This window comes from Gilliamella sp. A7, from assembly GCF_002142015.1.
Taxonomy (GTDB): domain Bacteria; phylum Pseudomonadota; class Gammaproteobacteria; order Enterobacterales; family Orbaceae; genus Gilliamella; species Gilliamella apis_A.
In genome coordinates this window covers 1-57,671 of record NZ_NASN01000010.1, presented here as the reverse complement: position 1 = coordinate 57,671, position 57,671 = coordinate 1, and the positions used below count along the sequence as shown (strand labels likewise).

Here is a 57,671-nt window from a genome sequence, read left to right as displayed (position 1 = left end):
CTCCACAAAGAATTAATGCATTATGACCACTTATTGCTTGTTGATTTAATAATGATAATAATCCGGCACTATTTTCTTCGTTAGGGTAATCAACATGAATGCTATTTTGTTGACTAAATAATTCGGCAGATTTTTTGCCAATGGCAAAATAGCGAAGATGATTAGGTAACCTGAGATCAGGCAGATGTTTTTCAATCATATAAGTGACTTGTGGTGAAACAATAATAACGATATCACCTTGATTAAGGTTATCCAATTGTTGCTGTAAATGGCCCAGATCTTGACCTGCAAAAATATTAAAAAAAGGTAGATGTATTGCTGATATATTGGCTTGATTAAGTAATTGGGTTAAATTACATCCTTCGGGAGAAGGGCGAGTAATATAAATCATTAATTAATTATTTCCGCTAATATTTTATCAGCGCCTTTAGCTAATAATTTTGCTGCCAATTTTTCACCTAAGATCTCGGCTTCGGTTGCAGCACCTGTTATGCTAACTTTAATAATTGTTGAACCATCTAGACTGCCAACTAAACCATTTAAAGTTAATAAATTGTTAGTTAAAAAACTTTGACAGGCAATAGGCACTTGGCAACCACCTTGTAATGCCTGATTCATTGCTCTTTCGGCTTGAATACAAACTCGGCTATTTTTATTGTCAAGTGGCGCAAGTAATTGCAAAATTTTTTCATCATTTATTCTCGTTTCGATACCAATTGCTCCTTGGCCTACTGCAGGTAAAATTAAGTCAGTATCAATGTATTGTTTGATTCGTTCTTGTAATCCTAGTCGTTTTAAACCCACAGCAGCTAGAATGATGCCATCATATTCTTGGTTATCCAATTTGGCTAAACGTGTACCAACATTACCACGTAAATCTTTGATGATTAAATGTGGATATTTAGCTCGTAATTGACATTGACGCCTTAAACTTGAGGTACCAATGATAGCACCATCAGGTAAATCATCTAAACATTGATATTGATTTGATATGAAAGCATCGCGAACATCATCTCTTTGACAGATGACAGCAAGTGTTAATCCTGTAGGAAATTGAGCTGGAATGTCCTTAATAGAATGAACGGCAATATCAGCTTTATTATCTATTATGGCTTGTTCTAATTGTTTGACAAATAATCCTTTACCACCGATTTTCGATAGCGGACTATCCAATAGTAGATCACCTTTAGTAACCATTGGGATTAGTTCAACGGTTAAATCTTGGTGGATTGTCATTAATTGTTGTTTAACAAAGTTAGCTTGCCAAAGGGCTAAGGGACTTTTTCTTGTTGCGATGCGGATTTTCAATGATGCTCCCTATCTTGCGAACTTTAAATATTTTTGTTGTTGTATGTCATTCAACATAAATTGGTTAGCCTAAAATCCATTATATTTGAACTTTAGGCTGCAATATTCATTATGTCATTTATAGTTCATCAACAAAGTTAATAGCAAACCCAATGTAATTTGCTGGAGTTAACTGTTTTAAACGAGTTTTTTCATGTTCAGGCAACGCTAACGAATCGATAAATTGTTGCATTCCTTGTGCATCGACACGTTTACCGCGAGTTAATTCTTTTAATTTTTCGTATGGTTTTTCGATACCATAACGACGCATCACGGTTTGAATTGGTTCAGCTAATACTTCCCAATTTCGATTAAGTTCATCTAAAAGATATTCTTGATTTACTTCAAGTTTATTAAGACCTTTAAGTGTTGATTGATAAGCAATAACCGCATAACCAATACCTACACCGAGATTACGCAATACCGTTGAGTCGGTTAAATCTCTCTGCCAACGAGAAATAGGTAATTTACTACCAAGATGACTCATGATTGCATTAGCAAGCCCCAAATTGCCTTCTGAATTTTCGAAATCAATTGGGTTAACTTTATGTGGCATAGTTGAAGAACCAATTTCACCAGCAACGGTTTTCTGTTTAAAATGATTTAAAGCAATATATCCCCAAACATCACGATCAAAATCGATCATAATAGTATTAAAACGGGCAACACAATCAAAATATTCAGCAATATAATCATGTGGTTCAATCTGGGTAGTGTATGGGTTCCATTGTAATCCTAATGAGGTTACAAATTCCTCACTAAATTTATGCCAATTGATTTGTGGGTAAGCAACCATATGCGCATTATAATTACCTGTAGCGCCATTAATTTTGCCAAGGATTTCAATTGATGCTAATTGTTTGAGCTGTCTTTTTAATCGATAAGCAACATTAGCAAACTCTTTACCGATGGTGGAAGGAGTAGCTGGTTGTCCATGAGTTCTTGATAATAGAGGTAAGTCACGATAGGCTTTAGCTTGCGAAGTGATAGTATCTATTACTTTATTCCAGTAAGGGATAAGCACTGTGTCTCTGGCTGTTTTTAACATTAATGCATAAGAGAGATTGTTAATATCTTCTGATGTGCAGGCAAAGTGGATAAATTCATTAATAGCTTGCAGTTCTTCGTTAGTGTTAACTTTTTCTTTTAAAAAATACTCAACAGCTTTAACATCATGATTTGTTGTTTTTTCGATTGTTTTGATGCGTATTGCATCTTGTTCATTAAAGTTTTCAACAATTTCATTCAGGTGCTTAGTAGCTTGTTCACTTAGCGTTGGTACCTCAAGAATATCTGCTTGATTAGCGAGTTTTTGTAGCCATCGAACTTCAACTTGCACACGATATTTTAACAAACCATATTCACTAAAAATGGTGCGTAATTCTGTTGTTTTGTCACCATAACGACCATCAATTGGTGATAGGGCGGTAAGAGCAGATAATTCCATCGGTTTTACTCCGTTGCTATTTTTTAAATTTAATAACTTTGTTGATTAATATCTTTTAGTAATTCTTGTGCTGCATTACATATTCGTTTACGACTCAGCAAAATTTGCCAGCGACTACCACCAACTTGATACCATAAAATGGCAGAACGAACACAACCTAGTAGTGAAGCTCTAACTTTGGCTTGCACCAATGAATTTTGTAAATACTCAGCTTTACCTACTACTTTGATTTTGGTTGATAGAGGACTGATAATATCCGAATAGATTCCTGCTAATGAATAAGAGAGATCATCAACATGATTACCAATTGTCTCTTGATGCATATGTGAATAAAGTCCAGATATTCGTTGCAAACGTTGAGCTATTTTACCTAATGCTTCGTTATTTTTTAAGAGTTTGCTGGTGACACTTAATGCGCCAAACAAGTAACGAATGATCTCAACTTGTTGCTTTTGATTTGATGATAGTAGTGAGATAAGTGTTTCTAGGCCAGTTTTAATATTGACAATACCATCATAAACATCATCAGTGGTTTTTGGCGATGTATTAAATATACTTTGAATTGCTGTTTGATAAAGCGTATTGTTGCAAACCCCTGTATTAGCGAGTTGGGGAATAAGTGACGCACTTTGTGTTACGCCGGCAAGGGCTATTGCAATATGATGGTATTTACTATTCACTTTAATGCTCCTTACTGCTTACAATTCGTTCCTCTATAATACCGCCACCGAGGCAGACTTCATCTTGATAAAATACCGCTGATTGACCTGGTGTTACTGCTGCAACAGGTTGTTCAAACATTACTTGAATTTTATCTTGTTCTAATGGTGTGACATTACAAACAATATCTTGTTGCCGATAACGTGTTTTTACTGTGCATTGAAATGGTTCGTTCACAACTTTACGATCCACCCAATGTAGTTGTTGAGCAATTAATCCATTAGAAAATAAAGCCGGATGATCATGACCTTGGGCAACAATTAATTCATTATTTTTAATGTCTTTGTCAACTACATACCAAGGTGTATCATCAGCTTGTTTTAGACCACCTATACCAAGTCCTTTGCGTTGTCCTAAAGTATGATACATTAGACCTTGATGTTGGCCAATAACTTCTCCATCTACTGTACGAATCACACCTGATTGTGCGGGTAAGTAACGAGCTAAAAAGTCACTAAATTTTCGTTCACCAATAAAACAGATACCAGTTGAGTCTTTTTTGGTAGCTGTCACTAAGCCTAGCTTTTCGGCTATTTTTCGTACTTGTGGTTTTTCAAGTTCACCAACAGGAAATAAGCTTTGTCTAATTTGATCTTCACTCAGCGTATATAAAAAATAACTTTGGTCTTTGTTGTTGTCTATACCGCGCAGTAATTCGACTTTATTTCCGTTTTCTCGCTTGCGAACATAATGGCCGGTAGCGATATAATCAGCACCAAGATCTTCGGCGGCATATTCAAGAAAAGCTTTAAATTTAATTTCTTTATTGCATAAGATATCAGGATTAGGTGTTCTGCCTGCTTTATATTCGGATAAAAAATGTTCGAATACATTATCCCAATATTCGGCAGCAAAATTGATTGTGTGTAATTTGATGTTTAATTTGTCGCAAACAGCTTGGGCATCGGCTAAATCGATCGCCGCTGAACAATATTCTTCAGTATCATCTTCTTCCCAATTTTTCATGAATAAACCAACAACGTCGTAACCTTGTTGTTGTAATAAATAAGCTGAAACAGAAGAGTCTACGCCGCCAGACATGCCGACAACGACTTTTTTTCGAGTGTTTATATTTGGCATAATAACTAAATCAATGGGCAAAAATTTAATGATGATTTTAGCATAATAATGATGAAAAGTATAAGGCTATGCAAAAGAGGTGCGAGGATTAGGTTAATAAATTTTTATCAAAAATAATTTGCTTTATATCAATTCGCAGAAAAAAACTAATTTTGGTTCAAACCCCATTGATAATATCAATGGAGTCAAACATGGAAATAGCTTTATCATGACGATCTTAATTCAGATTTTTTAGTAAATAGACCACATGGCCAATTATTTTAAAATCGTATTGTTCTTTTTTGTCAATCACAATAGCTGGATATTTAGGATTATCAGAAATTAAAACTAATCTGGAGCCCTGATTTTGAATACGCTTGATGCTTATTTGATCATCATACTGTACCGCATAAAGAAAACCATCAATAGGTTTTGAATAAGCTTTATTAATAATAAGAATATCATGATTTGATATGGTAGGTTCCATGCTATCACCTTTGGCCCAAACAGCGACTAGATTATCAACGTCACAGCCATGATGTTTGATTAAGGTAATATCAAATGGGATTGTTTCTAAAAGTGAAAATGCATTATTTGTCTCATTGAGATGATGAAATGGAATATCAATAGAACTTTTACCTTGGCTTTCCGGAAGTAAACGACATTCCCCTTTTCCTGTCGCTAACCACTCGATTGGTACATCACATTTCTGCGCTATGGTTGCTAGTCTATTTAGCGATGGATAGGTTTTACCACATAAATAATCTCGTATCACTGCTTCTGACATTCCTACTTTTTTAGCAAAAGCATTTCCTGAAAGACCTTCTAAAACAATAGTTAATCGATTTTTAAAATTTATTACTCCAGTGTTGGTTAATGCTCGTGTTTTTTCTTGATCTAACTGTTTTTTTACTTTGTTTTCCATTGTTTCTTATTCCATTTCTAGATATTTTTTTGTTTTTATTGTTTTAATTCGTTTTTTTATATGTTATTCTTTGCTGGTAACTTGTTAGCTTATCGCTTTAGTCGTGTAATACCGATAATCTTTTCAATAGCAAAAACTTTAACCAATAGAGGATCTCATAATGAGAGAACAATATCAAGACTGGACACCATCAAGAGTAGTAGGTGAGATTAAAATTCGAGGCGGAAATTTAAGAGCTCTTTCACGTTCAACTGGTTTACAGGCTGATACTTTACGTAATGCATTATATCGACATTGTCCTAAATATGAACGTATTATCTCTGAATATTTACAAGTGCCTGTTGAGCAAATTTGGCCATCTAGATATGAAAAAAAAGTTAAAAAATAAGTTACGAATGTACTATTGAGTAGAGAAAGACGCCTAAAATAGGCGTCTTATTTTTTATTTCTTAGCTTGCTCTGCTGCTTTAACGATTGCTGCAAATGCATCAACTTTTAATGAAGCACCACCAACCAAAGCACCATCAATATCAGGTTGTGTAAATAACTCAGCTGCATTTTTATCATTAACTGAACCACCATATTGAATGATTACTTGTTCAGCTACAGTTGCATCTTGTTTTGCAATATGATCACGGATAAATTTGTGAACAGCTTGTGCTTGAGCAGGAGTTGCAGATTTACCTGTACCGATTGCCCAAACTGGTTCATAAGCAATTACCGCACCGTTAAATGCTTGTACACCTAATGCATTAATGACAGCATCGATTTGACGAGCACATACTGCTTGAGTTTGGCCTGCTTCGTTCTCAGCCTCAGTTTCACCAATACAAAGTACTGGTACTAAACCTGCTTCTTTTAATACACCAAATTTTTGCGCAATAAATTCATCAGATTCTTTGTGATAAGTACGACGTTCAGAATGTCCAATAATAACGTGAGTTACGCCGATTTCTTTTAACATCGTTGCTGATACTTCACCAGTATAAGCACCAGAAAGATGAATACCGACATCTTGAGCACCTAAAAGAATGTTTGAGCCACCTAATTGGTGTGCTACAAAATCTAAATAAACGCTAGGCGGTGCAATTGCAATGCCACAGTTTGCGTCTGTTGATAGCTCATTTCTTAATCCTGTGACTAAGTCTTTTGCCATACCAATACTACCATTGAGTTTCCAGTTACCCATAACGAGAGGTTTTCGCATAATTTTCTCCAACTTAAAATTTAAAAAGGTGTTGATTTCAGAATGAATTGGTTATAATACTACTAATTATACACCAAATAAATCGAGCTTGAGGAAAAATATGTCATTTGAAATATTGAATCAATTAGAAACTAGAATTCAACATACTGTTAACACCATTAATACGCTACAACAAGAGATCGCTAGATTAAAACAAGGCAATCATGAACTTGAGCAATTAATTAATGATAGTTCTGATGAAATGAAAGCATTACGTGACGAAAATGAAAAACTAAAACAAGATCAACAAATTTGGCAGCAACGGATTCAAACTCTTTTAACTAAAATTGGTGAAATTACCCAGTAAACGATTCAATCTATTTTAAACGCGACTTATGTCGCGTTTCTTTTATGATGAACCAACATGTGAAAATTAAATTAAAATGCGTGAACAGCTAAAATTTTTATGGCTTACTGAAACAATTCATTTAATTGAGTCACAATCTGGACGCTTTGCTGATCAAGATATTAATCGGCAAGTTAAAGCTATGCCAACTTCTTTGGTTAACCGAATTATTGTGCGAGCTACCTTATTATCTAAACAAAATGGTTTATATTTGGCACAAAAAGTAATGTTGCGCTCAATTAAGCTTTCACTTTTGTTATTGTTGCTTTTATCTCTTATTATCGGTAGCTCGCTAACATTTGGCGCATTAAGTCAAAATCCAATCAATTTATATTGGGCGTTATTCAGTTTATTGGGTGTGCATTTTGTTACGCTTATTATTTGGCTTTGTTCATTGTTATTTTTTTCTCGTTTTGGTGGTAGTTTATTAATTCACGGTTGGTTATGGATAGCTGAAAAACTTTACCAAAAAAAGACTGTGCAACAACTTGTGCCTGCTTTTGTCTCATTATTTGGTTATCGAATTCGTTGGTTATTAGGCTTTGTTCTTAATTTGTGTTGGACAGTTATTTTGACTAGCGCTTTAATCGTTTTGCTAGTGCTTTTTTCTACACAACATTATAGTTTTGAATGGAAAACAACTTTATTAAGTGCAGATTCAATTATCCAATTAACTCATTATTTAGGTTATTTACCTTCTTGGTTTGGATTTTCTATTCCAAAAGATGATGTGATTAAATTGAGTGAACACGCATTAAGTGCTGGTGATATTCGTTCTTCATGGGCAACGTGGTTACTCGGCGTTTTTATTTTTTATGGCTTAATTGTTCGTTTACTTCTAATGATTATTTGTGGTGTCACTTGGATGATAACCAGTCGAAAAATTAAATTAAATTTAGATGATCCTGATTATCAAATACTAGCGCAACGATTACAACCGTTAGTAACTAATGTAGAAGATGAAGATAAATTAGGTGAAAAGAGATGGCAATTACCTATTTCGCAAATTGAAGAAGGGCATGGTATCTATTTGGTGGCAGTAGATATCGTTGACAGTTGGAAACCGGCAACTACAGTTCCGTTCTATGGTTTTCTCAATACTCGTGAACAACGGGTTGCTATTTTAGACTATTTGCAATTAAAACCGGCTAAAAAATTATTAATCGCCATTGATACGGATCGAGCGCCTGATCGCGGATTATTAAACTTTATTCAACAGCTAATTAATAAATCACAACAGACTCGAATATGGTTCATTAATCAAGGTAAACAATTTCATAATTGGCAATCTTTATCTTTACCATTAGCCAATCCTAATTGGTTAGAGTTGGATAATTAATATGATAACTTCATTGAAATTAGCGATAGTTGGCCATGCAAATTTTGGCAAAACTTCGCTTTTACGAGCATTGTCTCACAACAGTCATTTTGGTGATGTTTCAGATAAACCGGGTACAACAAGATATGTTGAATCGATTGAATTACCTTTGGCTAATAATACCGACATTACTTTTTATGATACTCCTGGATTTGAAGATAGTTTGGCACTTTATGATTATATAACTCAACTTGTGCCAATAAATACTAAGCTTGATGGTATCGATAAATTAACAACTTTTCTACATAGTCCAGAGTCAGAAAACCTTTTTAATCAAGAAGCGAAAGTCATTAGACAAGTGTTAAATTGTGATGCTGCTATCTATGTCATTGATGTTCGTGAGCCTGTACTACCTAAATATCATGATGAATTAGCCATCTTAGCGAACAGTGATAAACCTATTCTTGCTGTCCTTAATTTTATTTCAACTAAAGAACAAAATGAAAAGGAATGGAAAAGATTACTTTCAAGAATGGGGATCCATGCTATTATAGGGTTCAACGCTGTTTTTCCACCTATAGATGGTGAGGAAAAATTATACAAAAGTTTAGCTTTATTAATTGAACCAGCTAAAAAAATATTGGATAATTGGCTAGAAAATATTACGAGGATTCGTGAATCACGTAATAATACAGCAAATAAGCTTATTGCCGAAGCACTGGTTGATGTGACTGCTTTTTATGAAATGGCAAAATCTGATGATAAGCAAGCTGTAGCTAATATGCAAAATAAAGTCAGGCAACGAGAACAAAAAGTAATAAATGATTTATTACAACTCTATCAATTCGATTTAACTCAAGAGAGTGAAGAAAATCTACCTTTAATTAAAGGTAGATATAATGCTGATTTATTTAACTTAGATGCGTTGAAATTGATGGGTATGCATTTGACAAAAGGATTTGTGTCTGGCGCCACTATTGGAGCAAGTATCGATTTAGCTACCGGTGGGTTGTCCTTTGGTTCAGCTGCGTTAATTGGTGCAGCTGTTGGTAGTTTGATGCAAACTGCAAAACATTATGGTTCTAGAATGCGATATCAGCTTTCTGGATATAGTAAATTAAGTGTTGATGATGTGATTATTTGTTTTCTTTCTTTACGGTTAGTTCAACTTAAAGAGAGTTTAAATTATCGCAGCCACGCGAACACCAACCCGATTAGATTATCTAAAATAGATAAAAACAAGTGGCAAAAAGGTGTGTTACCTAAAAGTCTAAAAATAGCAAGACGTTATTCGCAGTGGTCGACTTTAAATAAAGGATCAAAAAGAAATGATAAAAAGAGGCAATCGATTATTAACCAAGTTGCGCAACAATTGCAGTAGTGTTAAGAAACGATGTTTAGTAATTTCACTCATTTTTTTTCAGTTTGTACTGTTTGGTTGTAGTAGCAGTCAAGGTCGTGTCGTTGTAAATAAATCGGATTCAGTCATTTTGACAAAAATCGATCAACATTATAAAAAATGGCAAAAAACCCCATATCGTTATGGTGGCACTACTTTAGCTGGTAGTGATTGTTCTGCTTTAGTCATGAATTTCTATAAAAATAAAATGTCGAAAATGTTGCCGAGAAGTGCCGCTGAACAAGCTAAATTAGGTCATAAAGTTACCACCCCTAAAGCCGGTGATTTAGTATTCTTTAAAACTGGTGGCAGTCGTAGTGGTTTACATGTTGGTATTTATTATGCTGATGGTAAATTCCTACATGCTTCAACATCAAAAGGTGTTATTTTTTCTAATTTAAAACAAGATTATTGGAAAAAACGTTATTGGATGACTCGTCGTATCATTGATAATAAAGTTAATTAAATTTTTAGACTCACTGATGTGAAATATATCAGTGAGTCTTTAATTCCCTTTCCTTAACTATTTCAAGTTTAAATCAGTGATTTTTCCCTTAATCCGTATAACACATTGGCAACATACAACATTTCACCTGGTGTTCCTAATGATATTCGACACCAGTTGGTAGCAGGCTTAAAATTACGTCCTATTAATATAAAATTTTTTTTCATTAATTCACGATATTGTCCTAACTCAATAGGGCTCTTGTGAAACATAAAGTTTGTTTCTGATTTAAGATAGTGTAATCCTAATTCAGACAATATTTTCTCCATAATATTACGTGACACATCAGTTGCTTTCTTTGAGTAGGTTAAAAATTGATTATCATCAATTGATGCCAGTGCTGCACAAACTCCACAATAATTCAGTTTTTCACCTGCTACATATTGACCAATATTTTTGATATTGTCTGGCGAGCTGACAACATAGCCGACTCGCAAACCGGCCATAGCATGAATTTTTGAAAAAGTTTTCAGTAAAATAATATTGCTATAACCTTGTAAAATTAAACTATCGACAGAACGGAACGCTGGATCATTGACAAATTCAGCATAAGCTTCATCAATAATAAATAATGTATTTTTAGGTTTACTTGTTATCCATGATTCAACTTCTTTGTAACTAATTACTGTAGATGTAGGATTGTTCGGATTTACAAGATAAATAATCGAAAATCCTTGATGATTTTCAACCGCTTTGCGCAAACCGTTAATATCAATTTGCCAATCTTTTAATGAGGGAACTTTAGTTATTTTCACATTAAAAATTTTAGCGAAATGCTCTCCATCACCATAAGTCAATTCCGGAATAACCAGTTGAGTGTTAGGACTTATGTGAGCAGCTATGGCACTACGAATCCCTTCAGATGATCCTGCTGTTAATAAAATATGTTCTTCGCTGACGTTATGATATTGTGCCAGTCTTTTAGTCAATAGCGGTATTTCCGCTTTAGCATATCGATTCGCTTTAGGAACGGCATCTATGGCTGCTTGTTTGGCTGTTCCCGACATACCTATAGCATTTTCATTAAAGTTGAGTCTAACAGGATTATCTAGACTGGGTGTAACCGCTGTATCTATTACCGGCAGTGAGAATGAAATCGTTTTTTGTAACTCGCTAGCGTAAGCTTTAGATAACAATTGATTAACAGATAACCCAGCAAAAGCTGCGGTAGAGAAACCCAATAATGTTCTACGACTAATGTTTAAATTTGTTACCATAATTCACCCCACAATTCAGTCCGTTTTTATAAATATAAAATATTGCAAAATTCATACCAATTAAAAAAAACAGATAGAAATAGCTGATATCAAATTGATAGAATTAAAGATTGGTGAATTTATGGTGTTTGAATACTAATTAGCTAGATTGAAAAACGCACTAATTTAGTTCGGATTTGCACCGTATTATGTCAATGTTTAAGATCATTGCTAATATTAACGAATATACGAACAATGATCTTAATACCTCATAACTGATACTATTTTTGCCTGATAGTTACTTTGTTATTAACTATCTGCTGGTGTTTCAATATCAGAATAGGTTGCCAGCATTTGCAAGAATTTATATTTAGAATTTACCATTTTAGTTGATTGCTCATGTAAAGTATTGGCAATAACTGGTTCAAGTGTTTCTAAACGACGGAAACGTTGCTCTTTAAGTAAAATATCTGTTAATGATTGACTGTTTGGTGCTTTGGAGTCTAACACCAAACCAGGTTTTCCTTCTTGCATACGACGCGGATCATAACGATATAGCGGCCAGAAACCTGATTTAACTAAATCTTTCATCTGTTCATGAGATTTAGATAAATCGTAACCATGTTCTTCACAAGGGCTATAAGCAATAACCAGAGAAGGGCCATCATAAGCTTCTGCTTCTTGTAATGCTTTAAGCGTTTGGTTCAATTGCGATCCTAAAGCAACTTGCGCAACATAAACGTGGCCATACATCATTACACTGACCCCAAGATCTTTACGGGCTTTATGTTTACCTAAATCAGCAAATTTGGATACTGCACCCATTGGTGTTGCTTTCGATTGCTGTCCTCCAGTATTAGAATAGCATTGGGTATCAAGCACTAAGATGTTAACGTTTTCGGTTAAACTCATTACATGATCGAGTCCACCGAAGCCAATATCATAAGCCCAACCATCACCACCAATAGCCCATACAGATTTATCAATCAGATAATTAGCATTTTGCATTAACTCCTTAGCTTCAGCCGAAGTTAAATGCGCTAATTGTTGACGTAATAAATTAACTTGAGTTCGTTTTTCGTCAATGGATAAATCTGGTGATTGTAAATTGATAACAATCTCTGGTGAAACTTCACCGGCAACATGCTCAAGCAAACGTAATGCCCGTTTTTTATGTTGATTATAAGTAATGCGATAACCAAGTGCAAATTCGGCATTATCTTCAAATAGTGAATTTGCCCAAGCCGGACCTCGGCCATTGCGATCGGTTGTATATGGTGAAGATGGTAAATTACCACCATAAATTGACGAGCAACCCGTTGCATTAGCAATAGCGAGATGATCACCATATAATTGGGTTAGTAGTTTGATGTATGGTGTTTCACCACAACCGGCACAAGCACCAGAATATTCAAATAATGGTGTTAATAGTTGTGATGTACGTACATCAATTCGTTCTAGCGTTTTGATTTCCCGATCAGGAAGGTCGGTGAAATAATTATAATTAGCACGCTGAGTTTCTAAATTGTCAATTCGTGAACGCATGTTAATGGCTTTGATATCAAAGTTACTACGGTCACGTGAAGGACAAACTTCAACACATAAATTACATCCGGTACAATCTTCAGGCGCAACTTGTAAAACATAGCGTTGACCTTTCATATCTCGAGCTTTTACTTCAAGTGAGCTTAGTGATTCAGGTGCATTGATCATATCATCTGGTTCAACAACTTTTGCACGAATGGCTGCATGCGGACAAGCAACCGCACAGTGGTTACATTGAGTGCAAAGTTCAGGTTGCCAGATAGGTATTTCTTCAGCAATATTACGTTTTTCCCATTTAGTGGTGCCAACAGGCCATGTTCCATCGGGTGGAAAAGCTGAAACAGGTAAACTATCACCTAAGCCAGCTAACATAGTTGCAGTGACCATTTTAACAAAATCAGGGGCATTGCTTGGTACAACTGGCGGACGTGATGGACTACTTTCATCCACGCAACTTAATGGAATTTGCTCAAGAGATGCAATGGCTAAATCAAGTGCTTTCCAGTTATTTTCGACAATATCTTGTCCTTTACTGCTGTAACTTTTGGCAATAACTTCTTTTAGTTGTGAAATGCTAAAATCATTTTTAAATATTTCTGATAAATGGAAGAAAGCGGCCTGCATGACCGTATTAATTCTTGCACCTAAATTACATTCTCGAGCAATTTTAGCTGCATTAATAATATAAAAATGTGCTTTTTTCTTAATTAATTGAATTTGCACTTCTTTAGGTAATCTATGCCAAACTTCATCCTTACTATAAGGTGTATTTAGTAAGAAAATACCATCATCTTTTAATCTTTCAACTATTTGATATTTGTCGATAAACTGATCTTGATGACAACCGATAAAATGGGCACTGGTTATCAAATATGGTGAATCTATTGGTTCAAGGTTAACTCGAAGGTGAGAAGTAGTTAAACCACCTGCTTTTTTCGAATCGTAAACAAAATAACCTTGTACATAAAATGGTGAACTATCACCAATGATTTTGATATTATTTTTGGTCGCTGAAACCGTACCATCACTGCCTAAACCATAAAATAGTGCTTCAAGTGCTGATTTTTGTGGGATGGATTTTGCAGGCAATGGTAGTGACAAGCCGGTTATATCGTCATAAATACCAACAGTAAAGCGAGGTTTAGGTTTCTCTGTTGTTAGTTCATTAAAAATGGCTAATACACAGCGAGGATCGAACTCTTTTGATGATAAACCGTAACGACCACCAATAATTTTCGGTAAATGGCTTCGTTCGCCACGTGAAAAACTCTCAGCAAAGGCTGTCATTACGTCTAGATAAAGTGGTTCAGCTTGTGCACCTGGTTCTTTGGTACGATCTAGCACTGCGATTTTTTTCACAGTTTGCGGAATAACGTCAAGTAGATGAGTTGCTGAAAATGGTCGGAATAATCTTACGATAACGACACCAACTTTTTCATTATTTTTAATCAGATGATCGACAACTTCCTTCGTGGTACTGACACCGGAGCCCATAATAACAATGATACGCTCAGCATCTTTTGCGCCATAATATTCGAAAGGTTGATACTTTCTACCTGTCTCTTTTTCAAAGGCTTGCATAGCATCAGCAACATGATTGAAAGTATTCTCATAATATGGATTAACTGCTTCACGGCACTGGAAATAGGTATCAGGATTAGCTGATGTACCACGAATAACTGGATTATCAGGCGTTAAGGCGCGGTGGCGAAAAGCATCAATAGCTTGATGGGGAAGCAAATTACGAATCTGTTCATCACTGATTGGATAAATTTTATTTACCTCGTGTGAAGTTCTAAAACCATCAAAAAAATGAATAAATGGTACTCTACTATTGAGTGTTGCAATTTGTGAGATTAAGGCTAAATCTTGTGCTTCTTGTACCGAGCTAGAACACAACATGGCAAAACCAGTTTGCCTGACAGACATAACATCAGAATGATCACCAAAAATAGACAAGGCATGAGTTGCAACAGTACGGGCAGCAACATGTAATACAAATGGTGTTAATTCCCCAGCTATTTTATATAGCGAAGGGATCATTAATAACAGGCCTTGCGATGAAGTAAATGATGTTGCTAATGCCCCAGTCATTAATGCGCCATGTACGGTTGATATTGCTCCTGCTTCGGATTGCATTTCAACGACTTTCGGCGTATCACCAAAAACATTGGGTTTATTGAATTCCGCCCACGTGCTGGCTTGTTCAGCCATAGATGAACTTGGAGTTATTGGATAAATAGCAATGACTTCGTTTGCACGATATGCGACAGATGACACCGCACTATTAGCATCTGATATGATCATTAAAAAACCTTGTATCTTAGAGTATTATGACATTACTTAGTTATAATAATTTTGCTTATTGTAACAGAAACTAAGATAGCTTTTAGTTATTTTTAAGTTAAATTTTGGGCTAACTATACGTTTTTAGTAAAAATAAATAAGGAAGGGTATTGGTATAGAAAAACATAAGATGCAAATATTAGGTTGATATTGTAAGGAATTTTTTTGAAGATTTTTATATCGATAATTTTTGTCCAGTAATATTAGCTGATTAGTTACAATTACTAGACAAAAATTGATATTGTATATATTACTGAATAACAACTCGTTCAGTTGATGAAGAGTGTTTTATTTCGCCAAGTAACCAAGCTTTTTCACCATGCTGATTAAGTAAATTAATTGCTTGCTCGGCTAACTGTTTTGGTAAAGCGATGATTAAACCTACTCCACAATTGAAAGTACGGTACATTTCATGGCGACTTACATTACCAGTTTGTTGTAACCAATTAAAAATGGCTGGCCATTGCCAACTAGATTCATCAATAACAGCTTGAGTATTGTCAGGTAAAACTCGTGGAATGTTTTCCCAAAAACCACCGCCAGTAATGTGTGCAATAGCATGAACATCAATTTTCGAAATCAAATCAAGTACTGATTTTACATAAATCTTAGTTGGCGCAAGTAAGTGATCTGCTAATGGTTTTCCGTCTAATTGTTCTGTAGCTGGATTAACACCACTAACTTCGATGATTTTACGTACTAATGAATAACCATTTGAATGCGCACCACTCGATGCAAGGGCAATTAGTGCGTCGCCGTCTTGAACTTTACTACCATCAATCATTTCTGATTTTTCAACTACACCGACACAAAAGCCCGCTAAGTCATAATCATCGCCATGATACATACCTGGCATTTCTGCAGTTTCACCGCCAACCAATGCACACCCAGATTGTTTACAACCTTCCGCAATACCCGTAACGACTGTTGTGGCAACATCGACATTTAATTTACCTGTAGCATAATAGTCGAGGAAAAATAAAGGCTCAGCTCCTTGAACAATCAAATCATTAACGCACATAGCAACCAAATCAATACCAATTGATTCATGGCGATTTAAATCCATTGCAAGTCGTAATTTAGTGCCAACACCATCAGTACCAGAAACTAAAATAGGTTGTTTATATTTTTCCGGAATTGCACATAATGCACCAAAACCACCAAGTCCACCCATAACTTCAGGACGTTTGGTCTCTTTTACGACAGATTTAATACGATCAACCAATTCATTGCCAGCATCGATATCGACACCAGCATCTTTATAGCTAAGAGATTTATTATTTGACACGGGGAGCAGTCCTTTCAATAGAAAAAATTGCTTGTTATTTTAGCAAGGATGAAATTTATTGGCGACTAATTATTGTTAAAATAATTTCTTGATTATCAATATTTGCTGTTTTCGAACCAACTTTCTAAAATAATAATTGCTGAAGTCGCATCGACATGGCCTTTTTCAAGGGCTCGGTAGCCACGTGAAGCAAAAATATGTGATTTTGCTTCAACGGTTGATAATCGTTCATCTTGTAAATGAACTTGATAGCCAAACATACCATGCAGACGGTTAGCAAATTTGCGTGCTCTTACAGTTAGCGGTTGCTCTGTGCCATCCATATTTAGTGGTAATCCTACCACTAAATAATCAGGTTTCCATTCATTAAGTACTTTCTCAATTGACTGCCAATTAGGGATGCCATCTCGAGCTTTGAATGAACAAAGTGGATTTGCAGTCTTTGTTATATCTTGACCGATAGCTGCGCCGATGCTCGCTGTACCGAAATCAAATGCAATAATGGTAGCCATAATTTATGCGGTACCCATTTGAGGTGAAATCATTTTAATATTAATGCCCAATGATTCAGCTGCTTTCTGCCAACGATCTTCAATAGCTACCTCGAAGATAATTGCAGGATCAACATCGGTAACTAACCAATCATTTTTTGCTACTTCACTTTCAAGTTGTAATGATTGCCAACTTGAATAACCTAATGCTAAGAAAAGATCTTTTGGTTGTTCCGGTGAGCCAATAGACTTTAATGCATCAAGAGATGTGGTAATCATGATATCATCAGAAATTTTTATACTTGAAGCAAACCCTTGATGAGGAGTATGGAGAATAAATCCTTGCTCTTCAGCAAGAGGACCACCACAAAACACCGGGTGTTCAAGTTCAGCACAACTTTTTGATGCGGTAATTTCTAAACGGGATAATACTGTTTCTACGTTGAGATCAACAATGGGTTTATTAATAATAATCCCCATTGCACCATCACGATTATGTTCACAAATATATACTACTGAACGACTAAAAATTGAGTCATTAACAGTAGGCATGGCTATAATAAAATGATTTTTTAAATTCATATGCTCACATTGTCGTTAAATTTATAATGCACATTTACCTATTTTTACTTTATGTTCAACATTACAGCGCATTAATATTTCAGGATGATTGGTTTCTTCATTAATTGATTCACCAACGATTTCAAAATTTTGTGATAAATAAAAGTTAATTGCATCACTATTTTGTTTGTAAACATGTACCATTAATTCGTTATGACGTTGTTTGGCCTTTTCAACTAATGCTGACCCCGTACCTTGATGACGAGAATTTTTTTCAACATATAAACCTGAGATATAATTTTCAGTTAGGCCAATAAAACCAACCACAACGCCATTGATATCTTGAACATATATTGTTGACATTGGGATCAACATCTTCACTAATTCAAAGTTTTGTTTAAAAAACTCAGGATCGATAAAATTATGTGCTTGTTCATTACCTTGAAGCCAAATTGTCATTATGGCATCTAAATCTTTTGTTTGATATTCTCTAATCATTTTTAACTCTTTATATTTAATCTTGATTCAATCGCATCCATTAATAAACCTGTGATTGATAAATCTGGGTTAGCAGCTTCAATTTCTCGAACACAAGTCGGGCTAGTAACGTTAATTTCAGTTAGTTTGTCACCAATAATATCAAGTCCCACAAATAGTAGTCCTTTTTGTTTCAAAACAGGGCCGATACTGTTAGCGATTTGCCAATCACTATCACTTAATGGTCTGACTTCACCATGTCCACCGGCTGCTAAGTTCCCTCGTGTTTCCCCTTTTTGTGGGATTCTTGCTAAGCAGTAAGGTACAGGTACACCGTCGACAACTAAAACCCGTTTATCTCCATCTTTGATTGCTGGAATAAATGTTTGCGCCATGCAATAACGGGTATTATGTTCAGTAAGCGTTTCAATAATCACCGAAACATTAGGATCATCTTGTTTTACTCGAAAAATTGACGAACCCCCCATGCCATCTAGTGGTTTTAAAATGATGTCATGATATTGTTGATGAAATGCTTTAATTTGTGATGTCTGGCGAGTAACTAGGGTTTCAGGTGTAAAATCAGCAAACCAAGCCGTAAATAATTTTTCGTTACAATCACGCAGACTTTGGGGTTTGTTTACTACCAATACGCCTTTCTCTTCTGCACGCTCTAATATATAGGTTGCATAGATAAATTCAGTATCAAAAGGCGGATCTTTGCGCATTAATATTACATCAAGTTCACTTAATGCTATAGTCTGTTCGTCTCCAAAATCAAACCAATGCTCACTATTGTTATGAACTGTTACTGTACGTGTTGTTGCACTAGCTTCTCCATTGCGTAAAAACAGATCATTCATTTCCATATAATAAAGTTGATAGCCGCGTTTTTGTGCTTCAAGTAGCATAGCAAAACTGGTATCTTTTTTTAATTTGATATGGCTAATGGGGTCCATAACAATACCAAGTTTGATCATGGTAACTCCTTACTGATTATATTTGATTTTACTGAATTTGGTGTTGATGATTTGCATGCTGCTCTACCTATTTAATAATTTATAGAAAATCAAGGTAGAAAGAGGTATTAGCAATAATAATCAAGTTTTCAACTATCATACCCGTTACCGATTAATAAGCAAAGCAATCATTTGTTAACTTATTTATTTCCTGCGACTAGCCTAAATCACCAAAACGAACTTGAAGGGCTGTTATTGCAGTTAATGCCGCTGTTTCAGTACGTAATACTCTCGGCCCGAGCAAAATATCAGTAAATTGATATTGATGAGTCATGCTAATTTCTTCATTAGATAGACCTCCTTCCGGTCCAATTAATAAACTAATATTTTTGTTATGATTCGGTAATTGATTAATTCCTTGTTCGGCTTTAGGATGTAAGTTAAGTTTTAAACTATCGGTTAAATTTGCACACCAAGTTTCTAATTTCATTACTGGATTGATGCTTGGGATGATATTTCGTCCGCATTGTTCACAAGCCGAAATAACAATTTTTTGCCATTGCTGAACTTTCTTTTCAAGTCTTTCTTGATCGAGTTTGACGCCACAACGTTCTGAAAGTAGGGGAGTAATGGTATTAACACCTAATTCTACCGATTTTTGAATAGTAAACTCCATTTTATCGCCACGAGAAATCACTTGTCCTAAATGAATGTTTAATGGTGATTCTCGATTATCTAACACACTGTTTGCTGTTTTTACAATAACGGTTTTTTTATTAACTTCATGTATTACAGCAGGCGTAATTTGGTTGGAACCATCAAAAAGCGTAATTGATTCCCCCGTTTTCATTCTTAATACTCGAATAAGGTGATTAAAAGCATTATCATCCAAAGTGATCAAACTATTTTGATTGATTGTGTAAGGTTGAAAAATTCGCGTCATATAAACTATTATTTACTATTATTTAAAATAAATTATAGCGTAATTTATTAAGATTCGGTAATCTCTATTTTAAACAATATCTATATTTGGAATAGAATATGACCTTAACAATTAATGATAGAGTATTCATTGAATCACTAACGGTTTATACCACAATTGGTGTTTATGATTGGGAAAAAACGATTAAACAAAAGTTAGTTCTTGATCTTGAAATGGCATGGGATAATCAACCTGCCGGACAAAGTGATGATGTGAAGTTTTGTTTAGACTATTTTGTTGTGTCGCAATCAATAACGTCATTTATTGAAAAAAATAAATTTGAGTTGATTGAAACTGTAGCTGAACGTGTCGCAATGTTAGTTATTGAACAATTCTCGGTACAATGGTTGAAAATAAAAGTGTCAAAACCTGATGCTATTGCTAATGCTGGTAACGTAGCGGTACTAATAGAACGCAGTGCTAAATAACTACAACTAGATATCCCTTAATGAGTAAAGAGAACAAAATAATATGTGATCAATCATATCATAAAAAGAAAAGTTTTGATAATACTGAACCTTTTTCAATTAAATTAACTGATGCTTTGCGTTGGCGACTGCAACGTAAAGTTTTACCGCCGAAAGGGGGATATCAAGCATTCATACAAAATTGGGTTAGCTCAATTGATATTAGCTTAAGCGGTGATAGAGTTTGGTGGATCGGACATTCTAGTACCTTGATAAAGCTTAATGAACAATGGATATTAACCGATCCAGTGTTTTCTAACCGGGTATCGCCGGTTCAATTTATTGGGCCGAAACGAAGAACAAAACCAGCAATTAGCATTGATAAATTACCTTCAATTAATATGGTGGTAATATCTCATAGTCATTATGATCATCTCGATTTTAATAGTATCCGCCAACTTATAATGCAGTTTCCACAACTTACTATTCTGGTGCCTTTGGGATTAAAAAGTAAATTATTAAAATGGGGAGCCAAGCAAGTTATTGAGTTAGATTGGTGGCAATCGACCAATGTAAATGGCATTACGTTTACTGCTACGCCAGCAAAACATTGGAGTAATCGAGGTGCATTTGATGTAAATAAAGCATTATGGTGTGGATGGGTTATGCAGACAGATGTTGATAAACCATTATCAACTAAAACGGTCTACTTTATGGGGGATACAGGTTATTGCGCAAGCTTAAAGAACATAGCTGATAAATTTAAGCAGATAGACCTTGCTTTGATACCAATTGGCGCTTATGCACCACGTTGGTTTATGCAATCGCAGCATATAGATCCTCAACAAGCTGTACAACTTTATGATGAATTAAATTGCCAGTCAGCTATTGCAATCCATTGGGGCGCCTTTGAATTGGCAGATGAACCATTAGATGAGCCTCCAATATTATTAAACTCATTAAAAGGAGATAGATCTTTTCATATATTAAAAATAGGTGATAGCTTAGCTATCAATCAGCTGAATAATGAATTAAAATAATTAACAATAATAATTTAAACAATATTTTGATATTTGCGAGAGGAACTATGATGAAATCAGTAATTATTGCATTAACTTGTCTAACGCTAAGTTTAGGTTTAACTGCTTGTGGCGGTAAAAATGATGAAGGTAAACAATATCATTGGTCTAAAGCACATGGCGTTCTTGAAGATTGCGGAGGTGTAATGAGTAAATCAACACAATGCCAAAGAAATTCTAATAATCAGCAGTATTTATTTCAAATTGATAGGTATTAGCTTATATGAGTGCTTGGCTTATTTATGCATTATTATCAGCGGTTACTGCTGCTTGTGTGGCAATTCTCGGTAAAATAGGTTTACAACATCTTGATGCCAATACTGCGACAGCAATTAGAGCTATAGTGATGGCTGTATTTTTAGTTGGTGTAGTTGTTGTACAAGGAAAACTGAATTTAATCAATACTTTTTTTAATGATAAAAAAGCATTACTCATTATTGCCTTGAGTGGCGTTGCGGGGGCGTTATCGTGGCTATTTTACTTTATGGCAATAAAAGAAGGTAAAGTATCACAAGTTGCCCCAATTGATAAACTTAGTGTCGTTTTTGCAGTTATTTTTGCTGTGGTTATATTTGGCGAAAAAATTTCTTTTCTTTCTGCCATAGGGGTTGCCATGATAGCAGCTGGGGCGATATTAGTTGCACTATTTTAATAATGTATTAAACAGCTCAACAGTTACCCATTCACCTTTAGTTACATTGCCTCTATCCTTTTCAAGTAAGATAAAGCAATTAGCGCGGTTAAACGATTGGGTGAGATGGGAGCCTTGTTGCCCAGTTGAAACAACCTCCAACTCGCCATTAGCTGAAATTTGCAATACGCCTCTTTGAAAATCCAATCTACCGATATTTTTTTTCAGTTTTGTTGCTGTTTTTACTTTAAATGATAATTCAACTTCTGCTAAATTTTGTCCAGTAAGAGCTAACATTAATGGTTGAACTAATTGATAAAAAGTGACAAGAGCAGAAACTGGATTACCCGGCAATCCGCAAAATAACGCATTACCTATGTTGCCAAAGGCAAACGGTTTTCCGGGTTTTATGGCAATTTTCCAGAAGTTAACTTTTCCCAGTTCTTCTAGTGCCATTTTAGTATAATCAGCATCCCCGACTGAAACTCCACCACTACTAATAACCAAATCAGCCTGTTTAGATGCGGATTCGAGTGTTTGCTTAATTTTGTTCGGCTCATCGACAATTATCCCTAAATCAATTATTTCACAGTTTAATTTGCTCAATAATAATTTGAGGGTAAATCGGTTACTATCATAAATAGTACTATTATTTGCTAATGGGCTACCAATGTCAGTTAATTCATTACCGGTGGAAAATATTGCAACTTTTAACTTTTGATAGACAGTTAACTCTGCAATCCCAAGTGTTGCTAAACTTGATAAGGTCGGAATAGTTAATCGAGTGCCTTTTTCGACAATAACCGCACCTTGTTTAGCATCTTCACCTATATAACGAATATTACTAGCTGGTTTTATTTCCTTTAAAAATTTAATTCCTGATTCAGTTTGTTCTGTCTCTTCTTGCATTACAACGGCACTAGCTTCGTTAGGAACAGGTGCACCAGTCATAATTCGTAAGCAACTACCTTTAGGCCAATTTAGTGATGAAATATCGTCACCAGCATAAATTATTCCAGCTAACGGTAATAACGTCGATTGATTGATATCAGATAATCTAACAGCATAACCATCCATTGCCGAATTATTAAAGCTAGGTACATTAATTGGCGAAATAACAGGTTCTGCAGTGATTCGATCTAAGGCATCAAATAATGCTACTTTTTCCATTGCTGGTTTATGATTATTTGTTGCTACTTCAAGTATATTTTTTTTTGCTTGTTCAAAGGTTAATAACATAAATGAAGCTCCTTATAATCGATTGTCCGTTATGTTAGGCAAGTAGTTAATTGAGTGCAGATAATCGCTATTCAGTTATATAGATATATGATAATGATGCCGCAATATACGGCATCAACAAAGATTAAACATTAAATAAGAAATTCATAATATCGCCGTCTTGCACGATATAATCTTTCCCTTCAGAACGCATTTTTCCTGCTTCTTTAGCACCTTGTTCGCCACCATATTTAATAAAGTCATCAAAAGCGATCGTTTGTGCTCGGATAAAGCCTTTTTCAAAATCGGTATGAATTTTACCAGCGGCTTGTGGCGCAGTATCTCCAACAGAAATTGTCCATGCACGAACTTCTTTAACACCAGCAGTAAAATAAGTTTGCAGATTAAGTAAACTATAACCAGCACGAATTACTCTATTTAGGCCTGGTTCAGTTAAACCAAGGTCTTGCATAAATTCATCACGATCAGCGTCATCAAGTTCAGCAAGTTCTGCTTCAATTGCGGCACACACAGGTACAACGACGGCTTTTTCTTGCTCAGCAATAGCTTTTACTTTTTCTAAATATGGATTATTTTCAAAACCATCCTCATTAACATTAGCAATATACATAGTTGGTTTTAAGGTTAAAAAGCTTAGATATTTAATCGCATCTAATTCTTCTTTACTAAAATCGAGTAGTAATAATTTTTTACCTTGTTCAAGATGAGGTAAACATTTATCTAAAATTTCTAGTTCGTATTTGGCATCTTTATCGCCACCTTTAGCTCGTTTTTGTAAACGAGTAATAGCTCTTTCGCAAGCTTCAAGATCAGCTAATGCAAGTTCAGTATTAATGATTTCAATATCTTCAGCTGGATCGATTTTACCTGCAACGTGAACAATATTATCATTTTCGAAACAACGTACAACGTGACCAATCGCTTCAGTTTCACGAATATTAGCTAAAAATTGATTACCAAGACCTTCACCTTTAGAAGCCCCTTTAACTAGCCCAGCAATATCAACAAATTCCATTGTGGTTGGTAAGGTTCGTTGTGGTTTAACGATTTCCGCAAGTTGATCTAAACGCGGATCTGGCATTGGCACTACACCCGTGTTTGGTTCAATCGTACAAAACGGAAAGTTAGCAGCTTCTATTCCGGCTTTAGTTAGTGCATTAAAAAGCGTTGATTTGCCTACATTTGGTAGTCCGACAATTCCACATTTAAATCCCATACTGTTTATTACCTTGTGTTATAAAAATCTTAAAAATAGGCGCCAATTATATACTAAGTTAGGCTAATTATGCTAATGTTGATACTGGTATAAAATATTTAGCAAAACTAGCATGTTAAGTTTTGGAACTTAAATTTTGTTGTTTCTCGCTTAATAATAAAATTATTAAATGCTTTTTGACTAATTTTCCAATGATAAGCCGATTTGATATAATTGATTTTTCTTTAGTCCATACATCTCGGCTGTAATTGCTGCAGCTTTTTTTAATGGTAATTCTTTAATCAATAATTTTAAGGTATTAATCACTTTAGCATCAATAGCATTATCAGTTTTGCTATGTCCTTCAACGATTAGAACAAATTCACCTTTTTGACGATTACTATCTTCTTGTAACCAGTGAATTAACTCATTTACTGGGTAGCTAACAATAGTTTCCCATGTTTTAGTGAGTTCTTTTGCTAAAACAATATGTTTATCGTTCCCCCAAATTGTTTGCATATCATTTAAGGTATCTAACAGTCGATGGGTTGATTCATAGAAAATCATTGTTCGACTCTCTTGGCATAGATTTGTTAGATAATCTTGACGTGCTTTGGTTTTTGCCGGTAAAAAGCCTTCATAACTGAACTTGTCAGAAGGTAATCCGGCTACCGATAATGCGGCAATAGCGGCACAAGCGCCCGGAATAGGTACCACATTAATATTATTTTCTCGACAAGCTTTCACTAGGTGATAACCGGGATCATTAATAAGTGGTGTGCCTGCATCTGAAATTAATGCAATTGATAAACCTGATTTTAGTTTTTCGATCAAAACTTGTGCTTTTTCTTGTTCATTATGATCGTGTAAAGCAAAAAGTTTGGCTTTAATGCCTAGATGTTGCAATAGTAGTCCACTATGCCTAGTATCTTCAGCCGCAATAATATCAACACTTTTAAGTGTATTAATGGCTCTTAGTGTAATATCATCTAAATTGCCAATGGGAGTTGCAACAATATATAAAGTCATTCTATTTTGATCACTGTAAATTTTATGGTAAGGCATTAAATATACTATACCAAACCGTATTTTATTGTATATACTCATTACCGTGAAATTAGTTTAATCATTATTGGCTGAAAATATGGCTAAGATTGTATCATTGTGTTAATTATACTTATTTGTACATATAACAAGTTATTTTTAATAAGAGAGTTATTTATATATTCTTCGAATAATTAGTCATCAAATAAAATATATTTATAGCTTTTAATCAACAATTGTACATTTTTGACGGCGATTTTATTGATTTACTTTACAAGTAATTAATATAATAGCTTTTTGTTGTAAAAACGATAAAATGTGCATAAGAAAATAATATAATATAAATTAATGAAAGGTGTTATTGTGAAAAAAGTTCTCACATTAAGTTGTTTAAGTTTGATGATCGCTGCATGTACGCAAACTAATCCAGCTGAAATTGTAGATATTTCTGACTCTTCCAGTTGTTCTACTTCGTCGGTATACTCAAAACCACCGACAAATATTTCTACTGGTTCTCGTTCTTCATCACAAATTTATTCATCACCAACACCGACATCTGGCTCAAGAGTTACATCTAATAGCAATGGTCAAGATGTGATTACTTCTAATGAGCGTATCGTTTACAATCGTGATTATAATGATATACCTAAAGGTGGCTATCAAGGTGATACCTATACTGTTAAACGAGGTGATACACTTTTTTATATTGCATGGGTAACCGGTAATGATTATCGTGCTTTGGCAGCAAAAAATAACATTAAAGAACCATTTGCTGTAAATGTTGGTCAAGTATTGGATGTTAGTGGTGGTACAACAGTAGTTGAAACTAAAAAAACTACTTCTACAGTGCCCGTTGTTGCAGCGAATAATCGCAATAAAGGTTCAGCGACCAATACTTCAACCAGAGTTAAACCGGTTGTGACGACAGTGACAACAACTACAACCACAACCTCTGGTAAAAATAAGCCAACTAATACTGTTCAAACTACGGAAACTGTAACTGAACCAGTTAATAGCGCAGTACCAACTACATCTAACGTGGCTAATATTGTATGGCACTGGCCAGCACAAGGTAAAATCATTGAAAAATTTTCTAATGCCAGTAAAGGGATTGATATTTCTGGTTCTTTAGGCGCTAAAGTTGTTGCAGCGGCTAATGGACGAGTGGTTTATTCAGGTAATGCATTGCCTGGTTATGGTAACTTAATTATTATAAAACATAATGATGATTATTTAACCGCATATGCACATAACCAAACTATTTTAGTCAAGGAACAACAAAATGTTCGTGCCGGTGAACAAATTGCTACCATGGGTGCAACAGGAACCTCATCGGTAAGATTACATTTTGAAATTCGTTATAAAGCACAGTCAGTCGATCCATTAAAATACTTACCAACTAAATAGTAGGTATTTTAAATTAATATAGAGGCTTATAACCAATTAATAACTAATAACACACTTATTAATTATATGTTTTAGTGCAAGATTTAACCATTTTATTTTACGTAACTAAGGAGTTATATTCATGGCAGTAAAAAAATTAGTTCTTATTCGTCACGGAGAAAGCGTTTGGAATCAAGAAAACCGTTTTTGTGGTTGGACTGATGTTGATTTATCTGACAAAGGTAATAAAGAAGCAGCAGAAGCTGGTCAATTATTAAAACAAGAAGGTTTTGAATTTGATTATGCTTATACTTCTGTTTTAAAACGTGCAATTCACACATTATGGCACGTTTTAGATGCAGTTGATCAAGCATGGTTACCGGTTGAAAAAAGCTGGAAATTAAATGAACGTCATTATGGTGCGCTACAAGGTCTAAATAAAGCTGAAACTGCTGCTAAATATGGTGATGAACAAGTTAAATTATGGCGCCGTGGTTTTGCAATTACTCCACCTGCACTTGAAAAATCAGATGAGCGTTTCCCTGGGCATGACTCACGTTATAGCAAATTACCAGAATCTGAATTACCTTTAACTGAAAGTTTAGCTTTAACTATTAAACGTGTTCTTCCTTATTGGGAGTCAACTATTGCCCCTCGTGTTGCTAAAGGTGAACGTGTCATTATTGCCGCTCACGGTAACTCACTTCGTGCTCTAGTTAAACATTTAGATAATATTAGTGATGATGATATTATTGATCTAAATATCCCAACTGGTGTGCCATTAGTATATGAATTTGATGACAACATGAAAGTTGTTAAACACTACTATTTAGGTAATGCCGATGAAATCGCAGCTAAACAAGCCGCGGTAGCGAACCAAGGTAAAGCCAAATAGTATTAATTAATCTAAAAGGTAAGTTGAATAACTTACCTTTTATTTCCTGTACAGGAAATAAATATTTAACTTTTAGAGACGCTGATTTTGTCTAAAATTTATTATATTTATGGCGTAATGAACGCTGGAAAATCTACCGAATTACTACAGATTGACCACAACTACTTAAGTAATAATATGCAAACATTATTGCTTAAATCTTCGGTTGATACTCGAGATTCCGCTGTTGAAATTGTATCTCGACTTGGCTTACGTAAAAGAGCATTACAACTTGACGATACTACAGTAGAAGGAATTATTGAGCACATTAAACAAAATAATTATGCGTGTATTTTAATTGATGAAAGTCAGTTTTTATCATCTACTACTATCTGGAAATTATCAGATGTTTGTGATGAATATGGTGTTCCTATGATGTTTTTTGGTCTAAAAACTGATTACATGGGGCATTTATTTGAAGGTTCGAAAACTCTATTAGAAATTGCTGATAATTATAGGGAACTCAAAACCGTTTGCTGGTGTGGTAAAAAAGCCACCATGATCCTTTTAGAAGGTGACAATGGGCAAATAGTTAAATTTGGAAATTCGATACATCTTGGTGATAGTGAGTACCATTCTGTTTGTCGAAAACACTGGAAAGCTGGACAGGTAAGGCCAAATCACTAAGTTTACTTGTGCATTCGGATAAATATTCTACCATCAGAAAATAATGCTCATATTTTGATGTGCAAAAATATTAAATTATTATAAGGAATTAATCGCATGAAAATTAAAAATACATCATTAGCTATTTTACTAGGTTTAGTTTCATATTCCGCCAGTGCAAAAGATTATGTAATCACAGATGGCGATAAAGAAATTCAAAAAGGAGATTGGCAAATTTCTAACAAAAATATCAGTCCTGATGCACCTCCTTTTACTATTGAAAATACTATTCTTAAAGGTGGTAAGCAAGAGGGGTCAGAGCTATTAACAATTAAAAGTGAAGGATTAACAATTAACCTAAGCCCAACTCGTGGTTTAGGCATTGTAAAAGTTGAAGGTGATGGCATTCGCTTAGGTTGGGACTCTCCTGTTAAAGAGATTGTTAATCCTAAATATATAAATTTAGAAAGCCGTGGTGGTGCAGGTTGGTTAGATGGCTTTAACGAAATGATGGTCCGTTGTGGCTTTGAATGGACAGGGCATGCGGTGCAAGCTGATGGTATGATGTATACACTCCATGGTCGTGCACAAAATACTCCTGTGTCAAAATTATTTGTTGAGGTTGAAGATCAAGCTCCTTATACGATTACTATCAGAGGGTTAATTAAAGAAAATGCTTTCAAAAAGAGCAATTTTGAAACTTGGGTTACTATCAGACATGTTCCTGGCAGCAAAGAATTTACCGTACATGATATCCTGACTAATTTAAGTGATTATGATCGTGATTATCAAATTATTTATCACAGCAATTTCGGTACACCAATTTTAGAACAAGGGGCTAAATTTGTTGCACCAGTTAAAGAAATTTCACCTTTCAATGAATATGCAGCAACTGGTTTGAAAAATTGGCAAACTTATCAAGGGCCAACAAAAGGCTTTGATGAAATGGTTTATAACATTTTCCCTTATTCAGATGCAAATAATCAAACTCAAGTTATGTTGAAGAGTAATGCAAGTGATAAAGGGGTTGGGATTGCTTTTAATACTCAACAATTACCTGTACTGACATTATGGAAAAATACTGATACGCTTAAACAAGGCTATGTAACTGGTATTGAACCAGGAACAAGTTTTGCTTATCCAGTTACAATTGAGCGTGAGCAAAAACGTGTACCTCAATTGGGTGCAGGCAAAAGTACTGAATTTATTTTAACTTATAGCCTATTGTCAAATAAAGAAGAAGTAGCAAACTATGAGGCTAAAATAAAGGCTATTCAAGGAAACAAACAGACCAAAGTAGTTGAAGAACCTATGGCAAAAGAATAAGTCATTCGCAAATACCGCTAACAATTTTGTTGGCGGTATCTTTTCCTGTTCAAAGAAAGTTTTAATCATCCTGTCGATTCAAAATATTATTATCTATAATATGTTATTCTAAGCTACACTAATCAACAAATTTTCGGATTCAATTAAATAACAGGAATAAATATGGCTGCGAAAAGGATAGTAATTGGAATAAGTGGTGCTTCAGGCTTTGCTTATGGTATCAAAGCTTTAGAACTATTAAAACCAATGGATATTCAGACACATTTAGTGATCTCAAAAGCGGCAAAAATTACCGGTCATTATGAGCATTCGAAATCACAATTAACGCAATTGCAAGGGTTAGCTGATGTTGTATATGCGATTGATAATATTGGTGCAGCGATAGCGAGTGGCTCATTTAAAACAATGGGAATGTTAGTTGCACCATGTTCAATGCGAACACTTTCAGCTATAGCGAATAGTTTGTCAGATAATTTACTTACTCGAGCAGCAGATGTGGTATTGAAAGAGCGTCGTCGATTAGTGTTAATGACGCGAGAAGCGCCATTACATTTAGGTCATATTAAAAACATGGAGGCGGTGACTTTAATGGGGGGGATTATTTTTCCACCAGTTCCTGCCCTATATCAACACATTGAAAGTGTTGATGATATTATTACTCATAGTGTTGCTAGAGCGCTCGATCTGTTTGATATTGATGTACCTTGTTTACCTCGCTGGGGTGAAGATAGGAATCTTAATCAAAAGCCTGAATAAACCGTAATATCATGAAGACAACCGAGTTTAAAATAGCGCAATTTATCCAGCAACAACATGTGCTAAATTTATGTGTGATATTGGCTAAAAGCCAGCCATGGGCATGTAATGTCTTCTATGTATTTGACAAAGAGAATTGGTGTTTATATTTCTTATCGGAATTGAAAACTAAGCATGCACAAGCAATGCTACAGAATCCAAATGTTGCTGGTACTATAAGTATTAATCCAAAATCGATAACTAAAATTCAAGGTATTCAATTTAGCGCTATAGCTGAACAACTCATTGATAATGAAGCTAGCAATGCTTATAAGCTTTATTATTCCGCCTTTCCTTTTGCAAGAGTTATGAAAGCACCGATTTGGTCACTACGATTGCAAGAAATTAAGATGACCAATAATCTAATTGGTTTTGCGCACAAAAGCCATTGGCAACGAGACGAAGATCTGAAAAATCATTAATTTGATAAATGGTATGTTAGGTTTTAGCATAATCATTATCTAATCACAAACTAAAACCCACTAATAACTTAAATCAAAAATGAGTTATCACAACTTGGACGGGATATTTTCCTCATATTCAGTATCACCATCACAAATAGTATCCCAATTGGCTTTTGAACCAGTATAAATATGTATACGCTTTTCAGCATTAATTGGTTCATTAATCAACCCAATACGTAATCGGTAAGTACTATTATCATTATCACGGCTAGAAAATAGATGTGAACCACAATTACCACAAAAATGACGGTTGACACCTAAGTTAGAAAAAACTTTTATATTTTCTTCCCCTTTGATAAAAGTTAAATCTTCCTTGTTAATGAGTGTGGCAGAATTAAAGGCTGAACCGGTTTGTTTGCGACAACGTGAACAGTGACAAAAAACAATCGCTTTGATATCACTATTTAGTTGATAGACAATTTCGCCACATAAGCAGTTACCTGTCATCATGATTAATTTCCTTGTATTATTTATAGCCGTTACTATTTATTATTGCATTTTACCTGTAAATTTAAAACAAGAGATAAGTAGCTAAATAATTAACATAATTCAATAAAGGAATAAAAATTTGAGGAACGGGGTTTTTAAAGCCAAAATCCATCCAATAAATCGCTAACGTTAGTTATAACATCAGTTAGGTCCAATAATAAACGTTTATTTTTATCAATTAGTTTGATGCTTCTCATTAAGCGACATTAGCAATGTGCTGACAACTGAGAGAGATTAGTAGCATGGCAAACAGGGATGTTTGGCAAGGCTGTGTTTTGTCAGGAACAAATCACAGTTGGTGCGTTAACAGCGAACGCAGGCGGAAGGCAGTCACGCAGTGACCATTTGCGTGGTCGCCGCGGGAGTTGGTAAAGAGGGTTCGCGCAAACCCTCTTTACTCGGACGTAATCGCCGTATAGAACTAATCACCAAACAACAAAACGTCCGAAACTAAAAAACAAAAAATTTGAGGAGAGGGTTTTTAAAAGCCTAAATCTAGCCACAATTTCACTGAAATTGGCTTTAAAACTAAGATCAGTTAGCTCTAAATATAAAAGTTTATTTCTAGCAAATCAGATTGGAGTATTTCATTTCGCGACATTAGCAATGTGCTGACAACTGAGAGAGATTAGTAGCATGGCAAACAGGGATGTTTGGCAAGGCTGTGTTTTGTCAGGAACAAATCACAGTTGGTGCGTTAAAGCGAACGCAGGCGGAAGGCAGTCACGCAGTGACCATTTGCGTGGTCGCCGCGAGAGTTGGTAAAGAGGGTTCGCGCAAACCCTCTTTACTCGGACGTAATCACCATATAAAACTAGCTACCAAACAACAAAACGTCCGAAACTAAAAAAACAAAAAAGTTGAGGAGAGGGTTTTTTAAAGCCTAAATCTAGCCACAATTTCACTGAAATTGGCTTTAAAACTAAGATCAGTTAGCTCTAAATATAAAAGTTTATTTCTAGCAAATCAGATTGGAGTATTTCATTTCGCGACATTAGCAATGTGCTGACAACTGCGTGAGGTTAGCATGGCAAACATGGATGTTTGGCAAGGCTGTTGTTTGTCAGGAATAAATCACAGCCGGTGCGTTAACAGCGAACGAAGACGGAAGGCTGTCACGCAGTGACCACTTGCGTGGTCGCCGCGGGAGTTGGTAAAGAGGATTCGCGTAAACCCTCTTTGCTCGGACGTAATCGCCGTATAGAACTAATCACCAAACAACAAAACGTCCGAAACTAAAAAAACAAAAAAGTTGAGGAACGGGGTTTTTAAGACAAAAAATGGCACTAATAATTAGTGCCAATAATCAAATATTACTAAAATTTGCCGTTTTTATAGTTTTAAAATGGACTATATTTTAAACGTTAACATTTTTCAACAAAATAGCGCATTATGCGGTTATCAGTAGTTAGTTCTGGGTGGAATGAACATACTAAAATATTATCTTGCTCCGCCATTACACAATGATTATCAACAAAAGCGAGTTGTTTTACTTGTTCACCTGCTTTGGCAATATAGGGGGCACGAATAAATACCGCTGGAATTTGCTGACCGATAGGTGCAATATCTAACAGTGTTTCGAAGCTATTTATTTGCCGCCCAAAGCCATTTCTTTCAACAATAATATCTATTAGTCCCAGTTGTTCAACCTCATTATGACTCGTTTCAGTGCCACAAAGTACTAATCCAGCGCAGGTGCCAAAAATACCTTTACCTTGTTTAGCAAATGCTTGGATTGGCTCAAATAAATCATTTTGTCTAATTAAACGACTTATTGCTGTTGATTCACCACCAGGAATAATTAAGCCATCAAGTTGACGCAATTGTTCGGTTTTTTTAACTGCAATAGGGCACACAAAATCAATGCTAGCAAGCATGTTTAAATGTTCAGTTACGGCACCTTGTAAATTAAGCACCCCAATGATTTTGTTAGCTTTTACGTTGGCAATTGTTGTCATTACCAGCCTCGATCTTGCATTCTTTCTGATTCGGTTAATTTACTGATTTCAATCCCTTTCATTGCTTCACCCAATCCTTTGGATAATTCAGCTAATCTTGGATAATCATCAAAATAAGTTGTTGCTTGAACAATCGCTTTGGCAAATTTTTCTGGATTTTGTGATTTAAAAATACCTGAACCGACAAATACACCATCAGCACCAAGTTGCATCATTAATGCAGCATCAGCTGGCGTGGCTACACCACCGGCAGCAAAGTTTACGACTGGTAATTTACCAAGTTGTTTAATTTGTAATACTAATTCATATGGTGCGCCAATTTCTTTAGCAAATGTCATAAGTTCATCCTTAGATTTGCCAACCACTAAACGAATTTGTTCATTGACACGACGCATATGTCTAACTGCTTCAACAATGTTGCCTGTTCCTGGCTCACCTTTGGTTCGTAACATAGATGCACCTTCACCAATTCGGCGTAACGCTTCTCCCAAATCTCGACAGCCACAGACAAAAGGCACAGTGAATTCATCTTTCAATAAGTGATATTGTTCATCAGCAGGAGTCAACACTTCACTTTCATCAATATAATCCACACCCATTGATTCTAAAATACGTGCTTCAACAATATGGCCAATTCTTGCTTTAGCCATAACAGGAATTGTTACTGCTTTCATTACTTCTTCAACAATGGTCGGATCGGCCATTCTTGCGACGCCACCAGCAGCACGAATATCGGAAGGAACACGCTCTAAAGCCATAACTGCTACGGCACCAGCTTGTTCAGCGATTTTTGCTTGTTCGGCATTGACGACATCCATTATCACGCCACCTTTTTGCATTTGTGCCATTCCACGTTTTACAGTTTGTGTACCGGTATGTTGTTTCATTGCTACTCCTGATTAATTAATGTTAGTTGTCTAATGTCAGGACTATTATTCAAAATTAAATCACTGCAATAAACAGCCAATTGGACTATAATTAACCCATCCAATTTTGCGTTTAAGGTAATAAGTTCTAGAAAACTTGAAAAATAAAAGATGTGGAATAAACAAAAATTAAGCCTTTTTAATGGCGCATTATTTAAAAAAGTCACGCAATTGATTGAGAACTATATCGAACAAGGAGTGTTAATAGCCGGTGAACGATTACCATCTGAGCGTAATTTAGCCAAAGATCTACAAGTTAACCGTTCAACTATTGTGCATGCGCTAGATATTTTGACTGAACGAGGTATATTAGTGCGAAAGCAGGGCTGTGGGACTTTTGTTAATGAACAAAAGTGGGGGCTGCAAGCTTATTCGACTATTAATTGGCGATTGCCAGCCAATTTTTATCATCATCGTCAAAATGTATATCACCAAAAAGTGACACAGGTTCGGCATCAAATGGATCATATTTGTGATTTAGCTAATGGTGATTTGCCCACTAATATGATCCCAAAATTAATATTACCAAATATTACTTCCCATGAAATGGTTGCTTACGAAAAGAAAAGCGATATGTTGCAATTAGGGCTTCCTTCGCTTAAGCAGCAAATTGCGCATTATATGAAGAAACAATTTGCTATGGTGGTTGATACCGAACAAATTCTTATTACCTCAGGCACTCAACAATCTCTTTTTTTGATTACCCAAGGATTATTAAAACCTGGCGATGCGATAGGCATTGAATCACCATCATATTTTTATTCATTACCATTATTTCAAGCTGCAGGATTGCGTTTATACGGTATTGAATGTGATGAAGAGGGTATTACTTTAGAGAGTTTACAAAAAGTTACCTTAGAGCGACAAATAAAATGGTTATTTCTAAATCCTATCTTTCAAAATCCAATTGGTTGTGTGATGAGTAATCAGCGCAAGAAGCAGGTACTGGCATTTTGTCGAAAACAATGTATTGGTATTGTTGAAGATGATGCCTATAGTGGATTAGCTTTTGATGAAAAGACCAATATTTTACCGATTAAAAAATTTGATGTAAGTAATCAAGTGGTCTATTTAGGATCTTTATCCAAATATATCGGCCGTAATATACGTATTGGTTGGATGATAGCACCAAGTGAAATTATCGAAAAATTAGCCAATATCCGGCATCATATTGACTCTGGCTTAAGTATTTTACCGCAACTATTAGCTGAGGAATATTTAAGTCACCATTATCAAACACATCAAAAATGGCTCCGCCAACAATTGCAGTATAAAGCTAATCAATTAATGGATTGGCTTGATGACTATTTTAATGGTGGTGTTATTTACCGAGTCCCAACCGGAGGTTTTCATTTATATGCTCATTTACCAGTTAATAATGCTGCACAAGAACTGACAATATTAAATCAATTGTTGTCAAAACATATTATTGTTTCGCAAGGTACTGACTTTGGCGATAATGTCGGTTCTATCCGATTAAGTTATGGACATTTTGAAAAAAATTTGCTTTGATCACACATACTAAAATCTGCGTTAAATTATTGATTATGGAAAGTTCTAAAACCGCATTATTATCAACCAATAAATTATTGCTTATTGCTGGCACTGGTTGGCTTTTTGATGCCATGGATGTTGGATTATTATCTTTTATATTAGCTGCTTTAAAGCAAGATTGGGGATTAACACCATCACAACTTGGTTGGATTGGCAGTGTTAATTCAATTGGTATGGCTGTTGGTGCCTTTTTATTTGGTATTTATGCTGATAAAAAAGGTCGCAAATCAGCTTTTCTATTCACTTTATTAATGTTTAGTATTGCCAGTGGCTTAAGTGCTTTTGCTTGGGGATTAGGTAGTTTATTCGTTTTACGATTCTTCATTGGTATGGGGCTAGGTGGTGAATTACCTGTTGCATCGACGCTAGTTAGTGAAAGTGTTGAGCCTGAAGTACGTGGGCGCATTGTGGTATTACTTGAAAGCTTTTGGGCTGTAGGTTGGATTTTAGCTGCGCTAATTGCTTATTTTCTAATTCCTCTGCCTGCAGTTGGTTGGCGTGGCGCAATGATATTATGTGCAATACCGGCTTTTTACGCGCTTTACTTACGCTTTAATTTACCGGACTCACAATCGTATCAACATCAAAATAGCCATGCTCAAACAGAGCCAGTTATCAAAAAAATACAATCACTATTATCAAACTCATTCCGACGTCAAACGATAATGTTATGGATAGTATGGTTTTGTGTAGTATTTTCATACTATGGCATGTTCTTATGGTTACCAAGCGTATTGATGCTTAAAGGCTTTGATATGGTAAAAAGCTTTGGTTATATTCTCATGATGACCTTAGCCCAATTACCCGGCTATTTCACAGTTGCGTGGTTGATTGAACGAGTAGGGCGTAAATGGGTATTAATAGCATATTTATTGGGTACTTTAATCAGTGCTTATTTATTTGGTATTGCTGACTCAATTAACCAATTACTTATTAGTGGAGCGTTATTATCATTTTTCAATTTAGGGGCATGGGGAGCAATGTATGCTTATACACCAGAACAATATAGCACCAATATTCGTGCTACCGGTGCCGGTATGGCTGCATCTATTGGTCGAATTGGTGGCATATTAGGTCCATTAATGGTTGGATTCTTAATGGCTAACCAAGTTGGTGTAAGCATGATATTTGCGCTATTTAGTTTATCAATTCTGGTTGCTATCTTAGCAATATTATTGCTTGGCAAAGAGACCAAACAAACGCGTCTTTCATAACTAACCAGCTTGGTTGTTTTAGTTTCGGACATTTTATTATTTTATGGCTAGTTCTGTATGGCGTTACGTTCGCGTAAAGAGGGTTGGCGCGCCCCCTCTTTACCAACTACAGCCAGCCTTGTCAATGTTGGCGATAATGAAGTTGTTGGAGCAAATCATAATGAAAATAGGAAACTCGTTGGGTAATTCTGCATCTAAAATCGAAGTAAAACCATACTCTTCACTCTATGCTACTGAAATATGCGATTTGTTTCATTCGACTATTCATGCTATTGATACCGATATTTATAGCAAAGCAGAGCAAGAAGCATGGTGCCCAACACCACCAGATTATCAGATGTGGCTAAAACGTTTAGATAACACTCAGCCTTGGCTGGCTATCTTTGGCTCACGCCTTGTGGGATTTATTGAACTTAAAGATGATGGTTACATAGACTGTTTTTATGTGCATCCTGACTTTCAAAAGCGTGGCGTAGCTAGAAAACTCTATGACCATGTGCTTGACTTAGCCCACCAGAAAAATTTTTCACAATTAAGTGTAGATGCTTCAAAAGTGGCCATGCCAATTTTCCAAAAATGGGGTTTTATAATAAAGCGGGCTAACAAAATATACAGAAAAAATCAGATACTGATAAATTACCATATGTATAAAACACTTTGATTTTTATTGAGATCTTTGTATGGTAAAGCTTCACTTAAACTAAATTCCTAACCGCGCTTTTTTGAGGCATTTGGGCTTATATTTAGACCTAAATCCCCCTAAATAAGTGACTATTTATCGCCATTTCCCTGTTTTAGACGCAAATTTCATGCTTTACTGTTATTTGTTCCTGACAAAATACAACCTTGTCAAACATCCATGTTTATCATGCTAACCTCACTCAGTTTTCAGCACTGCTAATGTCGTAATCAATTCTTTGTACACTGCTTGTTAAGTTTAACGGTAATATAAAAGCAAAAAATTCAGCAATCGAATTTGGCAAAGCAAATCTTTTATTTTTTATTTTCAAAAGATTACTGATTTTGCCAGCTATTTTTTGTCATTTTATTTACATAAAATTGTCTAAAAGCTAGGTAGCACAAGGTTTAACTCGCTGATTATCTATGATAGATTAATTCCTCCATTCACATTTAAGCAGGTAGGTTGATCTTGAATCTTTCCCCTAAAGCTTTCCATTATTTAGGCGTCGTTGCAACGATTGCATCATTAGGCATGTATGTGTCATATATCCCACAAATTATCGACAATCTTCATGGTTTTAAAACCAATCCAACTCAACCATTAGCAGCAGCAATTAACTGTTCATTATGGGTTTGTTATGGATTATTACAACCTAAAAAAGATTGGCCGATTGCTATAGCTAATTCCCCTGGTGTTTTGTTTGGTTTAATTGCGTTTTTTACGGCATTGTAAATATATTGTTATACTTTTTTGTATTATTTCAATACAGCATAATTTAAACCTTATGCTGTATTTTTTTATCAAAATTTCATCAAATTGTTAGATGATTTCTGTTGACAAATATAGAGTGTTTATTTTCAAAAATAGGTCTTTCTATTACAGATTAAATTTTAACCTTGTGGTTAAATCTTTAAATATCAATTTGTTATAGAGTTATCAACAGGTTTGTTAAATACTTATCAAATAATTAAGTGAATAATTCACAAGTTCGTTTTGAATAAATGAAAAAGTTTTAGTTTGTGTTATTTGATTCAATCATTGTCATCTATTTGCGATTCGATTATATTGGAGATCCGGCTGTTTATTAAATAGAGTTTATCTTTTAATACTCTTTTATATTGAGTGGTGATGTTATTAATTTAAATGTCGACTTAATCGTATGAGCGTTAAAAATATAAAATGAGGAAATCAAAATGACTAACATTAATCTTTCTGACGATTTGATAAAAGATTTTATCTATTCTATGTACCGTAAAGAAGTATTATTAAATTTAAAAGGGGTTGTTTTAACTGAAGAAGATCGTAAACAACTTCATGAAAAAAGAGATTTTGTTAATCGATTGTCTGAAGCTGAATTAGCCGATATTCGTTGTTGGGTTTTAGATAAATTGAAAGTACTTGAAAGTCAACATAAGCAAGATTAATTGGTTAAAATCTTGTGCTAACTTCTTTAATAAATTGATAAAATTTATTTATCGTAATGTTTATAACGTTATAGACAGTTTTATCAATTGTTTTACAATACAGTGAGACTTATCATTTAGAATCTATAGGAAAGGGTATGAGAAAGACAGTCATGGCTTTTTTGTTAGGTATTCCAATGATTGTCGCAGCTTCCAATTGTGAAGAAATTAGTGCCAGTATTGCTGAGAAAATCAAAAACAATGGTATTGATGAAAATAGTTTTCAATTAAATTTAGTTCTATCAGAGCAAGCTGAGCAAGGCGTTGCAGGTAAAATTGTCGGATCGTGTGATCGTGGTCAACAAAAGATAGGATATGTTCGTTCACAAGATAATTCGGTAACAGCTGAAGCAAAACAACAAGAGTCTTCAATTTCTAATCAGCAAGCCGAAAAAGCTGAATTAGAGAAATCTTCTCAACAAGAAATAGTAGCGCCATCTTCAGAAGATAATCAGCAAATAGACTCTAAGAAAGAATAATTATTGATTATTCGTTATAGTTATAGAAGATCAATCGGTTAATTAATGAAGAACATTTGAATAAATAGTAACGGTTAATAAATTATTATTTTTACAAAAATTGTTATTTATTTTTCTGAGCTATTATTGATCTGTATTTATCCGGGGTGCCTTAGGCTGAGATTATACCCGTTGAACCTGATTCGGTTAGTACCGACGAAGGGAGTATAAAACACGCTTTTCTGAAAGTCTGTTGTACTCCTTAATAACTAATTTTTATAAAAAGGATTCATCATGCCGTCATTTTATTCACTTATTGAATCATGCCAAAGTGATTGGGATAACTATATTCAACATGAGTTTATTCAACAATTAGGTAAAGGAACATTGGATATTGCCTGCTTTCAACACTATTTAAAACAAGATTATCTTTTTCTTATCAATTTTTCCCGAGCATGGGGATTAGCAGTGTATAAAAGTCATGATCTGGCTGAAATCAAACAATCTTTAAATAGCTTGAAAGCAATTGTTGAAGTTGAACTAGACTTACATATTGAATATTGTAAAAAGTGGAAAATAACTGAGAACGAACTTAACCTATTAACTGAAGCCAAAGCAAATAGTGAATATACGGGTTATGTGTTGGATGTCGGATTACATGGAGATACATTAGATTTGCATATTGTATTAGCGCCTTGTTTAATTGGTTACGGTATGATTGCTGATTGGCTAACCAAACAACATTGGTATGATGCTAACAACAATAGATATAACAGTTGGGTTAACATGTATGCTAGTAAGGAATTCCAACAAACAATGCAAAATGAAATTGAGTGGATTGATCAGCGCTTAGTAAATTTAGATGCTAGTCGCATTGAACATTTAAAAAAATTATTCAGGCAAGCAACTAAACTTGAAATTGGTTTCTGGCAAATGGGATTAGATAAAAGCTTTTAAATAACAAACATACTTTACCACTATGGGTAAAGTATGCTGAATTTGAACTATATTTAAACAATGTTTAAATTAAAGTAGTTTTGAATAATCTTGTTTGGTGGCATCGTCCCAAACACTTGCTTGTACTTGGCCAATATGTTGTTGCTGTAAAAGTAACATGGTTAATCGTGATTGGCCAATTCCACCACCAATTGTTTGTAAAAAATCGCCATTAGCTAATGCTTTATGCCACGCATATTGTAGGCGATCTTCATTATTAGTCAGTTTTAATTGCCGTTTTAAGGTTTCCGGATCGACACGGATTCCCATTGATGAGATTTCAAAACCACTATTTAAAACAGGATTCCAAACTAAAATGTCACCATTTAAGCCTTTTGAACCCATTTCATTATCACTACTCCAATCATCATAATCAGGAGCACGTACATCATGTTTTTCGTTATTTGATAATTCACCACCAATACCAATTAAAAATACGGCGCCTAACTCTTTGGTAATTGCATTTTCACGCTCTTTCGGTGATAAATTTGGATAACGTTTTAACAGTTGTTCACTATCCATAAAGGTAATTGTTTCGGGTAAAAAACGTGATAAATGATATTTTTCAGAGACTGCTTTTTCAGTCGCTTTAATTGCACTATAAATTTTTTCAACCGTTTGTTTTAAATAAGCTAAATTGCGATCTTCGGGACGAATCACTTTTTCCCAATCCCATTGATCAACATAAACAGAGTGAATAGGCGAAAGTTTATCTTCATCTGGGCGCAGAGCTTTCATATTTGTATAAATGCCTTCACCAACAGGAAAATTGTGCTGACTTAACGTTTTACGTTTCCATTTAGCTAGTGAATGAACAACTTCGAATTGTGCATTAGGAATACTTTTAATATTAACTTGAACGGCTTTTTCGGTACCTGACAAATTATCTTGAACGCCATCACCAATTTGACTCAATATTGGTGCTTGAACTTCAATTAATGATAGATTATTTGCTAATTGCTCGGCAAAAAATTGTTTAACAAAATTGATTCGTTGTTGCTGCTCTTTAAATGATATTGTCATGTTTAGTCTCGAAATATAAAAAATTTTGTGTTGTTAAATTAAACTAGAAAGCAGAAATATGCAAGTTTAGTTAACTGGCTTAAACTAAAGATCAAAAACTATCTCAATTACTTCTAAAATATATTTTTACTAATAACTATTTATGATGTTTTTACAAACTAATTATCTTTTATCTATTGCTGATAATTAGTGTCAGGACCTTTTAGTTATTAAATCAGCTCACACTAAATATAAAAGTTTATTGTTTGCCAATCAGTTTGGTGTGTTTTATTTAGCGACCTTAGCAACGTGCTGATAACTGAGTGAAATTAGCATGGCAAACAAGGAAGTTTGGCAAGGCTGTGTTTTGTCAGGAACAAATCACAGCCGCTGCGTTAAGAACGAACGAAGGCGGAAGGCAGTCTCCTAGTGACCACTTGCGTGGTCGCCGCGGGAGTTGGTAAAGAGGGTTCGCGTAAACCCGCTTTGCTCGGACGTAATCGCCATTTAAAAATATCCACCAAACAACAAAACGTCCGAAACTCAGCGAATAAAAAAATTTGAGGAGAGGGGTTTTTAAACCTCGATACTATTCCGCAAATTTATTTTTATGATCATATCGATTATAGTGAATATCATCGCTAATTAAATAGTTATAAATATCATCGACAATTTCTATACCATTTATTTGATAATCGGCTTCACGTTTTCTGCTTCGTTCTCCTGGGAAGAAGACTTCACTATTACCTTTGGCTGGTTTAGTTTGTTTTAGTTGGTCAAGCATAGCAGACATACTTTGTTTAAATATATCAAGGCCAATAAAATATTCAGGATTGATAACAATATGCAGATGACCAAGGTCACGGCCTTTGGATAAATCTGCATACATGGATGAAACATTTTTACCAAATGGTAAGCCAAGCAATATGCCAGAAAGTACGTCAACCATCATCATTAATCCATAACCTTTAGCACCGGCAATCGGTAATAGTGCATTTACTTTATATGGATCAGTAGTCGGCTCACCGAATTCATCAACCGCCCATGTAGCTGGAATTTGGGCACCTTTGGATCTAGCATATAATACTTTTCCCCAAGCTTGAACAGTGGTCGCCATATCGAATGAGACAATTCGCTCGTCATTGGTGGGAGCAGCAAATGCAATAGGATTGGTACCAAAAAATTCTTCAGCGCCGCCATATGGGACAGCCATTGGATCAGATTGGCACATGGATATGGCGACTAAGTTTTGTTTGGCAGCCATCTCGGTAAAATAGCACAGTGAACCACTGTGTGACATTCGACGAATCCCTACTACTGCAACACCATTTTTCTTCGCCAATGCTATCGCTTTATCCATACCGACCTTTGCAGCAACTAATCCACAACCATTATCAAAATCTAAGATTGCTGACGATGGGCCTGTCTCCTTATAGGTGACATTAGGATAAGGAGTCATGCCACCTTTGGCAATCCGTTCAGCGTAATATTCAACTCGTACGGCGCCGTGCGAGTGAATACCTCTGGCATCGGCAAATGCCAGTGTATCAGCGGCGATATCGGCATGCTCTTGAGTTAATCCAGCTTTATGTAACTTTTTGGCAATCAAGTTATGTAGTGTTTGTCTGTCTAATCTCATATTAAACTCCTGTCCAAGCTATCTATCCGTTACTGCTCAGTTTTATAGGTGCTATTGGCTGATAATGGTACCTTTGGTTTTTGCTAATAGCGATTCAATATCGGTTAAATTACCGATATAAGCGGTGTTACCTGTTTGCTCAACAAATTCAATCACTGATTTTATTTTGGGTCCCATGGCGCCATCATCAATAGCCATGGGTTGTATACGTTTGGTATCGACTTTACCTAAAGCGGTTTGTTGTGGCGTACCCCAATTTTCATACACTGCATCTGTATCGGTTAATATCATTAGATGGTCAGCTTTTAATTCAATAGCGAGCTGTGCGGCACTATGATCTTTGTCAATGACAGCTTCAATACCTTTATAACCAGCATTATCTTTAACTACAGGTATACCACCACCGCCGTTACAGATAACGATAGTATTTTGGCTTAGCAATTCTTTTATCGTATCAAGCTCAATTATTTTTTTCGGTTTTGGCGATGCCACAACTCGACGAACATATTTACCATCTTGCTTGAATTGCCAACCATATTGATTTTGTAGATTCTGTTGTTCTTCTGGTTTATATACAGGACCAATATATTTGGTTGGATCTTTAAATGACGGATCGTTATTGTCGACCTCAACTTGGGTTAATACGCAGGCGACTTGGTTGATATTTTCATATTGTTGTAAGCTGCGTTGTATCATATAACCTAACATGCCTTGGGTTTGTGCAACTAGGACATCGAGAGGATAGGCTGGCACGCTTGGATAACTAGCATTTTGTAAGGCAAGTAATCCTACTTGAGGTCCATTGCCATGGACAATTACCAGTCGATATTTATTGGCTAATTTTGCAATAAATTTGGTGGTGCTGTTGATATTTTGATATTGGTTATCAATAGAAAGTAATTCGTTTCGTTTTGAAATTGCATTACCACCTAGTGCAATAACTATCAGTTCCATATGGTATCCTTTGAGATATTTAGCTAATATAGTTTATTGTTTAGATATTTACATCGCGATGACAATCTTTGGAATAGATATAACTCAAAGGTTGTTGGCCTACCGCATAACAAGCTTGCAATGCATAAGCACCCATAAAGATATAATCATCCTTTTTTACTGGAATCCATTGATTATCAAGTAGATACATTCCTTCACCGCTAAGTAGGTAGGCGCCATGTTCTTGTACATGAGTCTCAATATACCCATGGCTGGCACCGGGTAAAAAAGTCAGAATGTGAAAGTTCATATCAAAACAGAGCTCTTTAGGCAGTAGGTCTTGAATAAATACGTTACTCATATTTTCATAATTAACCCGTTCTAATTGATCAACATGATTGACAATAATTCGTGTTTGGTAACCTAAAATAGGATTGTAGCGACGCTTATATAAAAATAAACGTGATGAAGAAGCTAAATTTTGTAAGTAAAGCTTAATGCCAGCAGGGGAATAGATATATCCGCCAGCATGGAGATCATATGATTGGTCATTTGCTTTAACCATGACTTCACCTTCAATCACATAAGCAAATACCTCAATACCATCATCACCAAATCCTTGTAAGTTGTGACCATCTTGATACATGGTAACCAGATAATCAACAAACGAAGCGCCTAATTTAGGGGTAGCTAATATGGTTATGTCACAATTTTCAAAACCGGGAATAATATTTTTAACTAAACCATCTGGAGGAATTAAAGCGAAGTTTTGACGTTTGATAACTGCGCGTGATGCTAATAGGTCTTTTGGGTAACCGGTATTATTATTGATATATCCCATAATGATCTCCTTGGAACATATAATGTTCGGTCTGCTATGGTTTTTAGGTGCAACGAGTGTGAACCTAAAAGCATAACTTGGTGTACTAATTTTTAATTGGTCGACCATTTACTCGGGCTATAGATCGATAAATAGTCGACATTTTGCGCAATCAGTAAGTTATATGTTTACGCAAATTAATTAAAAAGAATAACGCCGTTGCAATGATTAATATTGCTATAGCAACGTAAAAACCAGTAATTTTGGTACCGGTTATATCCGCTAGTAAGCCTGTCAACGGTGGTGCAATAACGGATGAACTCATACCAAAAAAGTTAAATACACCAAATGCGGTGCCATAACTGTTTTTAGGGGCAATGTCAGCAACATGAGAAATTAAAATCGGTTCAACTACAAATTTGCCAAACAATCCATATAAGATTAAGCCGATTAGCAACAATGTGATGGTAGCTGATTCGACCGCCATTAACAGTGTTACCGCTGAAAGCAGCTCTAATACGATAATAAACATCAGTCGTTTAGATCTAAACTTATCAGAAATTTTGCTGATAACTAATGCACCAGGAATAGCAGCAAAGGCAACCAACGAGGATGCTGAACCAACACTACCGCCAGAAAAACCCCGTTCAGTTTCAAGAAAGTTGGGTAACCAACTTACTACCATATAATAGCCATAACAAGTGGCAAAATACATGATATAACAAGCAACCATTGGGCTTGTAAAAAAGCTATGTTTTTGTTTTGTTGTCGTTTCGGTTACGGTTTTATGTTTTTGCTGTTTGTTGTGTGCGATAACAGTTTTAATCGATGGCTCTTTAATAATTATGGCAAATCCAGCTATTAAAGCGAGAGTTAATGCTGCAATAATGAAGAGCATATATTGCCATGGCATATCTAATGATTTAACTAAAAAGCTGGTGGATAGTAAACAAATCCCCATACCTAATGCTGCACCAGTATTGATAATTGCCGAGGCAAAGCTACGATGTTCAGCAGGAATATTTTCTGCTGATAGTGACCATGCAGAACCATAATAAGAACCACAACCTAAACCAGCCAGTAAGCTACCGATATAAATCATCATCATCGAATGAGCATTACCAATTATTACCGCTGCAATAGTGAACAAAATAAAGCCTGGAATAACCACGGCTTTTTTACCATATTTATCGACTAAGATCCCTGCTGGGATTTGCATCAGGGTATAAGAAAAAAAGTAACAACTAGCAATTAAACCTAGTTCAGTATTTGATTGTGGACCTACAGTTTGTTGAATTTCCGGAAAAAGCGCAGCTAAAACAGGGCGATATATCCACATTACTAACCAACCAAGGAATAGTAAAGCAACAATTTTATGCCAGTACTGAATGCCGCCTTTTGTTTCTACTGTTGTCATTTTACTTCCTTATTATTCTTGATAAGCCAATTGGTAAAGTGCATAGGTTAATGCTTTTATGCCTTCGACTAAGTCTTCAGTTTTAGTATCTTCTGCTGGATTGTGGCTTATACCTTTGATACTTGGAACAAATAACATGGCAGTAGGTACTCGTGGTGCAAAAATCTGTGAGTCGTGACCAGCACCACTGTGCATAACACGATAGCTAAGGTTTTCTTGTTGACAGATGTCTTTCAACATCTTGATTAATTGATCATCCATTGGGATTGGCGCTTCATCCATCCAACGATTTATTTCGATCTCAAGACCGAGTTGTTTAGCGATACCGAGCATATCGGATTCCAATTCTTCAGTGAATTTTTTGAGTTCAGCTTGATCAGTATGACGACAGTCTATCGTAAACATCACTTCACCAGGCACCACATTAACCACATTGGGTTTTGGATCAACATGACCAAAGGTTAATACTAATGGATCGCCTATTTTGATCGCTTTATTGATTGATTCGTGGCAAATTCGGCTAAAGGCATAGATAGCATCTTTACGGTAACTCATTGGTGTGGTGCCTGCATGATTGGCTTCACCAACTAGGCGAACATTATAACGGCGTTGGCCTACGATGCTGGTGACAACACCAATGCTTTTTTGTTCTCTTTCAAGCACACCACCTTGTTCGATATGAAGTTCTAAAAAGGCTTTGATATCAGTTCGTGCTTTTTGGCTGTTAAATTTAAAACCACAGCTGCTCATAGCATCAACAAACTTGATTCCATTATTATCTCGAATTGTGGCTACATCGTCATTGTTCGCTATGGCAAAGACGTTTTTACTTCCCCAAAAGACATAAGGAAAACGGCTGCCTTCTTCTTCGGCCATTGAGATTAGTTCTAAACTGCGTAATGGTTGGCCATAGTTTTCTTTTAAATATTTCATAGCAAGCATAGCAGCAATAATACCTAATTGTCCGTCAAGCTTTCCGCCATTTACGACCGTATCAACATGGGAACCAGACATAATCACCTGTTCTTTATATTTGCTACCTTCAAATCGACCATATAAGTTCCCTACATCATCAAAATAGGTATCCATGCCGATTTGCGTAAGTTTTTCTTTAAGCGCATTTTGGGCAGCCAGCCACTCAGTAGTATAAAGTAATCGTGTTGTGCCACCTTGTTCTAAACCACCAAAACTGGATATCCATTTAACTTCATCAGCAACATCATCATATAAAATATTCATTAATATTTACCTATTTTTTAAAACTCGCCATCCATTATTAACATCAATCATGATTAATATTAACTACACATATCGTATTGTTTCGATACTCAGGAGCATTTTAAACGTTTTTTTATATTTGTTTACCATACTATTAATAGCAAATAATAATGTGATCAAACTAGCTTTTTTATGTTTGTGAAATTTAATTAAATTAATTAGTTACTATTATAAAAAATTTTTTAATAATCTTTTATGATACTGATTTTAAATAATATTATATTTTTGTTATTGTAATTGTTTTGTGATGTATAAACTGCTTATTACTGATTTTTTCCGTAATATATAAATACAATCTCATTGTTAAATTTTTATAATGAGCTTAATGAGGTTCAAAATTAACAGCATTTATCATATTTGAGAGGCCTGTTTTCATGATTCAATCTTTTATAAAAAAAGGAAGCTTTCAAGATTCCGTCAGTTTGATGTTGATATCAAAAAAACTCAGTAATCTTGATGAGGTTGATGAAGTATCTGTCATGATGGGTACTCCTGCCAATAAGTCTTTATTAACCGCAACTGGTTTTTGGAGTGATCATTTTAATGATGCTACACCAAATGATATTTGTGTGGCGATTAAAACCAACGACGATTCTGCCGATGTTGTCGAGTTAATCAGTCAACAACTTGAAGATGCCTTAAAAAATATAGCTCAAGCTCAGCAAGGTGGCGCAAAGCAGCTCAAAGCCAGACGCCTAGCCAGTGCGACAAAAAAATTATCTGATGCCAATTTGGTTTTAATCTCGATAGCGGGTGAATATGCTGCCGAGTTAGCCGATCGCGCTTTAGATGATAATAAAAACGTTATGATCTTTTCTGATAATGTATCAATTGAAGATGAAATCCGTTTAAAAACAAAAGCAGCTGAAAAAGATTTAATTGTCATGGGACCTGATTGTGGAACTGCATTTATTGCTGGTGCGCCATTGGCGTTTTCCAATGTTATTCCAAAAGGAAACATTGGGGTAATTGGTGCATCTGGCACCGGTATTCAAGAGGTGGTTTCGCAAATCGCTTTATTAAATCAGGGAATTACCCAAGCTATTGGTCTTGGAGGACGTGATTTATCTCTAGAAGTTGGGGGAATTAGTGCACTCACAGCCTTAAAAATGTTAGCGGCTGATCCCGAAACTCAAGTTATTACCTTTATCTCGAAACCGCCTGCGGAAAGTGTCAGGGAAAAAGTTATTTCGGCTATGAAGTTAATTGATAAACCTGTAGTAGCACTATTTTTGGGCTCTAAAATTGATAAACCTAAAGATGATAATATTTATTTTGCCAGAACATTAGATGAAGCTGCTCGATTAGCCTGTTTATTAAGCCCAGTCGAAGCAATAGCAAGTAATTTACCTAATTTATCTAACAAAACTATTACAGGATTGTATACTGGCGGAACGTTAGCCTCAGAAGCGGCGATGTTATTGGCAGAGGAACTGAATCTAACAACAAGTCATCATCATGATAAAGGGGTTATGTTAGAGCAAAATGGCCATAAAATTATCGATTTAGGTGATGATTTCTATACAGTAGGTAAACCTCATCCGATGATCGATCCTTCAATCCGCGAAGATGAAATCGCTCAACTCGGCAATAAACCTGATGTTGGTGTATTACTTATTGATTTAGTAATCGGTTATGGTGCAAATGCTGATCCTGCCGAATCAGTGATTTCTGGTTATCAAAAAGCTTGCGCTAAACGTGATGATAATCATCCATTAATTGCTATCGCAACTGTGACTGGTTCTGAACAAGATCCTCAGTGCCGTAGTAAGCAAATTGAAGCATTAAAATCAGCAAATATTGTTGTGATGAATAATTTACCGGAAGCTATCTTGCTAGCTAAAAAACTCATTACAACAAATAAATCTGCCAATTTAGTTAAACCTTATCCTTTATTAAGTCATATTAGTGTTATTAATGCTGGTTTAAGAGGTTTTGCTGAAGATCTTCAGGCATCGAATATTCCTGTTGTGCATTATCAATGGGCGCCAATAGCCGGCGGCAATAAAAGATTAGCGGCTATTTTGCAAAAATTAAATTAAGAGGTTTTGATATGTTAAGTACCGCAATAAATGAAGCAAACCAAAAAATTATTGAACGAATTAAAGCGGCTAGACCACATTGGGTCGGTGTTATTGCTGCTAAAGAAGCCGTACCAACATTGGCGCAAGGTAAAAAATTATTACATGCTGGTCCTCCAATTGTTTGGCATGATATGACTGGACCAATGCAAGGTGCCTGTATTGGTGCATGCTTGTTTGAGGGTTGGGCACAAGATGAAAAGCAAGCTTTGCATCTGTTAGAATCTGGACAAGTAGAATTTATTCCATGTCACTCAGTCAATGCCGTTGGTCCAATGGGGGGGATAACCTCAGCCAATATGCCAATGATTGTTGTTGAAAATGTTACTCATGGTAATCGAGCTTACTGCAATTTAAATGAGGGCATTGGTAAAGTAATGCGTTTTGGTGCTTATGGACAAGAAGTTTTAGACCGTCATCGTTGGATGAAAGAGTCATTAGGGCCTGCATTAAATGAAGCATTAAAACTATTTGATAATGGTATCGATTTAACGGCTCTTATGGCGCAAGCCATAACCATGGGTGATGAATTCCATCAACGTAATATTGCTGCTTCAGCATTGTTGTTACGAACGCTTTCACCAAAATTAATTTTACTTGACCGTAGTAAAGCAGAAATGGAAAAAATCTTCAGCTTTTTAAGTGTGACAGATCAGTTCTTTTTAAATGTTGCTATGGCATTTTGTAAATCCATTATGGATAGTGCAGCGCAAATCAAAGAAGGTACCATTGTTACTGCAATGACTCGTAATGGCAAAGAATTTGGAATTAAAGTCAGTGGACTTGGTGATCAGTGGTTTACTGCACCAGTTAATACCCCTCAAGGTCTTTTCTTTACTGGGTATTCCCAACAAGACGCCAATCCAGATATTGGTGATAGTGCTATTACTGAAACTTTTGGTATTGGTGGAGCCGCCATGGTTGCAGCACCAGGCGTAACTCGTTTTGTTGGTGCAGGTGGCACAGATGTTGCTTATGAAGTATCAGAAGAGATGAGTGAAATTTATTTAGAACATAATATGCTATTCCAAATTCCAACTTGGAATTTCCAAGGCTGTTGTTTAGGTTTAGATCTTCGTTTGGTGGTCGAAACAGGTATTACACCATTAATTAATACTGGTATAGCTCATAAACAAGCAGGTGTGGGCCAAATCGGTGCAGGAACGGTAAGAGCACCATTAGCATGTTTTGAAAAAGCACTCGAAGCATTAGCTGAAAAATTAGAAGTGTAGATTATGAAATTGATATATGCAGATGATGAATGCTTAAATAAACCGATTAACCGATCTCAGTTAAGTACAAATGTTGTTGATTATTGTCAACAGCGTGGTCTATTTATAGCTCAATCATCGCATATCATCAAACCACTACTAATTAGTGCTGATATTCCGATAAAAGAGGGCGAATTATCGCTATTTAGTTGTTATCAACATACCATTAATTTAATCACGGCTAATCAGCAATTAATTACATTACATCGCTTTAACAGTGGTTTATCACCAATGGGTGTAGTGTTTAAATCGTCTGATTTTGATTTCCTTATGTCGCTATTATTGGATAATAATAAGATATCACTTTATCAATTGTCGACTGGTGACTTACAAATCGGCATGTTTCTCATTTCCTTTGATACACATATTTGCCAGCTTAATTCAAAAAAGTATTCACTAAATAACATGAGTAAATTGCAAGTTGCTAATCAGTTAAAGCAAATTCACAATCCTACTGGATTATTTGGCCAATTAAGCAACAATGTAAATGGTCATTATCCACAGCAATTAAATCAGTTATGCAATATTATGATGAATTTAATGAATGGCAATGTTGATGATATCTCGCCGTTTATTGGTTTAGGTCCCGGTTTAACGCCAAGCTTTGATGACATTATTGTTGGTATTTTAGCAGTCACCTCAAGTGATCTTTGTTTTGTTGATCGAATGCAACGATTTAAAACAACCTTTGCAAAATTATCATTAGATTTATTAACTACAACTGTTAGTGTTGCCTTCTTAAATTATGCATTACAAGGCAAATTTTCGTTGCTGGTGTTACAAGTCATTAACTCATTTGTAAAAGGTAACTATCATCATTCATCGATAAAAAACTTAATGAATTATGGCCACACCTCTGGATCAGATCTTTTACTTGGTATATGGTTAGGTATTGATCGTTTTGTTTTAAGGGATTAAATCATGTTAGATACAGAAACCATGCGAACCTTTATCAAAGTAGTAGAAAGTAATAGCTTTTCAAAAGCCGCAAAACTACTTTACAAAACACCTGCCGCAATTAGTTATCGCATTAAATCATTGGAAGCCGATCTCAATACCCAACTTTTTGAACGAACCACTCGAACCGTGACACTTACATTAGCAGGGCAACACCTTTATGAACAGTGTAGCCAATGGTTGCTTTGGTTATCGACTATGCCCGATGAGCTTCAACAAATCCGTGATGGTGTTGAACGTAAAATTAACATTACTATCAATAATTTATTGTATGATGTTGAAGCTGTTGCCGATTTATTGGCTTTTCTGAAAGAAAAATTCCCTTTCACCCATTTTAATGTGAATCGACAAGTGTATATGGGGGTATGGGACTCGTTATTGCATGGTGAATGCCATTTAGCCATCGGTGCAACAGGTACTGAATCGCTTGATACTATGATAAATATACTTCCACTTGGTGAAGTTAGTTGGGTATTCGTTGCTGCAAAACATCATCCTATTTCTCAAATTGAGGGGGCGTTATCGAATGAAACATTACGCAAATACCCAGCAATTAATGTTGAAGATACATCTGTTCATATGAATAAACGAGTGGCATGGTTATTACCGAGTCAATCAGAGATTATTGTTCCCAATATTTCAACCAAGTTGGCTTGCCACTTAAGGGGACTCGGGATCGGTTTCTTGCCAAAATCAATCTGTCAATCTTATTTGGATTCAGGTGAATTGATTGCTTGCCGAGTTATTAATGAACGTAAACCATCGCCATTGTCCTTAGCATGGAAAAAAACGCATATGGGTAAAGTGATGAATGAAATTGTAAATCTATTTAGATTTCATCATCCCCTTGCCAATAATTTTTTAAAAAATATAGATAAAAGAAGATGAATTACCAATTAGTGTGATCATCAACTAATTAACTCGATATTAATAAAGGAAAAAATAATGTTAGATCTAAATAAATATGATCAAATTAATCCGCCTTCACGGCTATTAATGGGTCCCGGTCCAATTAATGCAGATCCTCGTGTAACTAGAGCGATGGCTGCCCCTTTAATTGGTCAATTTGACCCGATTATGACTGATTATATGAATCAAACCATGTCACTTTATCGGGATATTTTCAAAACCAAAAATGAACAAACTTTTGTTATCGATGGAACAGCAAGGGCTGGTATTGAAGCAGTATTAGTATCAACGATTAAACCAGGTGATAAAGTCTTAATCCCCGTGTTTGGTCGCTTTGGTTTATTACTATGTGAAATTGCTCATCGTTGTCGTGCAGATGTTCATACTATTGAAGTGCCATGGGGTGAAGTTTTTGATCCTAATGTTATCGAAGATGCGATTAAAAAAGTTAAACCAAAATTATTGCTTTGTGTTCAGGGTGATACTTCAACAACATTGTTACAACCATTAGATAATATTGGTGAAATTTGCCGTCGACATGGCGTATTATCTTATGTTGATGCTACAGCTTCAATTGTTGGTAACCCACTTGAAGTTGATAAATGGCAACTTGATGGTGTTTCAGTCAGTTTACAAAAATGTTTAAGTGGGCCTCCAGGTGTTGCTCCTCTCACATTAAGTCCGAAAATGGTCGAAATCATCCAAGCACGTAAATGTGTTGAATTAGGTATAAGATCTGATAATGACACCAGTGGCAATGATGAGATGATCTATTCTAACTATTTCGATATCGATATGATTATTCGTTACTGGGGATCTGAGCGTATTAATCATCACACCGAAGCCACATCAATGCTTTATGCTGCACGAGAATGTGCTCGAATCGTGTTACAAGAAGGTTTAGATAATGTTATTGAGCGTCACCGTATCAATGGTGCAGCGATGGTTGCTGGTTTACAAGCAATGGGTCTGAACTTATTTGGTGATTTATCTCATAAGATGAATAATGTTGTTGGTGTTGTACGACCTGATCATATTAATGATCTTGAAGTTCGCAATTTAATGCTCAATGATTTTGGTATTGAAATTGGCGCCTCTTTTGGTCCACTTAAAGGTAATGTATGGCGTATCGGTACTATGGGATACAATGCAAGAAAATCTTGTGTAATGCAAACCCTTACTGCGTTTGAAGCAGTATTAAATCGTGTTGGCTTTAAAACAACCCAAGGAGCTGGATTAGAAGCTGCTTGGAATGTCTACAATAAATAAGTAGTAGACATTTGATAATTATAAAAAGTTCACTTAAGTGAAATAAATTATATCCATTGGATATTGAGCATTTGATTTAAATTAATAAATAGTAATCTATTGATTAAATGATAAAAATCAACAATAGATTACTATTGCTACAAATATTAACTTTTGTTTCAAGTTAATCAAGATAACACTATTTAAACAAAAGGAAATTTAATGAATCAGTTACACAATAAAATTTCTAACTCTGGATATAAACAAAAAAAATGGAAAGGACGATATACAATACTATTACTTTTATGGTCAGGTTGGTTACTCTCATTTCTTGACCGGATGGTAATGAATGTATCGCTACCTTTTATCGGTCAAGATCTCGGTATCGACAAAACAGTACAAGGTTCGATTATCAGTGCTTTCTTTGTTGGTTATGCGTTGTTTCAAATTCCGGGCGGGTATTTATCAGATAAATTTGGTCCTCGTAAAGTGATGGCTTTTGCCATTGTGTGGTGGTCAATGTTTACTCTGTTTACTGGATTAATTTATGTATTACCTCTGATGTTATTGACTCGATTTTTATTTGGTGCCGGTGAAGGATGTTTCCCCGCATCATCTTGGAAAACAATTGCAACTTATTTTCCAGCTAAAGAACGGGGCAGAGCAACAGCAATTCAATCATCAGTTAATACTTTAGGGCCAGCAATTTCAGTTATTGTTGCTGTCGCTATAATTGAATGGTTGGGTTGGCGTGATGTGTTTATTATATTAAGTATTCCTGGATTCGTACTAGGATTACTTATTTATAAGTTTATCCGCAACAATCCGACTGAAAATAGTCTGATTGATGCTAATGAATTGCAAGAGTTAGAAGTTAGCAATAGCCAAGATAACAATAATACAGCAGTAGATAACAGTTCATCTTCGTTAATAAACGTGTTGAAAATGCCAATACTATGGAAGTTATCGCTTATCTGGTTTTTGTTTGATATTACATTTTGGGGTTTCACAACGTGGTTACCAAGTTATTTACTCGAAGCAAGAGGTTTATCCCTTTCAAAAACCGGGATTTTGGCGGCAATTCCTTTCCTATTTGGTGCATTAGGCACATTAGTCGGTGGATATTTTGCTGATAAATTTGAACACAAACTAAAATATGTTTATGGTTTAACTGCTTTTATATCTGGCATATTTCTCTTCTTTATGTTCCAAGTTGATAATCTGCAAGCGGCTATTATTTTCCAATGTCTATCAGCACTATTTATGTTTATTGCTTTTGCGATCTTCTGGGGAATGTTAATGCATATGATCCCTCCGGTGATTATGGGTAAAGCTTCAAGCATTGTTAATTTTGGTGGTCAAGTTGCAGGGGTATTATCTCCATTTATCATTGGATTCTTAATCGATAACGCTAACGGTGGTTATAATCATGCATTTATATTTATGGTAATAGCGCTAATTAGTTCGGCAATTTTGACTTTTTTCATCAAAAAAATGAATATTTAAGCATAGAAATAGATTTTCGATCTAACAAATCATAAAAATACTCAAACTAAGTTTGAGTATTTTTTTACATTGAGAAAATAGTTTATTCTAAAAAAAGTTGAGGAGAGGGGTTTTTTAAGCCTAAATCTAGCCATAATTTCACTGAAATTGGTTATCAAACTAAAACCAACTCGCACTAAACATAAAGGCTTATTGTTTACCAATTAGATTGGAGTACTTTATTTCGCGACACTAGCAATGTGCTGACAACTGAGAGAGATTAGCATGGCAAACAGGGATGTTTGACAAGGCTGTGTTTTGTCAGGAACAAATCACAGCGCCGGTGCGTTAACAGCGAACGAAGGCGGAAGGTAGTCACGTAGTGACCACTTGCGTGGTCGCCGCGAGAGTTGGTAAAGAGGGTTCGCGCCAACTTTCTTTACTCGGACGTAATCGCCGTATAAAAATAGCCATCAAACAAAAAAACGTCCGAAACTCAGCGAACCAAAAAATTTGAGGAACGGGGTTTTTTAAGCCTAAATCTAGCCACAATTTCACTGAAATTGGTTATCAAACTAAAACCAGCTCGCACTAAACATAAAGGCTTATTGCTTACCAATTAGATTGGAGTACTTTATTTCGCGACACTAGAAATGTGCTGACAACTGAGAGAGATTAGCGTGGCAAACAAGGATGTTTGGCAAGGCTGTGTTTTGTCAGGAACAAATACAGCCGATGCGTTAAGAGCGAACGATGGCGGAAGGCAGTCACGTAGTGACCACTTGCATGGTCGCCGCGGGAGTTGGTAAAGAGGGTTCGCGCAAACCCTCTTGACTCGGACGTAATCACCGTAGAGAAATATCCACCAAACAACAAAACGTCCGAAACTAAAAAAACAAAAAATTTGAGGAGAGGGGTTTTTTAAAGCTTAAAAATATCCTATTGCTAACCCTTTTTTTTGACTTAAAATAAAGCGATTAAAAATCAATGTGTTAAGAAGTGGTTCAAAAAAAGGGTTTTTACTGGTAAAAATAGACTTTGCCTTTTTGCCAACTACATTTATAGTATGTTGTGTTCTAGTTCACTGCCGTGTAGGTAGTTTAGAAAACAAAGCATTACTGTCAAGATTAAACCTAGTAGTTCACTGCCGTGTAGGTAGTTTAGAAAACTTGATTGGTATGTGGATGGTTAGTGATACCGTTCACTGCCGTGTAGGTAGTTTAGAAAAATGCACGCGTCATTAATCAAAGATTTAATTGGTTCACTGCCGTGTAGGTAGTTTAGAAAACTCACAATTTCAATAATTGCATTACCTTGTTGTTCACTGCCGTGTAGGTAGTTTAGAAACACACAAAAAAAACGTAAATTAGTTAAAAAAGGTTCACTGCCGTGTAGGTAGTTTAGAAAATGCTGGGCCGTAGGGCAATAAGTGCCCTACCGTTCACTGCCGTGTAGGTAGCCAAAAATTCAAATAAACAGCTTTAGTGAAGTGACCCCCAATAGTTGGACAACCAATTACTGGGGGTCTTTTTATGTCAAAATATAGTCGAGATTTAAAAATTATCATAGCTAATGAATTCTTATCAGGAGAATCATCGGAAATTCTTTCAAAAAAATATGCGATATCT

57 protein-coding genes, 1 CRISPR repeat array and 1 riboswitch (1 of these 59 running past the window's edge) are annotated in these 57,671 nt (G+C 35.4%); of the genes, 30 read left to right on the top strand and 27 right to left on the bottom strand.

Translation table 11 applies throughout. The annotated features are described in order from the left end of the window. From B6D18_RS04550 to B6D18_RS04525, 6 genes are all read right to left on the bottom strand, one after another. Window positions 1-391, bottom strand: partial view of a uroporphyrinogen-III synthase gene (locus tag B6D18_RS04550; RefSeq protein WP_086363359.1) — the 5' portion only. It extends 344 nt beyond the left edge of the window; 391 of the gene's 735 nt are visible here — the first part of the coding sequence; its start codon is at window positions 389-391; its stop codon lies beyond the left edge, outside the window. After that, a complete protein-coding gene (gene hemC, locus B6D18_RS04545; protein WP_086363358.1) occupies window positions 391-1,308 on the bottom strand; it encodes a hydroxymethylbilane synthase in 918 nt (305 codons plus the stop codon). The genes B6D18_RS04550 and hemC overlap by 1 nt, the downstream gene beginning before the upstream one ends. 118 nt (window positions 1,309-1,426) lie before the next feature. Beyond that, complete coding sequence (gene purB / locus B6D18_RS04540) at window positions 1,427-2,794, bottom strand: adenylosuccinate lyase (RefSeq protein WP_086363357.1); 1,368 nt, start codon at window positions 2,792-2,794, stop codon at window positions 1,427-1,429. Window positions 2,795-2,823: 29 nt separating this feature from the next. Then, window positions 2,824-3,474, bottom strand: coding sequence for a high frequency lysogenization protein HflD (gene hflD, locus B6D18_RS04535; RefSeq protein WP_158092516.1), 651 nt, complete (start codon window positions 3,472-3,474; stop codon window positions 2,824-2,826). A gap of 1 nt (window position 3,475) precedes the next feature. Further along, window positions 3,476-4,594 carry a tRNA 2-thiouridine(34) synthase MnmA gene (gene mnmA, locus B6D18_RS04530; RefSeq protein WP_086363355.1) on the bottom strand — a complete coding sequence of 373 codons (1,119 nt, stop codon included), beginning with the start codon at window positions 4,592-4,594 and terminating at the stop codon, window positions 3,476-3,478. Between the two features lie 217 nt (window positions 4,595-4,811). After that, window positions 4,812-5,498, bottom strand: coding sequence for an XRE family transcriptional regulator (locus tag B6D18_RS04525; RefSeq protein ID WP_086363354.1), 687 nt, complete (start codon window positions 5,496-5,498; stop codon window positions 4,812-4,814). A 160-nt stretch (window positions 5,499-5,658) separates the two neighbouring features. Here B6D18_RS04525 and B6D18_RS04520 point away from each other — a divergent pair, with 160 nt between their 5' ends. Beyond that, a complete protein-coding gene (locus tag B6D18_RS04520) occupies window positions 5,659-5,886 on the top strand; it encodes a helix-turn-helix domain-containing protein (protein ID WP_086363353.1) in 228 nt (75 codons plus the stop codon). Between the two features lie 54 nt (window positions 5,887-5,940). Here B6D18_RS04520 and tpiA read toward each other — a convergent pair whose 3' ends face one another. After that, the gene (tpiA, locus tag B6D18_RS04515; RefSeq protein WP_086363352.1) at window positions 5,941-6,705 is read right to left on the bottom strand and encodes a triose-phosphate isomerase; all 765 of its coding nucleotides are present in this window, start codon (window positions 6,703-6,705) and stop codon (window positions 5,941-5,943) included. A 100-nt stretch (window positions 6,706-6,805) separates the two neighbouring features. Between tpiA and zapB the strand changes: the two genes are divergently transcribed. The 4 genes from zapB (at window position 6,806) to B6D18_RS04495 (ending at window position 10,273) form a co-directional block, all read left to right on the top strand. Beyond that, window positions 6,806-7,051 (top strand): cell division protein ZapB, encoded by a 246-nt coding sequence (zapB, locus tag B6D18_RS04510; RefSeq protein ID WP_086363351.1) that lies wholly within the window; start codon window positions 6,806-6,808, stop codon window positions 7,049-7,051. A 76-nt stretch (window positions 7,052-7,127) separates the two neighbouring features. Then, on the top strand, window positions 7,128-8,429 hold the full coding sequence (locus B6D18_RS04505; RefSeq protein WP_086363350.1) for a DUF2868 domain-containing protein: 1,302 nt from the start codon (window positions 7,128-7,130) through the stop codon (window positions 8,427-8,429). Between the two features lies 1 nt (window position 8,430). Then, a complete protein-coding gene (locus B6D18_RS04500; RefSeq protein WP_086363349.1) occupies window positions 8,431-9,789 on the top strand; it encodes a DUF3482 domain-containing protein in 1,359 nt (452 codons plus the stop codon). Further along, window positions 9,737-10,273 (top strand): C40 family peptidase, encoded by a 537-nt coding sequence (locus B6D18_RS04495; protein ID WP_086363348.1) that lies wholly within the window; start codon window positions 9,737-9,739, stop codon window positions 10,271-10,273. The genes B6D18_RS04500 and B6D18_RS04495 overlap by 53 nt, the downstream gene beginning before the upstream one ends. A 68-nt stretch (window positions 10,274-10,341) precedes the next feature. Here the strand turns inward: B6D18_RS04495 and B6D18_RS04490 are convergent, their stop codons facing one another. From B6D18_RS04490 to rsmE, 8 genes are all read right to left on the bottom strand, one after another. Beyond that, window positions 10,342-11,529 (bottom strand): histidinol-phosphate transaminase, encoded by a 1,188-nt coding sequence (locus tag B6D18_RS04490; RefSeq protein WP_086363347.1) that lies wholly within the window; start codon window positions 11,527-11,529, stop codon window positions 10,342-10,344. 288 nt (window positions 11,530-11,817) lie between these two features. After that, window positions 11,818-15,360 (bottom strand): pyruvate:ferredoxin (flavodoxin) oxidoreductase, encoded by a 3,543-nt coding sequence (gene nifJ, locus B6D18_RS04485; protein ID WP_086363346.1) that lies wholly within the window; start codon window positions 15,358-15,360, stop codon window positions 11,818-11,820. A 289-nt stretch (window positions 15,361-15,649) separates the two neighbouring features. Then, window positions 15,650-16,687: a phosphoribosylformylglycinamidine cyclo-ligase gene (purM, locus tag B6D18_RS04480; protein ID WP_086363345.1), complete on the bottom strand. Its 1,038-nt coding sequence runs from the start codon at window positions 16,685-16,687 to the stop codon at window positions 15,650-15,652. A 95-nt stretch (window positions 16,688-16,782) separates the two neighbouring features. Further along, complete coding sequence (gene ruvX / locus B6D18_RS04475) at window positions 16,783-17,199, bottom strand: Holliday junction resolvase RuvX (RefSeq protein WP_086363344.1); 417 nt, start codon at window positions 17,197-17,199, stop codon at window positions 16,783-16,785. 3 nt (window positions 17,200-17,202) lie between these two features. Beyond that, a complete protein-coding gene (locus tag B6D18_RS04470) occupies window positions 17,203-17,760 on the bottom strand; it encodes a YqgE/AlgH family protein (protein WP_086363343.1) in 558 nt (185 codons plus the stop codon). Window positions 17,761-17,781: 21 nt separating this feature from the next. After that, window positions 17,782-18,237, bottom strand: coding sequence for a GNAT family N-acetyltransferase (locus tag B6D18_RS04465; protein ID WP_086363342.1), 456 nt, complete (start codon window positions 18,235-18,237; stop codon window positions 17,782-17,784). 2 nt (window positions 18,238-18,239) lie between these two features. Further along, on the bottom strand, window positions 18,240-19,196 hold the full coding sequence (gene gshB, locus B6D18_RS04460; RefSeq protein ID WP_086363341.1) for a glutathione synthase: 957 nt from the start codon (window positions 19,194-19,196) through the stop codon (window positions 18,240-18,242). Between the two features lie 196 nt (window positions 19,197-19,392). Next, a complete protein-coding gene (gene rsmE / locus B6D18_RS04455) occupies window positions 19,393-20,118 on the bottom strand; it encodes a 16S rRNA (uracil(1498)-N(3))-methyltransferase (RefSeq protein ID WP_086363340.1) in 726 nt (241 codons plus the stop codon). A 98-nt stretch (window positions 20,119-20,216) separates the two neighbouring features. Here rsmE and folB point away from each other — a divergent pair, with 98 nt between their 5' ends. The 4 genes from folB to B6D18_RS04435 are packed head-to-tail and all read left to right on the top strand — an operon-like array spanning window position 20,217 to window position 22,295. Continuing rightward, window positions 20,217-20,585, top strand: a complete 369-nt coding sequence (folB, locus tag B6D18_RS04450; RefSeq protein ID WP_086363339.1) for a dihydroneopterin aldolase — start codon at window positions 20,217-20,219, stop codon at window positions 20,583-20,585. A 20-nt stretch (window positions 20,586-20,605) separates the two neighbouring features. After that, on the top strand, window positions 20,606-21,604 hold the full coding sequence (locus B6D18_RS04445) for an MBL fold metallo-hydrolase (RefSeq protein WP_086363338.1): 999 nt from the start codon (window positions 20,606-20,608) through the stop codon (window positions 21,602-21,604). A gap of 50 nt (window positions 21,605-21,654) precedes the next feature. Next, entirely contained in the window at window positions 21,655-21,861 is a 207-nt protein-coding gene (locus tag B6D18_RS04440; protein ID WP_086363337.1) for a hypothetical protein, read from the top strand. A gap of 5 nt (window positions 21,862-21,866) precedes the next feature. Further along, complete coding sequence (locus B6D18_RS04435; protein ID WP_086363336.1) at window positions 21,867-22,295, top strand: EamA family transporter; 429 nt, start codon at window positions 21,867-21,869, stop codon at window positions 22,293-22,295. Here the strand turns inward: B6D18_RS04435 and moeA are convergent. The 3 genes from moeA to rsmI all read right to left on the bottom strand — a co-directional run bounded on the left by moeA (window position 22,287) and on the right by rsmI (window position 25,737). Continuing rightward, entirely contained in the window at window positions 22,287-23,513 is a 1,227-nt protein-coding gene (gene moeA, locus B6D18_RS04430) for a molybdopterin molybdotransferase MoeA (RefSeq protein ID WP_086363335.1), read from the bottom strand. The two genes, B6D18_RS04435 and moeA, sit on opposite strands and share 9 nt — an antisense overlap. A gap of 124 nt (window positions 23,514-23,637) precedes the next feature. Next, window positions 23,638-24,729: a redox-regulated ATPase YchF gene (ychF, locus tag B6D18_RS04425; protein WP_086363334.1), complete on the bottom strand. Its 1,092-nt coding sequence runs from the start codon at window positions 24,727-24,729 to the stop codon at window positions 23,638-23,640. A 180-nt stretch (window positions 24,730-24,909) separates the two neighbouring features. Beyond that, window positions 24,910-25,737, bottom strand: a complete 828-nt coding sequence (rsmI, locus tag B6D18_RS04420; protein ID WP_216818840.1) for a 16S rRNA (cytidine(1402)-2'-O)-methyltransferase — start codon at window positions 25,735-25,737, stop codon at window positions 24,910-24,912. A gap of 378 nt (window positions 25,738-26,115) precedes the next feature. On the opposite strand from rsmI, the gene nlpD reads away from it, so the two are divergent. From nlpD to B6D18_RS04390, 6 genes are all read left to right on the top strand, one after another. Then, on the top strand, window positions 26,116-27,159 hold the full coding sequence (gene nlpD / locus B6D18_RS04415; protein ID WP_216818839.1) for a murein hydrolase activator NlpD: 1,044 nt from the start codon (window positions 26,116-26,118) through the stop codon (window positions 27,157-27,159). A 121-nt stretch (window positions 27,160-27,280) separates the two neighbouring features. Next, a complete protein-coding gene (gene gpmA / locus B6D18_RS04410) occupies window positions 27,281-28,033 on the top strand; it encodes a 2,3-diphosphoglycerate-dependent phosphoglycerate mutase (RefSeq protein ID WP_034902210.1) in 753 nt (250 codons plus the stop codon). Window positions 28,034-28,120: 87 nt separating this feature from the next. Next, window positions 28,121-28,699 carry a thymidine kinase gene (locus B6D18_RS04405; protein ID WP_144063949.1) on the top strand — a complete coding sequence of 193 codons (579 nt, stop codon included), beginning with the start codon at window positions 28,121-28,123 and terminating at the stop codon, window positions 28,697-28,699. A 96-nt stretch (window positions 28,700-28,795) separates the two neighbouring features. Beyond that, the gene (locus B6D18_RS04400) at window positions 28,796-30,004 is read left to right on the top strand and encodes an aldose 1-epimerase family protein (RefSeq protein WP_086363330.1); all 1,209 of its coding nucleotides are present in this window, start codon (window positions 28,796-28,798) and stop codon (window positions 30,002-30,004) included. A 162-nt stretch (window positions 30,005-30,166) separates the two neighbouring features. Continuing rightward, on the top strand, window positions 30,167-30,760 hold the full coding sequence (locus B6D18_RS04395) for a UbiX family flavin prenyltransferase (RefSeq protein ID WP_086363329.1): 594 nt from the start codon (window positions 30,167-30,169) through the stop codon (window positions 30,758-30,760). 11 nt (window positions 30,761-30,771) lie between these two features. After that, complete coding sequence (locus tag B6D18_RS04390) at window positions 30,772-31,221, top strand: pyridoxamine 5'-phosphate oxidase family protein (RefSeq protein WP_086363328.1); 450 nt, start codon at window positions 30,772-30,774, stop codon at window positions 31,219-31,221. An 87-nt stretch (window positions 31,222-31,308) separates the two neighbouring features. On the opposite strand, the gene B6D18_RS04385 is transcribed toward B6D18_RS04390, so the two are convergent. The 3 genes from B6D18_RS04385 to pdxS all read right to left on the bottom strand — a co-directional run bounded on the left by B6D18_RS04385 (window position 31,309) and on the right by pdxS (window position 34,597). Then, window positions 31,309-31,713: a GFA family protein gene (locus B6D18_RS04385; protein ID WP_086363327.1), complete on the bottom strand. Its 405-nt coding sequence runs from the start codon at window positions 31,711-31,713 to the stop codon at window positions 31,309-31,311. Window positions 31,714-33,116: 1,403 nt separating this feature from the next. Beyond that, entirely contained in the window at window positions 33,117-33,710 is a 594-nt protein-coding gene (pdxT, locus tag B6D18_RS04375) for a pyridoxal 5'-phosphate synthase glutaminase subunit PdxT (protein WP_086363325.1), read from the bottom strand. After that, a complete protein-coding gene (gene pdxS / locus B6D18_RS04370; protein WP_086363324.1) occupies window positions 33,710-34,597 on the bottom strand; it encodes a pyridoxal 5'-phosphate synthase lyase subunit PdxS in 888 nt (295 codons plus the stop codon). Before pdxS ends, pdxT begins: the two co-directional genes overlap by 1 nt. A gap of 150 nt (window positions 34,598-34,747) precedes the next feature. Between pdxS and B6D18_RS04365 the strand changes: the two genes are divergently transcribed. The 8 genes from B6D18_RS04365 to tenA all read left to right on the top strand — a co-directional run bounded on the left by B6D18_RS04365 (window position 34,748) and on the right by tenA (window position 40,964). Next, window positions 34,748-36,148: a PLP-dependent aminotransferase family protein gene (locus B6D18_RS04365; protein WP_086363323.1), complete on the top strand. Its 1,401-nt coding sequence runs from the start codon at window positions 34,748-34,750 to the stop codon at window positions 36,146-36,148. A 35-nt stretch (window positions 36,149-36,183) separates the two neighbouring features. Beyond that, window positions 36,184-37,404: an MFS transporter gene (locus B6D18_RS04360; RefSeq protein WP_086363322.1), complete on the top strand. Its 1,221-nt coding sequence runs from the start codon at window positions 36,184-36,186 to the stop codon at window positions 37,402-37,404. A gap of 57 nt (window positions 37,405-37,461) precedes the next feature. Then, window positions 37,462-37,590, top strand: coding sequence for a hypothetical protein (locus B6D18_RS12895; RefSeq protein ID WP_256363481.1), 129 nt, complete (start codon window positions 37,462-37,464; stop codon window positions 37,588-37,590). Then, a complete protein-coding gene (locus tag B6D18_RS04355) occupies window positions 37,583-38,065 on the top strand; it encodes a GNAT family N-acetyltransferase (RefSeq protein WP_216818838.1) in 483 nt (160 codons plus the stop codon). Before B6D18_RS12895 ends, B6D18_RS04355 begins: the two co-directional genes overlap by 8 nt. 489 nt (window positions 38,066-38,554) lie before the next feature. Next, window positions 38,555-38,818 carry a SemiSWEET family transporter gene (locus B6D18_RS04350; protein ID WP_034903376.1) on the top strand — a complete coding sequence of 88 codons (264 nt, stop codon included), beginning with the start codon at window positions 38,555-38,557 and terminating at the stop codon, window positions 38,816-38,818. Window positions 38,819-39,279: 461 nt separating this feature from the next. After that, entirely contained in the window at window positions 39,280-39,510 is a 231-nt protein-coding gene (locus B6D18_RS04345) for a hypothetical protein (protein ID WP_086363320.1), read from the top strand. Between the two features lie 137 nt (window positions 39,511-39,647). After that, the gene (locus B6D18_RS04340) at window positions 39,648-40,028 is read left to right on the top strand and encodes a DUF1161 domain-containing protein (protein ID WP_086363319.1); all 381 of its coding nucleotides are present in this window, start codon (window positions 39,648-39,650) and stop codon (window positions 40,026-40,028) included. 132 nt (window positions 40,029-40,160) lie between these two features. Further along, window positions 40,161-40,250, top strand: a riboswitch (TPP riboswitch). Between the two features lie 51 nt (window positions 40,251-40,301). Further along, a complete protein-coding gene (gene tenA, locus B6D18_RS04335; protein WP_086363318.1) occupies window positions 40,302-40,964 on the top strand; it encodes a thiaminase II in 663 nt (220 codons plus the stop codon). A gap of 69 nt (window positions 40,965-41,033) precedes the next feature. Here the strand turns inward: tenA and asnA are convergent, their stop codons facing one another. From asnA to allC, 6 genes are all read right to left on the bottom strand, one after another. Beyond that, a complete protein-coding gene (gene asnA / locus B6D18_RS04330) occupies window positions 41,034-42,026 on the bottom strand; it encodes an aspartate--ammonia ligase (RefSeq protein ID WP_086363317.1) in 993 nt (330 codons plus the stop codon). Window positions 42,027-42,594: 568 nt separating this feature from the next. Next, window positions 42,595-43,644 (bottom strand): ureidoglycolate dehydrogenase, encoded by a 1,050-nt coding sequence (allD, locus tag B6D18_RS04325; protein WP_086363316.1) that lies wholly within the window; start codon window positions 43,642-43,644, stop codon window positions 42,595-42,597. 51 nt (window positions 43,645-43,695) lie between these two features. Further along, entirely contained in the window at window positions 43,696-44,598 is a 903-nt protein-coding gene (locus B6D18_RS04320) for a carbamate kinase (RefSeq protein ID WP_086363315.1), read from the bottom strand. Window positions 44,599-44,638: 40 nt separating this feature from the next. Further along, the gene (allE, locus tag B6D18_RS04315; protein ID WP_086363314.1) at window positions 44,639-45,418 is read right to left on the bottom strand and encodes a (S)-ureidoglycine aminohydrolase; all 780 of its coding nucleotides are present in this window, start codon (window positions 45,416-45,418) and stop codon (window positions 44,639-44,641) included. A 151-nt stretch (window positions 45,419-45,569) separates the two neighbouring features. After that, window positions 45,570-46,814 (bottom strand): MFS transporter, encoded by a 1,245-nt coding sequence (locus B6D18_RS04310; RefSeq protein ID WP_086363313.1) that lies wholly within the window; start codon window positions 46,812-46,814, stop codon window positions 45,570-45,572. Window positions 46,815-46,826: 12 nt separating this feature from the next. Beyond that, a complete protein-coding gene (allC, locus tag B6D18_RS04305) occupies window positions 46,827-48,053 on the bottom strand; it encodes an allantoate deiminase (protein ID WP_086363312.1) in 1,227 nt (408 codons plus the stop codon). Window positions 48,054-48,466: 413 nt separating this feature from the next. Between allC and B6D18_RS04300 the strand changes: the two genes are divergently transcribed. The 7 genes from B6D18_RS04300 (at window position 48,467) to B6D18_RS12890 (ending at window position 56,852) form a co-directional block, all read left to right on the top strand. Further along, window positions 48,467-50,134 carry an acyl-CoA synthetase FdrA gene (locus B6D18_RS04300; RefSeq protein ID WP_086363311.1) on the top strand — a complete coding sequence of 556 codons (1,668 nt, stop codon included), beginning with the start codon at window positions 48,467-48,469 and terminating at the stop codon, window positions 50,132-50,134. Window positions 50,135-50,145: 11 nt separating this feature from the next. After that, window positions 50,146-51,405 (top strand): DUF1116 domain-containing protein, encoded by a 1,260-nt coding sequence (locus B6D18_RS04295; protein WP_086363310.1) that lies wholly within the window; start codon window positions 50,146-50,148, stop codon window positions 51,403-51,405. Between the two features lie 3 nt (window positions 51,406-51,408). Continuing rightward, a complete protein-coding gene (locus B6D18_RS04290) occupies window positions 51,409-52,362 on the top strand; it encodes a DUF2877 domain-containing protein (protein ID WP_086363309.1) in 954 nt (317 codons plus the stop codon). A gap of 3 nt (window positions 52,363-52,365) precedes the next feature. Further along, entirely contained in the window at window positions 52,366-53,289 is a 924-nt protein-coding gene (gene allS, locus B6D18_RS04285) for an HTH-type transcriptional activator AllS (RefSeq protein ID WP_086363308.1), read from the top strand. Window positions 53,290-53,346: 57 nt separating this feature from the next. Beyond that, on the top strand, window positions 53,347-54,579 hold the full coding sequence (locus B6D18_RS04280; protein WP_086363307.1) for an alanine--glyoxylate aminotransferase family protein: 1,233 nt from the start codon (window positions 53,347-53,349) through the stop codon (window positions 54,577-54,579). A gap of 201 nt (window positions 54,580-54,780) precedes the next feature. After that, a complete protein-coding gene (locus B6D18_RS04275) occupies window positions 54,781-56,064 on the top strand; it encodes an MFS transporter (protein WP_086363306.1) in 1,284 nt (427 codons plus the stop codon). A gap of 659 nt (window positions 56,065-56,723) precedes the next feature. After that, a complete protein-coding gene (locus B6D18_RS12890; RefSeq protein WP_256363480.1) occupies window positions 56,724-56,852 on the top strand; it encodes a hypothetical protein in 129 nt (42 codons plus the stop codon). Window positions 56,853-57,122: 270 nt separating this feature from the next. Further along, a CRISPR array of direct repeats spans window positions 57,123-57,510; the repeat unit is 28 nt; unit sequence GTTCACTGCCGTGTAGGTAGTTTAGAAA. Window positions 57,511-57,671 lie beyond the last annotated feature (161 nt).

Bases quoted from the DNA above. Each gene is read 5' to 3' on its own strand.
- B6D18_RS04360 (WP_086363322.1), top strand. From the start codon at position 36,184: ATGGAAAGTTCTAAAACCGCATTATTATCAACCAATAAATTATTGCTT.
- B6D18_RS04385 (WP_086363327.1), bottom strand. From the start codon at position 31,713: ATGATGACAGGTAACTGCTTATGTGGCGAAATTGTCTATCAACTAAAT.
- folB (WP_086363339.1), top strand. From the start codon at position 20,217: ATGACCTTAACAATTAATGATAGAGTATTCATTGAATCACTAACGGTT.
- gpmA (WP_034902210.1), top strand. From the start codon at position 27,281: ATGGCAGTAAAAAAATTAGTTCTTATTCGTCACGGAGAAAGCGTTTGG.
- allC (WP_086363312.1), bottom strand. From the start codon at position 48,053: ATGAATATTTTATATGATGATGTTGCTGATGAAGTTAAATGGATATCC.
- B6D18_RS04505 (WP_086363350.1), top strand. From the start codon at position 7,128: ATGCGTGAACAGCTAAAATTTTTATGGCTTACTGAAACAATTCATTTA.
- ychF (WP_086363334.1), bottom strand. From the start codon at position 24,729: ATGGGATTTAAATGTGGAATTGTCGGACTACCAAATGTAGGCAAATCA.
- B6D18_RS04465 (WP_086363342.1), bottom strand. From the start codon at position 18,237: ATGATTAGAGAATATCAAACAAAAGATTTAGATGCCATAATGACAATT.
- moeA (WP_086363335.1), bottom strand. From the start codon at position 23,513: ATGTTATTAACCTTTGAACAAGCAAAAAAAAATATACTTGAAGTAGCA.
- B6D18_RS04320 (WP_086363315.1), bottom strand. From the start codon at position 44,598: ATGGAACTGATAGTTATTGCACTAGGTGGTAATGCAATTTCAAAACGA.
- B6D18_RS04275 (WP_086363306.1), top strand. From the start codon at position 54,781: ATGAATCAGTTACACAATAAAATTTCTAACTCTGGATATAAACAAAAA.
- B6D18_RS04280 (WP_086363307.1), top strand. From the start codon at position 53,347: ATGTTAGATCTAAATAAATATGATCAAATTAATCCGCCTTCACGGCTA.
- B6D18_RS04495 (WP_086363348.1), top strand. From the start codon at position 9,737: ATGATAAAAAGAGGCAATCGATTATTAACCAAGTTGCGCAACAATTGC.
- ruvX (WP_086363344.1), bottom strand. From the start codon at position 17,199: ATGGCTACCATTATTGCATTTGATTTCGGTACAGCGAGCATCGGCGCA.
- purB (WP_086363357.1), bottom strand. From the start codon at position 2,794: ATGGAATTATCTGCTCTTACCGCCCTATCACCAATTGATGGTCGTTAT.
- tenA (WP_086363318.1), top strand. From the start codon at position 40,302: ATGCCGTCATTTTATTCACTTATTGAATCATGCCAAAGTGATTGGGAT.
- B6D18_RS04520 (WP_086363353.1), top strand. From the start codon at position 5,659: ATGAGAGAACAATATCAAGACTGGACACCATCAAGAGTAGTAGGTGAG.
- B6D18_RS04290 (WP_086363309.1), top strand. From the start codon at position 51,409: ATGAAATTGATATATGCAGATGATGAATGCTTAAATAAACCGATTAAC.
- pdxS (WP_086363324.1), bottom strand. From the start codon at position 34,597: ATGAAACAACATACCGGTACACAAACTGTAAAACGTGGAATGGCACAA.
- pdxT (WP_086363325.1), bottom strand. From the start codon at position 33,710: ATGACAACAATTGCCAACGTAAAAGCTAACAAAATCATTGGGGTGCTT.
- tpiA (WP_086363352.1), bottom strand. From the start codon at position 6,705: ATGCGAAAACCTCTCGTTATGGGTAACTGGAAACTCAATGGTAGTATT.
- B6D18_RS04390 (WP_086363328.1), top strand. From the start codon at position 30,772: ATGAAGACAACCGAGTTTAAAATAGCGCAATTTATCCAGCAACAACAT.
- B6D18_RS04340 (WP_086363319.1), top strand. From the start codon at position 39,648: ATGAGAAAGACAGTCATGGCTTTTTTGTTAGGTATTCCAATGATTGTC.
- B6D18_RS04490 (WP_086363347.1), bottom strand. From the start codon at position 11,529: ATGGTAACAAATTTAAACATTAGTCGTAGAACATTATTGGGTTTCTCT.
- gshB (WP_086363341.1), bottom strand. From the start codon at position 19,196: ATGATCAAACTTGGTATTGTTATGGACCCCATTAGCCATATCAAATTA.
- nifJ (WP_086363346.1), bottom strand. From the start codon at position 15,360: ATGATCATATCAGATGCTAATAGTGCGGTGTCATCTGTCGCATATCGT.
- B6D18_RS04525 (WP_086363354.1), bottom strand. From the start codon at position 5,498: ATGGAAAACAAAGTAAAAAAACAGTTAGATCAAGAAAAAACACGAGCA.
- zapB (WP_086363351.1), top strand. From the start codon at position 6,806: ATGTCATTTGAAATATTGAATCAATTAGAAACTAGAATTCAACATACT.
- rsmI (WP_216818840.1), bottom strand. From the start codon at position 25,737: ATGACTTTATATATTGTTGCAACTCCCATTGGCAATTTAGATGATATT.
- B6D18_RS04400 (WP_086363330.1), top strand. From the start codon at position 28,796: ATGAAAATTAAAAATACATCATTAGCTATTTTACTAGGTTTAGTTTCA.
- B6D18_RS12895 (WP_256363481.1), top strand. From the start codon at position 37,462: ATGGCGTTACGTTCGCGTAAAGAGGGTTGGCGCGCCCCCTCTTTACCA.
- rsmE (WP_086363340.1), bottom strand. From the start codon at position 20,118: ATGACGCGAATTTTTCAACCTTACACAATCAATCAAAATAGTTTGATC.
- B6D18_RS04310 (WP_086363313.1), bottom strand. From the start codon at position 46,814: ATGACAACAGTAGAAACAAAAGGCGGCATTCAGTACTGGCATAAAATT.
- B6D18_RS04435 (WP_086363336.1), top strand. From the start codon at position 21,867: ATGAGTGCTTGGCTTATTTATGCATTATTATCAGCGGTTACTGCTGCT.
- allE (WP_086363314.1), bottom strand. From the start codon at position 45,418: ATGGGATATATCAATAATAATACCGGTTACCCAAAAGACCTATTAGCA.
- B6D18_RS04440 (WP_086363337.1), top strand. From the start codon at position 21,655: ATGAAATCAGTAATTATTGCATTAACTTGTCTAACGCTAAGTTTAGGT.
- B6D18_RS04500 (WP_086363349.1), top strand. From the start codon at position 8,431: ATGATAACTTCATTGAAATTAGCGATAGTTGGCCATGCAAATTTTGGC.
- B6D18_RS04470 (WP_086363343.1), bottom strand. From the start codon at position 17,760: ATGAATTTAAAAAATCATTTTATTATAGCCATGCCTACTGTTAATGAC.
- B6D18_RS04345 (WP_086363320.1), top strand. From the start codon at position 39,280: ATGACTAACATTAATCTTTCTGACGATTTGATAAAAGATTTTATCTAT.
- B6D18_RS04300 (WP_086363311.1), top strand. From the start codon at position 48,467: ATGATTCAATCTTTTATAAAAAAAGGAAGCTTTCAAGATTCCGTCAGT.
- B6D18_RS04365 (WP_086363323.1), top strand. From the start codon at position 34,748: ATGTGGAATAAACAAAAATTAAGCCTTTTTAATGGCGCATTATTTAAA.
- allS (WP_086363308.1), top strand. From the start codon at position 52,366: ATGTTAGATACAGAAACCATGCGAACCTTTATCAAAGTAGTAGAAAGT.
- B6D18_RS04395 (WP_086363329.1), top strand. From the start codon at position 30,167: ATGGCTGCGAAAAGGATAGTAATTGGAATAAGTGGTGCTTCAGGCTTT.
- asnA (WP_086363317.1), bottom strand. From the start codon at position 42,026: ATGACAATATCATTTAAAGAGCAGCAACAACGAATCAATTTTGTTAAA.
- mnmA (WP_086363355.1), bottom strand. From the start codon at position 4,594: ATGCCAAATATAAACACTCGAAAAAAAGTCGTTGTCGGCATGTCTGGC.
- allD (WP_086363316.1), bottom strand. From the start codon at position 43,644: ATGAGATTAGACAGACAAACACTACATAACTTGATTGCCAAAAAGTTA.
- B6D18_RS04295 (WP_086363310.1), top strand. From the start codon at position 50,146: ATGTTAAGTACCGCAATAAATGAAGCAAACCAAAAAATTATTGAACGA.
- B6D18_RS04445 (WP_086363338.1), top strand. From the start codon at position 20,606: ATGAGTAAAGAGAACAAAATAATATGTGATCAATCATATCATAAAAAG.